Origin of the sequence: Streptomyces sp. NPDC001549 (assembly GCF_042894025.1) — a bacterium.
In the GTDB taxonomy this organism is placed as follows: domain Bacteria; phylum Actinomycetota; class Actinomycetes; order Streptomycetales; family Streptomycetaceae; genus Streptomyces; species Streptomyces kutzneri.
On sequence record NZ_JBIAVJ010000027.1, the window covers coordinates 53003 to 110324 of the forward strand.

The following is a 57322-nucleotide window of genomic DNA, read 5'->3' on the forward strand; positions in this document are numbered from 1 at the left end:
CCTCCCCCCCCCCCCCCCCCCCCCCCCCCCCCCCCCCCCCCCCCCCCCCCCCCCCGCCGGGGGGGGGGCCCCCCCCCCGGTAGCGGGGGATCTGCGTCCGGGGAGACCGGTCAGGCCCGGCTGCTGCGGAGCGGACGGCGACGGCGCAGCACGTGGGCGCCCGCTCCGAGGGCCGCGGCTCCCACGAGGCCCGCACCGATGGCGGTCTCGGCGGTGGACGGGCCGAAGGATCCGCCGATGCCGCCCTGCGAGGGGTTGCCCTCCAGGATCGTGAAGCGGTGCGTGGCGACCAGGTTGCTGTCGTTGCACTTGACCGACAGCGTGTGGTGGCCCGGCGAGGCGTGGTTGAAGATCCGGACGGTCGCGAAGCCGATCGACCCGGCGGACAGGTTGGCCGGCGGAAAGTTGCCGTGCGAGGTGACGGTACCGCCGTGACCGCAGCCCGCCGCGCTCACCTGCATCGTGGAGCCCTGGTGCACGGAGTACGGGTTGACGGAGATGTTGCTGGGGCCGTTCCCACCCCCATTCCCACCCCGGCCCCCGGGGTCCTGGTTCGCGGAGGCGAGCGGGGCACTGAGCCCGATGGCGGCGCAGGCTGCCGCCGTCACGGTAAGAGCGCGCAAGACACGCATGGTGGAACCTCCAGCGGGAAGCGCCCCGGAGCGTCGGCCCCGGATGATCGACGAGAACGCCTCCCACGTCGAACCCTCAGGTCGACCCGCAATCCCCGCATTTCCGGCTTTGGGCCGCCCGGTTGAGCGACACGCCGAAGCGCGGGAAATGCAACTGACGGATCCGCAGGTCACGACCCGTCAGGCATTTATGTGACGATTACCTGGATGGCCGCACCCCTTCCGGCTCCCTCCGGGTGGCGGCCACCCGTTCGCCCCCTCCCCCCTCGCCGTCCCGGCGACTGCGCCTTAGCGTGCGTGAAGTAGGGCGTACAGGGGCGGGACAGGCACGCGGGTCGGGACCCCCGCGTCCGGGAAGGGAGAACGATGGGCGAGGACGAGACCGGGCAGTCACGCAAACGCTCACCGTGGGGCGTACTCGCCCTGGTCATGCTGACCGGCCTCGCCATGGTGCGAAACGGTGTGAACGTGGGCGACGGGCCGCCGCAGCCCACCGCGGCCTCGGCCGTCGCGGTGACGGCCGCCCAGTCGCCGGCGGATCCACCCACGCCCCCGGCGGACATGGAGGTGCTGGAGCACTCGTCGGTCCAGCGCGTCCGGATTCCCACGATCAACGTGGACGCGCCGGTGATGACGGTCGGGCTGGACGCGGAGGGCTGGATCGACGCGCCTCCCCCGCAGGACCGCAATCTCGCCGGCTGGTACCTCAACGGCATCTCGCCGGGCCAGCGGGGCTCCGCGGTGATCGTCGGGCACGTGGACAACGCGCAGGGCCCCGCGGTCTTCTACGGCCTCGGCTCGGTGAAGCCGGGCAACCACATCGAGGTGGAGCGGTACGACGGCCGCACGGCGGTGTTCGAGGTCTACGGGGTGGAGGTGTTCTCCAAGGAGGCCTTCCCCGGGGCCCGTGTGTACGGGGACACCGGGCACCCGGAACTCCGGGTGATCACCTGTGGCGGCGGCTACTCGAAGGCCCGCGGCTACGACGGCAACGTGGTCGTCTTCGCCCGCATGGTGGCGGCCCGCTGAGTCCGCGGGTATCCGCCGCGGCCGGCTCCCGGTTCAGCGGGGCGGCAGCACCGGGAGGGTCATCCGGTAGCCCCGCGCGAGCAGTTGGGGAAGGTACGAGGAGATCGCCTGGACGCTCTGCGACCGGTTGCCGCCGGCGTCGTGCGAGAGGACGATCACGCCGGGGGCCGCGCCGCCCAGGACCCGGGAGATGATCGTCGGGGTCCCCGGTTCCTTCCAGTCCAGGGTGTCCACGGTCCAGGCGAGCGGCTCCATGCCGAGCTCGGCCCCGATCTCGAAGGCGGCCCGGTTCCAGGCCCCGTAGGGGGCCCGGAACCACAGCGGCGCCTCGCCGACGGCCTGTTGTACGACCTCGCTCGTGCGGCCGATCTCGGAGGCGAGGGCGGGCCGGCTGAGCTGGGGGATGAGCGGGTGGGTCCAGGTGTGGTTGCCGATGACGTGGCCTTCGTCGACCATCCGGCGCAGCAGGTTCCGGTTCTCGGCGGCCATCTCCCCGCAGACGAAGAACATGGCGCGTACACCGTACCGGGCGAGGGTGTCGAGGATGGCGGGGGTGTAGCGGGGGTCCGGGCCGTCGTCGAAGGTGAGCACCATGCCGGCCGACGCGGCTTCGGCGGCGGGGAGTTCCAGGATGGGCCGGGTCCGTACGGCCGGCTTCACGGCCGCCGCGCGCACCGGCGCATCGGCGGTCATCGGCTGCAGCCGGTACGACTTCTCGGGCAGCGCCTGCGCCCGCAGCCCCGGCGCACCCGCCGCGGGCCGCGCCCCCGGCCCGGCCGGCGCTCCGGACCCGCCCGGTCCCGGCCGCGGGGTACCGGTACCGCTCTCACCACCCACGCTGAGCAGCCCTGAGGCCGCGGCGACCCCGAGGAAGACGGCGGTACGCAGGACCGTGCGCCGCCCTACTGTCGGCTCGTCATTTTTCATTATTACTACGTATCAACGACATCGCCGAAGTTGTCGAGAGGCGCGGACGCACCCTCTTCCCCTCACCCGGTCGGACCACGCCGCACGATTCGGGCAACTCCCACGACAGGATCGATGATGACGTCGACGAGAGCCCCCTGGGCGAGCTCTTCGCGTACGAGGGCCTCGTCATCTCCGCCCGCCGGGGCACCGCGGCGCGGCCCTTCACCGCCTGCGAACGCCGGTGAGCACCCGCCCGGCGCGCGGCCCCGTCAGCCGCGGCGGACCAGGGGGAAGGGGAGGGTCTCGCGGATCGTCAGGCCCGTGAGGAACATGACGAGGCGGTCCACGCCGATGCCGAGGCCGCCCGTGGGCGGCATCGCGTACTCCAGGGCGTCGAGGAAGTCGTTGTCGAGTTCCATCGCCTCCGGGTCGCCGCCCGCCGCGAGCAGGGACTGGGCGGTGAGGCGGCGGCGCTGTTCCACCGGGTCGGTCAGCTCCGAGTAGGCGGTGCCCAGTTCGGTACCGAAGGCGACCAGGTCCCAGCGTTCGGCGAGCCGGGGGTCCCGGCGGTGCTGGCGGGTGAGCGGGGAGACGTCGGTGGGGAAGTCCTTGTAGAAGGTGGGCAGCTTGGTGCGCTCCTCCACGAGGCGCTCGTACATCTCCAGCACCACGTCGCCGCGGGTGTCCTCGGGGGCGTGCGGGACCGACGCCCGGTCGCACAGCCGGCGCAGCACCTCTTCCCCGGTGTCGGCGTCGACCTCCTCGCCGAGGGCCTCGCCGAGGGCTCCGTACATGGTCTTGACCGGCCAGGTTCCGGAGATGTCGTGGACGACGAGCTTCCCGTCCGGTCCCGCCTTGTGGGCGACGGGCGAGCCGAAGGCGGCGGTGGCGGCGCCCTGGATGAGTTCGCGTGTGAGGTCGAGCATCACGTCGTAGTCGGCGAAGGCCTGGTAGGCCTCCAGCATCGTGAACTCGGGGTTGTGCTTGTAGGAGACGCCCTCGTTGCGGAAGGTGCGGCCCATCTCGAAGACCTTCTCCATGCCGCCGACGCAGAGCCGCTTGAGGTAGAGCTCGGGCGCGATGCGCAGATACAGGTCGAGGTCGTAGGCGTTGATGTGGGTGCGGAAGGGCCGGGCGTTGGCGCCGCCGTGGATCTGCTGGAGCATCGGCGTCTCGACCTCCAGGTAGCCGCGGTCGAGCAGTCCCTGGCGCAGGGCCTGGACCGCGCTGGAGCGGGCCCGTACGACGTCGCGGGCCTCGGGGCTCGCGACGAGGTCGAGATAGCGGCGCCGGACGCGGGCTTCGGGGTCGGCGAGGCCCTTGCGCTTGTCGGGGAGGGGGCGCAGGCACTTGCCGGTGAGCTGCCAGGACCGCACCACGAGGGACAGCTCGCCCGCCTTGCTGGTGCCGGTCTCGCCGCTGACCAGCGCATGGTCGCCGAAGTCGACCTGGGAGGTGAAGGAGTCCAGTACCTCGGCCCCGGTCTCGTCGCGGGTGAGCATCAGCTGTACGTCCCCGGACCAGTCGCGCAGGACGGCGAAGACCACGCCGCCGAGGTCGCGTACGAGCATCACGCGTCCGGCGAGGGTGGCCTGTTCGCCGGTCCGGGCGCCGGGCGGGAGGGCGGGATGGCCGGGGGAACCCTCGTGGGTGGCCTTCAGCTCCGCGACGGTGTGGGTGCGCGCGCGGATCCCCACCGGGTAGGGGTCGGTGCCGGCCGCCCGGATGCGGTCCAGCTTCGCGTGGCGGACGCGCACCTGTTCGGGCAGCCGCTCGGCCGGGGGCCCGGCGTCCTGCTGCTCGACCGCGTCCAGGCCGAGGTCGTCGATGGAGGGCAGTCCCTCGGTGGTGACGGGGGCGGTGAGGCCCTTGGGGTGGCCGTTGCCCCACAGGGTGCGCAGGCTGGGTACGGAGACGAAGCCCTCGGCGATGCCGGAGGCGAGGCTGACCCGGGCGAGCGAGCCGGCGTCCTGGTAGCAGAGGAAGCGCGGGTACCACTCGGGGTCGTACTTGACGTTCGAGCGGTAGAGCGCCTCCAGCTGCCACCAGCGGGAGAAGAAGAGGAGCAGCCTGCGCCACAGCTTGAGGACGGGGCCGGCGCCGATCCGGCCGCCCTCCTCGAAGGCGGAGCGGAAGACGGCGAAGTTGAGGGAGATCCGGTGCACGCCGAGGCCGGGGGCCGCGGCGCAGAGCTGGGCGACCATGAACTCCATGACCCCGTTGGGGGCGGTGCGGTCGCGGCGCATGAGGTCGAGGGAGATGCCGTCCTTGCCCCAGGGGACGAAGGAGAGCAGGGCGATCAGCTCGCCCTGGTCGTCGAAGGCCTCGACCAGCAGGCAGTCCCCGTCGGCGCGGTCGCCGAGCCGGTCCAGGGCCATGGAGAAGCCGCGCTCGGTCTCGGTGTCCCGCCATCTGTCGGCGCTTTCCACGATCCTCTGCATCTCGTCCTGGGAGAGGGCGGAGTGGCGGCGGATGACGGTGGTGGCCCCGGTGCGCCGGACCCGGTTGACGGCCTGGCGGGTGACGCGCATGTCGCGGCCGTCGAGGTCGAAGTGGGCCACGTGCAGGATGGCCTCGTCGCCGAGCTGCAGTGCGCCGAGCCCGGAGCGGCCGTAGGCGGTGGCGCCGTCCTCGGAGGCACCCATGACGGCGGGCTGCCAGCCGTAGCGCCGGGCCACGGCCAGCCATGCGTCGATGGCGGCGGTCCAGGAGGCCGGGTCGCCGACCGGGTCCCCGCTGGCGAGGCAGACGCCGGCCTCGACGCGGTAGGTGACGCCGGCCTTGCCGTTGGGGGCGAAGACGACGGCCTTGTCGCGCCGGGTGGCGAAATAGCCGAGGGAGTCGTTGCGCCCGTAGGCGCCGAGGAGGGCGCGGATGCGGGACTCCTCGTCGCCGTGCAGGGCGGCGGTCAGACGCTGGGAGCGGAAGAGGGTCATGGCCGCGTTCAGCAGGGCGACGGCGCCGAAGAGGCCGAGCAGGAAGGAGAGCGGGCGGGGTGGGTGGCCGTCGAACTCCCGGGCCGAGAAGAGGCCGCCGAAGACCTCCTTGGCGGCCCAGTCCAGCCACTGGCCCTTGGGCAGGGAGCCGGGGAAGAGGGCGACGAGCGCCCAGCCCGCGAGTACGGCGGCGAGCAGGCCGAGGCCGAGCACGAACAGGGCGTGCCACAGGGCTCCGGGGCGGGAGGCGGCGTAGAACTCGTCGCGGGCGGCGATCAGCACGGCCAGCGCGGCGACAGCGATGATCATGGAGGGGATGCCGATCCAGTACTCGCCGACGGCCATCTCCAGCACGTCGTCGACGATCAGCAGGGCCAAATAGGTGATGACGATCCACCAGGCGACCTTCTTGCGGGTGCCGAGGGCCGCGGCGAGGAGGAAGAGGAAGACGGCGTAGGCGAGGTTCGCGCTGACCGGGACGACGATCAGGTCGAGGAACCGCACGACGTGCCGCAGGAGCCGCCGCAGCGTGGGCGAGAGCGCGAGCAGGGCGCAGAGCAGGCCGAGCGTTCCGAAGAACGCGCCGAACCCGTCGGGCACCCGGTTCAGGAAGCGGTTCCGGGTTCCGTGCTTCTCCTCCACGGTGGCGCTGGTGGCACTCATGGTTCGCACTGTAGGGAGGGCGGCGCCGGTGCGCGCGCCGAGCGGGAGGCGCGCTCCCCGGGCCGTGTCCACGGGCCTGCGCATGGCCATGTGCAGGCCATGCCCGGGCCGTGCCCCGGGCGTTGCGGGGCACGGCCCGTCCTCGGCAGGGTGACGGAACACGTGAACACGGAATTCGAACGCGGTACCGACGGCCCGAGGGTGATCCTGGCCGGGGTGGACGGGTCGGAGTCCTCGCTGCGGGCCGCGGCCTACGCGGCGGGGCTGGCCCGGCGGCAGAACGCCCTGCCGGCCCTGGTGTACGTCCAGCCGGTGAGCGGCGGCCGCCTGCTGGGTTCCCGGGTCCCGTCCCCGGTCCTACCGGCCCATGGTCAGGCCGTCCTTGGCGGCGCCGCGGCTGAGGACGGCCTCGCTGATGGCGTCGCGGGCGCTCTCGTAGTCCTCGCGGCCGGGGTCCTTGGCGAGGGCGTCGGGCAGGTGGACGACCCGGCCCGCGGACAGGTCCATCATCTGCGGCACGAACTCGGCCTTGGTGACCTGCCAGCGCTGCCCGGCGGCGGCCGGCGGGGCGAAGGTGAACCGGCCGATCGAGCCGTAGTTGCCCCGCATGTCGCGTGCGCCCGTGTAGTTGAACATCTCGCCCGCGACCTGGTCGCCCATGCCGTAGACGATCCAGGTCCCGTTGACCTTCTCGTAGGGCTGCGGAATGTGCGCGTGTGTGCCGAGGATCATGTCGATGTCGGGGCGGCCGCCGGTCTGCGAGGCGGTCAGCGCCTTGCCGAGCGAGAGCTGGGTCCCGTCCGGCTCGGTCTCCCATTCCGTGCCCCAGTGCACGCTCACCAGGACCACGTCCGCGCCCGCCTTCCGGGCCGCCCGCGCATCCGCGATGATCTTGTCCTCCTTCATCAGGTTGACCGCCCACGGCTGGCCGTCGGGCAGCGGGTAGCCGTTGGTGTCGTAGGTGTACGCGAGGTGCGCCACCTTGGCGGAGCCCGCCGCGTACGTGGTGACCGTGGCCGCCTCGGCGGCCGTACGGGCCGAGCCGGCGTGCCCCAGGCCGACCTTGTCGAAGCGGTCCAGCGTGCGGCGCAGGCCGGCTCCCCCGTCGTCGAGGGTGTGGTTCGAGGCTGTGGAGCAGCCGTCGTACCCGGCGTCCTTCAGCCCGTCGGCGACCTCCGGCGGCGATGTGAAGGCCGGATAGCCGGAGAAGGGGCCGCCCTCCTCCCCGTAGATGGTCTCCATGTGGCAGAGGGCGAGGTCGGCCGCGGAGACCACGGGCTTGACCCCGGAGAACATCGGCCTGAAGTCGTAGCCGTCGCCGTCCGCGTCGTTCGCCGCGCGCTGGATGACGGAGGTGTGCGGCAGTACGTCGCCGCTCGCGACCAGGGTGAAGCCCTGGGCGGCGGGCGCTCCGGCGGCGGTGGAGGGGGCGGCCGGTCCGCCGGAGTCCCCGAGGCGGGCCGGTGCGGAGCTCCCGGTGGCCGAACATCCGGCGGCGGCGGACAGCAGCACGGCCGACAGGAGGGCGAGCACCTGCGGCCGGATTCGCGTGGTCATGTGCCCTGCTCTCATTAATACGATTATCTGACGTGTGATCACATGCAATTCACATAACTACACGCCGTAAGTCAAGAAACGGATCCGTCTCGCGGGCACACGCCCACCCGAACGGCGGACACGGACGGCGGCGGACCCGGGGCCGGCGGAGCCGAAAGACGGACCCGGGGGCGGACCCGGGGGCGGCGGCCGCCTGCCGTTCGGCGCGCCGTTCGACCGTTCACCGACCCGCACGGCCGCCCGGCGGACGACCCGGGTGCTTGGGCGCAACGCCGGGGCCGGACGGTTCCAGGTCGGCTCCGTGCAGGTCAGGGTGGACGGGTCGCCGCCTCCACGGCCCCCCGCGCACCCTGGAAGGAGCCCCTCGTGCCGCTCTCCCCCACCCTCCCGCGTACGGACCCCGAGGCACTCGCCGAACTCCAGCGCGACCACGGGCGGGCCCTGTTCGGATTCCTGGTCGGCCTCACGGCGGGGGACGCCCAGCGCGCGGAGGACCTCGTACAGGAGACCCTCGTACGGGTCTGGCAGCACCCGGAGGCCCTGTCCAGCGGGCACGACTCCATGCGGCCCTGGCTGTTCACGGTGGCCCGGCGCCTCGCGATCGACGCGCGGCGGGCCCGGCTGTCCCGGCCGCTGGAGGTGGATCCGGAGGGGCTGGAACACGCACCCGAGCCCCAGGACGCGGTGGCCGGCTCGGTCACGGCGATCGACGTCCGGCGGGCCGTGGGGTCCCTGGGGCCGGAGCACCGCGAGGTGCTGATGCAGGTCTACTTCCGTGACCGCTCGGTGGCCGAGGCCGCGGCCGAGCTCGGCATCCCGGCCGGGACCGTCAAGTCCCGCACCTACTACGCCCTTCGCGCCCTGAAGAAGGGCCTGCAGGGGTACGGGTACGGCCTCGGCGCCTGAGCCTGCGGCACGGCGAAAGATCGGGTAACGCCGTGAATGAATGCGGACCGGACATAAAACGCGTCGATTTCGGCATCAGAGCGTGCAAGTTGAGTAAACATCCCCCGCTCTGCGAGCCGCTCGGTGAAGGCTCAGGACTGACGACGGGACGCTCGAAACGCGGGAGAAGGTGGAACGGTGCAGCCCGAGGGTAGTAACGGCACCAGTGACGGCGGGCTCGCGGTGCCCATGGCCTGGCTGTATGCCGAGTACATCGCGGACGAACTGCTGCGTACGGGCCGGCTCATCCCGGTCAGCACCCTGGAGTTCAGGGCCGGACGGGACACGCTCGCCCTGACGATCTACCTCTCGGACGCGGCCGGTGAACTCTCCGGCATCCGGGTGGTCTCGCAGCTCGACGAGTGGCTGTCGCTCACGGCGTACGGACACCCGTGGCGCGACTGGGTGCACACCCGGTTCCTCGCGCTCGGCGAGGAGGCCCGGGAGCGCGGCGACGGCGGGGACCCCGACCTGGAACTGGCCCGGGCGGCGTGGCGCTGGCTGGACGGCACCGAACTGTTCGCCACCAACCTCGACCCCGGGCGGCCCGACCACACCGACATCCCGCCGGCACTGGACGAGAACGCGCGCGTATGGACCCCGGCCTGGCAACTCGGTCTGCCGCTGGGACATTTGGCGATGCACCTGTTCTGACGAAGCCACGAGCACGGGCGCAGGAAGCTGAACTCATATGATCAGCACACTCCTTACCTGGCTCGAAAGGCACGCATCAGTTCCATGGACAGCAAAGCGATCGAGAACGCGCAACGGGTGGCAGCGCGGGTGACGGCCGAAGCCGATGGGGACGCCTGGAAGGAACACCACTGGACGGTGGCCCGGTTCCTGGCCGGTTCCCGGTCGGCCGCCGAGGAGGACCGCTGGAGGCGGCAGCTGAACGACTGGAGGGAGCGGCTCGTCGCCTCCCTCGCGGCGGACGCCTACGCCGAGGTCGCCGAATCCCAGGACCTCCTCCTGGGCTGGCTCCTGACGGAGCTCGGGCGCAGCGAGGACGCCATCGGCTCGCTGCTGGCCCTGTACCCCCTGCCCAGGCCGAAGCCGGAACCGCGTTCCGTCTTCCCCATGCCGGCGTCGGAGGTCTACGGCGACGGGCCCGAGTTCTACTTCAGCGACGTCTTCGCCTTCGTCACCGACTACCTGGCGGTCACCATCCGCCGCCCCCTGGACGGTACCTCCGCGACCTGGTGTCCGCTCTGGTGGGAGCACCCGGAGGCGGGGGCCCGGCTGTCCTCGCTCTGGCTGGCCTGGGAGCACCTGCGCCACGATCCGGCCCTCGGCATGACGACGTGGTGGATCCAGCACGCCGATCCGCACCTGCGGGTCCTGATGGACCCCCGGCAGGGCCCGTTCGCCGCGTGCTCGCCCGAGGGGCACACGCGGGAACCGCTCGGCCCGCTCCCGGTGGAACCGTACGAGCCGACGTAGGCCGTCCCGCGCGGGCGCGGACCTGCATGTCGGACTCGCTGCGTTCCTGGCGACGCCTCAGTGGGGAGGCGCGGCCGTCGCCGCGCGCTCCCGATTGCGCGCCGGCACGTCTAGAACTCCTCCGGGTGGAGTGGCGGGGCGATGCGTCCACCTGAGTGTCCGAGTGATGAACTACTCGATTCCTCTTCAACCACCCCATGCGTGGGGACGGGCGTGGGGGCCAGGAAGGCGGCCACGCTCTTGCGTCCATGCGGGTGAGAGCACTATGTCCATCATGCGCCGCCGAGGGCGTGGGTGCCGGCGCTTCACCACGGTTACCGCTTCAACCACACGATGGCACCGAATCCCTGACTCAGGTCGCTAGCCGCGGTCGGCCGGATCCATCACCAGGCCGGTGAAATCCGCCTCGTTGCGCTCCGCGCGGGTGACGTACCACCGGGCGATGAGCCACATGACCGGATACACGAGCAGACCGAGTGCCACCCAGACCAGCGGCCCCGATGCGTCGCGCGACAGGGAGAACACCAGCGGCAGGGTCCCGATCAGTGCCACGAGCACCGCCAACGCCCCCAGGGCCGCGCGCAGTTGACTGCGCATGAGGGCCCGGACATACGTGGCCCCGAGGGTGGTCTGCTCGGAGATCTCCGAGCGGGCGGGGGTGTGCGCCGGCGGCCGGCGGCGGGCGCCCCGGGGGACCCCGGTGACGATCTCGCGCCGGGGCGGCGACTGCTGCTGCTCCTCGGCCATGGTGCCGGAGTCTACGCAGCGACCCGCTATTTGAGGAGGCGCGAGAGCCGCCGGTCCGCGAGCGGCTTCCCACCGGTCTGGCAGGTGGGGCAGTACTCCAGGGACGAGTCGGCGAAGGACACCGAGCGTACGGTGTCCCCGCACACCGGGCACGGCTCACCGGCCCGGCCGTGCACCCGCAGGCCGCTCTTCTTCTCGGCCTTGAGCTTGCCCGCGGCCACCCCGTGGGCCCGGCCGACGGCCTCTCCCAGGGTGCTCCGCACGGCCTCGTAGAGCTGGGTGAGCTGCTCCTCGGTGAAAGAGGCGGCGAGCTTGAACGGCGAGACCCGGGCCGCGTGCAGGATCTCGTCGCTGTAGGCGTTGCCGATCCCCGCGATCACGCTCTGGTCCCGCAGCACGCCCTTGATCTGGCGCCGCTCCCCCGCGAGCAGCGCGGCGAAGGCGTCCCGGTCGAAGCCCTCGGCGAGCGGATCGGGGCCGAGGCGGGCGATGCCGGGCACCTCCTGCGGGTCGTGGACCACGTACACGGCGAGGCGCTTCTGTGTCCCGGCCTCGGTGAGGTCGAAGCCGCCCCCGCCGGCGAGGGAGACGCGCAGTGCGAGCGGCCCCTTGCCGGGGCGCGGCGGCTGCGCGGGCAGGGTGTCCTGCCAGCGCAGCCAGCCGGCCCGGGCCAGGTGCGTGACGAGGTGGAGCTCGCCGACCGGCAGGGCCAGGAACTTGCCGTACCGGGCGGGGGTGCCGGCCGGCTGCCCTTCGAGGGCGGTCGGCGGCGGGTCGTAGGTCTTGAGCACGCTCACGGCGAGCGGGAGGACGCGCTCGACCACCCGCCCGGTGAGGTGCTCGTCGAGGTACTCCCGCAGGGCCTCGACCTCGGGCAGCTCCGGCATGGTCCCAGCCTGCCGTCGCCTCAGGCGAAGCGCGAGCTGGACACCGGGCCGGGCGAGGCGACGCGGTCGCGGGGTGCCGTGAGCCAGCCGTCGCGGACGGCGGTCACGAAGGCCCCGAAGGCCTCGTCCGGGTCGGGCGGGGTCGCGCCGTCGCCCTCGTCGGGGCCGGCGGCGGCCTGCGCGATGTCCCGGGCGATCTCCTCCTCGGGCCGCTGGTCGTCCTTCCAGGGCGGGGAGACGAACTGGCACAGCAGTGCGCTGAAGTCCGCGCTCACCGCGGGCGGATCGGTCCAGCAGGTGGCGTGCTCGGACAGGATCTGGCCGTCGGCGCGCGCGTGCAGGGTGCGCAGGAGGTCCGGGTCGGTCGCGTTCAGGTCGTAGGCGACGACGAGGGTGTCCCTGCGGGCGGGCTCGTACGGTACGGCGGGCAGCCCCAGCACCTGTGCGGCGGCGAGCCCGAGGATCCGGTCGGACCGGCCGGGCAGCAGAGAGACCGTGGCGGGGCGGCGCCCGGCGGCCTCCAGGGCGAGCGCCAGGCGGGCCAGGCCGTGGCGGCACTGCTCGTGGGTGTCCCCGAGGTAGGCGTACCGGCCGGTCATGCCGGCGTCCCAGCCGTACGGGGAGAGGGTGCCCAGGAGGCCGCCGGTGAGGCCGTAGTGCCAGCCGCGCAGGTCGGCCCGGCCGAGCGGATCGGCATGTCCGGCCGCGCTCTGGGCCCGGCGGGCCCGGCCGGTGCGGTGCAGCCGGTGCGTCTGGCGGTCGTGGGCGCCGGACCACTGCGGGTCCTCGGGGGCGGGGAGGGCACGGCCGATGCGCTCGGCGGTGTCCAGGTCCCCGGCCAGCAGGGTGTGGTGCACGAGGAGGTACGTCTCGGGCCAGGCGGGCAGCCCCTGGCCGCGGCCGGAGAGCAGGGCGACGGCCTCGGCGTGCCGGTGCTCGTCCTCCAGGGCGGACACCAGCTCGGCGAGGAGCGGCCGCGAGTCGGGGAGCAGCCGGAGTGCCTCGCGCAGCGGTGCGACGGCGAGGAAGGCTATGCCGCGTTCGACGCAGGCGTAGCCGAAGTCGTAGAGGGCCTGGGGCTCGCCGGGCCGCTTGGCGGCGGCCTCGGCTGCGCCGGCCAGGTCCTTGAACCCGGCGGCGTCGGCCAGGACCCGTGCGGCCTTGGCGAGTTGGGTGATCGATGCCGTCTCGGCGTGCGGCCGCAGGGACCGTACCGCTCCGGGCAGATCGTCCTTCTTCAGGAATCGGCGTACTTCATCCATGGCGTTGGTCATCGCCCCCGATCCTCACGGAGCCGCGGCGCGCCCGCAACGGCTTTCCCGGCGGCCCCGCGCGGTGGCGGTGGCCTTGCCGTGCGCGGCCCGGGTCAGATCCGGGCGATCAGTGCGTACCGCTCGTCGGTGACGGGTCCGCCCCACAACTCGGCGTCCCCGCTGAGCGGTTCGATCCGCAGACCGGACACCAGGGGCCGGACCGCGGCGGCCAGATCCCCGGCGGTGATCCCGCCGTACCAGGGGAGCGCTCCGGCTCCGGCGGCATAGGGCACGCCGCTCTCGCCGGCTTCCCGCCACCGCCCCTCGACCAGGACCAGCCGCCCTCCCGGGCCGAGCCGCGCGACCCACGCGCGGAGCGCGGCCACGGGATCGGGCAGGGTCCACAGCAGGTGCCGGCAGAGCAGGACGTCGTACCGCTCCTGCCCGGTCGGCGGATCCGCGGCGTCGCCGACCAGGAACCGTACCGGCAGGCCCGCGGCCGCGAGTTTGGCCTCGGCCCGCTCCACCATCCGGGGCGCGAGGTCCACGCCGGTCACCCGGTGCCCGGCCTCGGCCAGCAGCAGGGACAGCGACCCGGTGCCGCAGCCGGCGTCGAGGACGTCGGCCGGCCCGTCGGGCAGCCAGGAGCTCAGCAGCCGGGCCCACGCGGCGCGGGTGTGCTCCTGCCGCAGGCCGTGATCCGGTTCGTCGTCGAACGCGGCCGCGGCGGCGTCCCAGTACTCGGTGATGGCCTGGGTGGGTTCGGACATGCCGGTGATCCTGCCAGCCGACGCCGACAACGGCGGGAGAACGAAGCGCCGGCCCCGGGTGGACCGGGCGGGTGTCAGCCCATCACGAACTCGCACCATACGCATTTGCCGCCGCCCCGCGGCTCCACGCCCCAGACGTCCGCCAGGCGGTCCACCAGCATCAGGCCGCGCCCCGAGACGCCCGACTCCCCCGCCTCGCGGCGGCGCGGGAGTGCGCTGGAGCGGTCCTCCACCTCCACCCGGAGCCGGCGCTGGGGGCCCGCCAGGACCCGTAGGGTCACGATCGCCGGGCCGTCCGTGTGCATCAGGGCGTTGACGATCAGCTCGTCCGCGACCAGTTCGATCTCGTCGGCCCGTTCCCGCGCGCCCCACGACCGCACCGCCGCCCCGATCATGTGCCGGGCCGCCACCAGGGCCTCCGGGTCGCCCGGTGCCACGTGCTGCTGGAGGCGGCCGCCGCCCTCCTGCTGCGCCACCACGTGGCGGCGCAGCAGGAGCAGCGCCATGTCGTCGTCCCCGCCCCGTTCGTCGACGATCTCGCACAGCAGGTCCGCCAGGAGCTGCAGGTCCGCCGGTCCGCGGCGGATGTGGGAGGTCAGGAGCTGGATTCCGTCGTCGAGGTCGGCGCCGGGCTGTTCCACCAGGCCGTCGGTGCACAGCAGGACCGTTTCCCCGGGGTCCAGCTCCACCGTGGTCACCGGGTACTCCAGGCGGCCGAACTCCGCCGAGAGGCCGAGCGGCATCCCGCCGGCCACCGGGAGCCGGTGGCAGTCCCCGTCGCGGGTGCGCAGCAGCGGGTCGATGTGGCCCGCCCGGACCACCTGGAGGACGCCCGTCGAGAGGTCGGCCTCCACGTAGGTGCAGGTCGCGAACCGGTCGGTGTCCAGCTCGTGGAGGAAGACGGAGGCCCGGGCCATGACCGTGCCGGGCGAGTGCCCCTCGGCGGCGTACGCGCGCAGCACGATCCGGAGCTGGCCCATGACGGCCGCCGCGTGCGTGTCGTGGCCCTGGACGTCGCCGATGACGGCGCCGACCCGGCCACCGGGCAGCGGGATGACGTCGTACCAGTCGCCGCCGATGTCCTGGCCCATCCGGGCGGACCGGTAGCGTACGGCGATCTCCCCGCCGGCCACCGACGGGATCCGCCGCGGCAGCATGGCCTGCTGGAGGCCCTCGGCCAGGTCGTGCTCCTGCTCCAGCAGCATGGCCCGCTGGAGGCTCTGCGCGATGCTGCTGCCCAGGGCGACGAGCAGGTTGCGCTCTTCCTGGGTGAAGCCGTCCTTGTCCTGGTAGAGCAGTCCGATCGCGCCGATCGGACGGGCCTGGGCGATGAGCGGCAGGTAGGCGGCGGCCGAGATCCGCATGTACGAGATCTTCGCCCAGAGCCCTGGGTAGTCCCGGGCGAATTCCTGCGCCGAGTCGAGGAAGCGCGGCTCCAGCGAGCGGACGACCTCGCTCATCGGGTACTGCTCGTCGATGCGGGTGTAGCGGGTGCCGGGGACGAAGCTGTCCTCCGGGCCCTCGGCGACCAGGTGGATCCGGCCGGCTTCGACGAGGCCCATCACCATGCCCATCGAGCCGAGCCGTTCCAGTCCGTGGGCGTCGCCGATGACGTCGATGACGTCCTGCACGGTCCGGGCGTGCGCGAGGGCGGCGGTGGTGGACTCGACCACCGATGTCTGGCGGCGCCGTTCCTCGTCCAGGCCGAGCCGCTCCGCCGAGTGGCTGAGCTCGTCGGTGGCGTCCCGGACGATGCCGATGATCCGGTAGGGGCGGCCGTCCGGGCCGCGCATGACGCGGCCCTGGGTGTGCGTCCAGCGCAGCCGTCCGTCGTGGCAGCGGATGCGGAAGTAGGCGCCGTAGCTGTCCTCGCCGCTCTTGAGGGCGGAGGAGACGAGGGCGTCGAGCCGGGCGCCCTCGGTGGCGGGGACGCGCGGGTCGAGCGACTCCGGCCGGCCGTCGTACTCGTCGGGAGTCGTGTCGAAGACGTCGAGGGCGGCTTCGTCCATGTGCATGAGACCGGTGATCAGGTCCCAGTCGAAACTGCCCATGCGGTTCAGCGAGAGCGACCGGTCCGGGTGTGCGGGCCAGTCGTCCGGCAGCGATACGGTGGTCGGCACCGATCCACCATGACACACGGGCCGGTCAGGCGCTCTCCAGCGGATGGCCCCCGTCCGACGGCTGCGGCTGCAGGTCCGGGACCGCGTACGGGTCGGACGGGTCGTAAGGGGTGTAGGGGTCGGACGGGATGTCCGGGTTGTACGGATCGACGGGGGCGGCGGGGGCGGCGGGGTCGGCGGGCAGCAGGCCCGATCCGTCGGGGTCCAGGGGAAGCAGCCCCAGCTCACCGGGGTCCAGCGGCGGCAGGCCGGCCAGGGGGTCCGAGGGAGTGCCGGACGGCGGCCGCTGCTGCGGCTGCTCCGGTTGCTGCGGCCGGGTGGACGGGTTCGACGGCGTGCCCGGGTTCCGCGGCAGGTTGCCGCCGGTGGAGTTCTGCGAGGCCTGCGGGTCCTGCGGGCAGTCCGTCGCCCCCGGCGTGGGAGCGGCGGGCGCGGCCGGGGCGTTCGGTGAGGCCGGTGAGGCGGGTGAGGCCTGGTTCGGCGGACAGGGGTCGCCGGACGCGGACCCCGGCGGGGTGAGGGGCCCGTCCGGGATGCCGGAGGACGGGTCGTACGGCGGCAGCGCCCTCGGGGGCCGGTCCTGCGCGCCGTCGTCTCCCCGCTTGCGTTCGATCCAGGTGTTGTCGGCGATGTTGACGATCACCAGGTTGTTGATCACATGTGTGGTCGGTTCGATGACGACGACCTGGTTGGCCTGGTAGCCGCTCCACGGGTCGCCCTTGTGCACCGGGGATCCCTTGGCGGTGCGCGGGGAGGCCAGCGGGTTACCGCAGCCGCAGCGGACCCTGGGCATGCCGTGCTCGTCCACGAGGACGGCGGTGCCGGCCTGGAGGACGGACTGGAAGCCGTCGGCGGCGCCGTCGCGGAAGGCGTGGTTGGTGACGCGGGTGTCGGCGCGCAGGACGACGGGCGTCAGGCCGCGCAGGAAGTCGGGGATCTTCCCCTCTTCGATGTTCGACGCCTCGGCGAAGGCCTGGGCCTTGGCCTTGTCGGCGGTCAGGAAGCGGACCTGCTGTTCCACGTCGCAGCTGCCGAGCCGCTGGGTGCCCCCGTACAGGCCGGGGGTGGCCGCGTTGACGGTGCGGATGCCCTGGCCGGTCGGGTTGGGCAGCGGGGGCTGCACGGGGGCGGACTCGGCGGTGGCCGAGGAGGCGGTGAAGGGATCGGGGCCGACGGAGGCCACGGGCTGGAGGTAGACCTCCTGGCTCTCGGCTCCGGGGGCACCCTCCGGCTGCTCCGGGCTGCTGCCGCACGCCGCGGCGAGAAGGCCGAGGAGGGCGAAGAGGGCGGCTCCGGCGGGTGCATGACGACGCGACGCCTGACGCGGTGTCGGAAGTGACGATCCGTTCACTTGAATCTCCCTTTTCGCCCCGGTTGCTCCCTCTTGTCTGCCGCATCCGCGGAGGAGTCGCAACCGGAGCGCGCCTTGAACATGTTCAAGGAACGCCGTAGGCTCACCACCGCGAGTTGAACGCGTTCAAGGCGTTGGACCGCGGCGTTGGGGGGAGTCCAGGGTGACGGTACTGGTGAACGTGATCGTCACCCTGGGCATGCTCTACGTCGTCCCGGCCGGCCTGCGCCTCATCGACCCGGCCCGGCTCCAGCGCACGGCCCGCCTCTGGCCGGTCGCGGCCGCACCCGGAGCCCTGTGCCTGTGGCTGCCGCGCGGCATGCCCGCCACCGCGCTCGCCGCACTGTACGCGGTGGCCTGCCTGGCGCTCGCCGCCCGGGCCCCGGTCCGGCTGCTGCGCGCCCGCTCCCTGACCCCGCCCGCGATAGCCGTCGCCACCGCGCTGGTCTCGCCGTCGATCGCCGCCACCGCCCTGGTCGCCGAACGCGCCGGGTACCGGCTCTTCGGCTTCGACCTCGACATCCTGGCGCTGACCGTGCCCCACTTCCACTTCGCCGGGTTCACCGCCGCCCTGGTCGCCGGGCTGGTGTGCCGCGCCGTGGGCGGCCGCGCCGGGACCGGCGGCCTCGCGCGCTGGGCGGCGTACAGCGTCCCGGCGGGCACCCTGCTCGTACTCCTCGGCTACTTCGTCGACGACTGGGCCGAGCTGCTGGGCGCGGTGGTCCTGACCGGCGGGATGTGGGCCGTGGCCCTGCTCACCTGGCGGGAGGTCCGGCCCGCCGGTGCGGACCGGGCCACGCGGACCCTGCTCGCCACCTCGGCGGCCGTGCTCGTGGCCACCATGCTGCTCGCCCTGTGGTGGGCGGCCGGCGAGGCCACCGGGATCACCCACCCCACCCTGACCTGGATGGCCGCCACCCACGGCCTCGGCAACGCCCTCGGCTTCGCCCTGTGCTCGGTGCTCGCCTGGCGCCGGCTGGCCGCCGGTGCCCGGCCCGCCGACCACCGGCCCGCCGACGCGCGCACCCCCGACGCCCGGCCCGCCGGCCACCGCCCCGCCGACCGCCCGGACCCCCGACCACGCACCACCGCCGACCGAGTGGAGACCTCGCCATGACCCGCCTCATCAGCGCCGGCCTGGACACCGTCAGCTACCCCGACCGGGGCGCGACGGCCCACCGGCCGCTGCCCGCCGGATACAACCACCTGCACCACCGCACCCGCCTCGGACACGGCCGGGCCGTCTTCGAGGCCGCCGGAACCGCGGTTACCACCTTCCACGCCCACCGGACCGCAGGGATGCGCGTGCGGGCCGACGTCGGCGCGGTCCGGCCCGGCAGCCGGGCGGTGGTCGGGATCGGCCTCGGGCCGCTGCGGATCGATGCTCCGTGCCAGGTGATCTGGACCGCGTACGAGCCCGCCCGCATCGGTTTCGCCTACGGAACGCTGGCCGGGCACCCCGAGTGCGGGGAGGAGTCCTTCATCGTGGACATGGACCCGGACGGCACGGTGTGGTTCACGGTCACCGCGTTCAGCCGCCCGAACACCTGGTACACCCGCCTGGCCGGCCCGGTGGTCCCCTTCCTCCAGCTGTCCTTCGCCCGCCTGCTCGGGCACCACCTGCGCAAGCTGGCCGCCACCGCCTGACCGGTCCGATACTGGAGGCGATGGACTGGTTCACGGCGCCCGGATACTGGCTCGCCCGGCTGGTCTTCCAGCGGGCCCTGGCCGGGGTCTACCTCGTCGCCTTCCTCGGGGCCGCCCTGCAGTTCCGGGCCCTGATCGGGGCGCACGGCATGACGCCCGTACCGCGCTACGTACGGTACGTGCCCTTCCGGCGCGCCCCGAGCCTCTTCCAACTGCGCTACTCCGACCGGCTCTTCGCGGGCTGCGCCTGGGGCGGCGCGGCGCTGGCCGCGGCGCTGGCCGCCGGGGCCGGGGACGAGGTGCCGCTGGGCGCGGCCATGGCGATGTGGGCCGTGCTGTGGCTGCTCTACCTCTCGATCGTGAACGTGGGGCAGACCTGGTACTCCTTCGGCTGGGAGTCGCTGCTGCTGGAGGCGGGCTTCCTCGCCGTGTTCCTCGGCAACGCGCGGGCCGGGCCGCCCGTGCTGATGCTGTGGCTGCTGCGCTGGGTGCTCTTCCGCGTGGAATTCGGGGCCGGACTGATCAAGATGCGCGGGGACCGTTGCTGGCGCAAGCTGACCTGCCTGTACTTCCACCACGAGACACAGCCGATGGCCGGGCCGCTGAGCTGGTTCTTCCACCATCTGCCGAAGCCGCTGCACCGGGTGGAGTGCGCGGCCAACCACGTGACGCAACTGATCGTCCCGGTGCTGCTGTTCACCCCGCAGCCCGTGGCCTCGTACGCCGCAGGGATCATCATCGCCACGCAGCTGTGGCTGGTGCTCTCGGGCAATTTCGCCTGGCTGAACTGGCTGACGATCACGCTGGCCGTCTCGGCCGTGGACTTCACCGGGCTCGCGGGCGCTCCCCCGGCGGCCGCCTCGCGCACGGGTCCCGTGTGGTTCGTGGTCCTGGTGTGCGCGGTGACCGTGCTCGTCCTGTTCCTCAGCCGCCACCCGGTGCTCAACATGGTCTCGCGCCGCCAGGTGATGAACCGCTCCTTCGACGCGCTGCACCTGGTCAACACCTACGGGGCCTTCGGCTCGGTCGGCCGGGTCCGGATGGAGGTGGCGGTGGAGGGCACCGCGGACCGGGTGCCGCGCGCGGACGGGGACTGGCGCGAGTACGGCTTCAAGGGCAAAGCGGGTGAACCCGGCCGGATTCCGCGCCAGTTCGCCCCGTACCACCTGCGGCTGGACTGGCTGATGTGGTTCGCCGCGATCTCCCCCGACTACGCGCGGGACTGGTTCGGGCCGTTCGTGGAGCGGCTGCTGGCGGGCGACCGGGACACGCTGCGGCTGCTGCGCGGCAACCCCTTCCCGGACGCCCCGCCCGTCCATGTCCGCGCCCTGCTGTACCGCTACCGGTTCACCACCTGGCGGGAGCGGCGCGAGACGGGGGCCTGGTGGCACCGCACGCTCGTGCGCGAGTACCTCCCGCCGACCCGCCTCGCGGACGCGCGCCGCTCAGAGCCCGAGTAGCGCGGCCTCCCGCTCCGCGGAGATGCCCTTGGCCGGCACGTCGGGGCGCTGCGGGGCGGCTCCGCCGAGCGTGCGCAGCCAGGCCCAGGTGTCGGCCACGGTCTCCTCGACCGGCCGGCACGTCAGGCCGGCCGCCAGCGCCCTGGAGACGTCCCCGCGGTGCATGTGGTCGTAGGCCTCGCCCTCGGGGACCCAGACCGGGAGCTCGGTCCAGGGCTCCACGCCCGCCTCCAGGAGCCGGTCCGGATCGGTCCAGCGCAGCTCGGCGCCGCCCCCGGTGGTGGCGGCGCAGGCGTCGAGGAGTCCGCCCATCGTGGCGTGCCCGGACGGGGAGACCAGGTTGTACGCGCCCCCGCGCCCCGCCTCGGCGGCGTCCAGGGTCCAGCGCGCGAGGTCGCGTACGTCGATGTACTGGATCGGGAGCTCCCGCGGTCCCGGGGCGAGCACCGGGCCGCCGCGGGCGGTGCGATTCAGCCACCACGGCAGCCGGCCGACGTTCTCGTACGGGCCGAGGATCAGCCCGGCGCGCACCAGCAGGGCGCGGTCCGCGAAGGCGTCCAGGGCGGCGAGTTCGCCGCCCCGCTTGTCCTCGGCGTAGGCGGTCGGCCCGGCGTCCGGCGAACCCCCGACCAGGGGGCCGTCCTCGGTGAGACCGGCCGGGGCGGGGTACGCGTACACCGAGCGGCTGGAGATGTACGCGTACCGTCCGGCGCGGTCGCGCAGCAGGCGGGTGCTGTCGCGTACCGCCGTGGGGGCGCCGCCCCAGGTGTCGACGACCAGGTCCCACTCACCGGCACCGAGGGCGGCCAGCCCGTCGGGGGCGGTGCGGTCCCCGTGGAGGGCGGAGGTGCCCGGCGGGGGTGTGTGGTGTCCGCGATGGAAGACGGTCACCTCCCAGCCCCGGGTCAGGGCGTCCTCGGTGAGCGCGCGTCCGACGAATTCGGTACCACCCAGCATCAGCAGCTTCATGCCCGCCAGCCTGCCGGGGCGGGCGGGGCGGCGGAAGCGGTGATCGCCGTCGGCGAAGACGCTCACGGCGTAGCCGGGAGGGGAACCCCACCGGGACCGGGCGGGGAGCCGGGGCGGGCGGGGCAGCGCCCCCGGTGCGCGTGGCACGAGGGGGCGCTTGGCACCGCTGTGCGGACTAGTCGATACCGGGCAGGATGTGCGCTTCCGCCAGGTCGTCCTCGTACCCGGCCAGCCGGATCGGGGCGGATCGGGCCCAGACCTCAAGGCTTCCGAGTTCGTCGGTCCGGGGCTTCGCCCGCGTTCCCGTCCGCTCAATCACCGTCGGTTCGGGCTTTGTCTTCTCAGTCACCGCGCACTCCTTCGTGTCGCGTAACCCGGTAAGCGGACCGCGCGCCGGGCAAGGGATGAAAGGTTTCCGGACGCGGTGGCGCCTTAGTGGAGCGCGGCCCGGATGGGGGCCGTCTTGATGCCCCAGAGTACACATATGAGCGGACCTCCGCTCGATAGGAAGGCAAAATCCGCTGCGCCCTCTTACTTTCGCTCCTAGTTCAGCAAGTCGTGGGTCTGCGGGTACGTAACGGGTGATCTGCTCGATCCCGAACGCGCGGGGTGTGACGGAGGGGGTCGGCGGTGGCGGGGTCCGAAGTGCCCGAGGCTCAAGTCCCTTACGTCACAAGCGTGCTGGAGCTGATGGAGCTGTTGCGCGCCGACCCCGGCGACCGGGGCCTGCGGACCGCGGCCCTGCTGCGCCGCTCGCACCCCTTCGACAAGGAACTGCAGCTCGCGGGCCTGGTGCACCGCCTCGGGCGTTTGCTCCGTCTGAGTGACGGGACGGTTACCGTCGGGGTGGCGGCGGAATCGATCCGCCCGCTGCTGGGCGAGCGGGTGGCCCGGCTGGTGCGGCTGCAGTCGCCGCACCGGCCCGCCGGCGCGGACGGCGGACACCGCGACGACGCGGAGGCCGAGGCGGTGGCGACCCTGTGCCAGGCGCGGGACTCCGCGGCCGTGGCCGGCCTGGACGCGGGCGTGCTGGAGGACTGGCAGCCGCTGCTGGAACTGGTCGCGGCCGGATCCTGCCGGGTCGGGCCCTCCCGGAACGCACTCGACCCCCTCGGTGCGCCGAGGGGGTCGAGCAGGCCGGACAGGGCCTGGTAGGACGGGGAGGGGCTCCGGGGTTACCAGTTCGCCGGGGCGTAGTCCTTGAGGAAGACGCCGAACAGGTCCTCGCCGGCCTCGCCGCGGACGATCGGGTCGTAGACCCGGGCCGCACCGTCGACCAGGTCGAGCGGCGCGTGGAAGCCCTCCTCCGCGAGGCGCAGCTTGTCGAAGTGCGGGCGCTCGTCGGTGATCCAGCCGGTGTCGACCGAGGTCATCAGGATGCGGTCGCTCTGGAACATCTCCTGGCCGCTGGTCCGCGTCACCATGTTCATCGCGGCCTTGGCGGCGTTGGTGTTGGGGTGCCCCGCGCCCTTGTAACCGCGGCTGAAGACGCCCTCCATCGCCGAGACGTTGACGACGTAAGCCCGCCCGTTGGCGGCCTTCCGGGCGGCGTCCGCCATGGCCGGCCGAAGTGCGCTGATCAGGATGAACGGCGACGTGTAGTTGCACAGCTGGGTCTCGAGCAGCTCCACCGGGGAGATCTGGTCGATGGTCTGCACCCAGGTGTTGCTCTCGACGACGTCGGGCAGGAGGCCGCCCGCGTCGATGGCGGTGCCGGCAAGGTGCCGCTCCAGGCTCGCGTTGCCCGCTACCAGGGCGAGGTCGGCGACCTTCTGCGCCTCGAGCCCGCTCACTCCGACGGGCAGCGCCGCCAGGCCGTCGACCGCGCCGGAGTTGAAGGCACCGATGACGTGGTGGGCGGGGAGCTCACCGGCGGGCAGCGGGGCGGTCTCCCCCTCGACCAGCGCCGCGTAGGCGCTGGGCAGGCGGCGCACGGTCTGCGTCGCGTTGTTGATCAGGATGTCGAGCGGGCCGGCCGCGGCCACCTGGTCGGCGAGGGCCACGGACTGGGCCGGGTCGCGCAGGTCGATGCCGACGACCTCCAGGCGGTGCATCCAGTCCGCGGAGTCCTCCATCGCCTTGAAGCGGCGGATGGCGTCCTTGGGGAAGCGCGTGGTGATCGTGGTGTGGGCGCCGTCGCGCAGCAGCCGCAGCGCGATGTACATGCCGATCTTGGCCCGGCCGCCGGTGAGCAGCGCGCGCTTGCCGGTCAGGTCGGCGCGGGCCTCCCGCCTGCTCCGGTTCTCGGCGGCGCACGGCGGGCAGAGCTGGTGGTAGAAGTAGTCGACCTCGACGTACCGCGTCTTGCAGATGTAGCAGGAGCGCGGGCGCTGGAGTATCCCGGCGACGCGGCCGGCCTCCGTGACCGAGGAGGGCAGGATGCCCTCGGTCTCGTCGTCGATGCGCTCGGCGGAGCCGGTGGCGGTGGACTCGGTGACGGCCTTGTCGTTGGCGGTCTTGGCGGCGCGGCGCTCCTGGCGGCGGCGCTGCTTGACCGTCCGGTAGAGGCCGGCGGTGGCGCGGCGTACGGTGATCGCGTCGGGGTGGTCGACGTCGAGCTTGTCCAGCTCGTCGAGCACGCTGAGGCAGAGGGCCAGCCGGTCGGGGTCGATACCGGGCCCGTAGGCGTGCCCGTCGTCGTGGCCGTAGTGCTGGCTGTCTTCGGTCACCGTCATTGCCGCTGCCGTTCCTTGATCACTCGTCCGCATCCGCCTGCTGCGGAAGTCCTCAAAAGGGCCACTGTACGGATCCCGTACGCCCGGAGCCAAACCCGCTCCCGCCGCCCTCACGCAACGGGAGCGGAGCGTCACCGTGCGCGGCGAAAGGGGTGGGGCCGGGGCGCCGTCGGGGTCGCTTTCCGCTGCTGGAGGAGCCACGCTGCGTACTCCCGTACTACGTCGGGAGTATGACTGATCACCACCTGTGGACGGAGGAATAGCGCAGAGGGGTCGGGCATTGTGGACCTTATGAGTGCACTGGCGCTGTCGGTCCTGCTCTGCCTCGTGTCCGCCCTGGCGTACGCGGGTGGCGCGATCGTCCAGGAACGGGTCGCGGCGACCACGCCGGACCGCCCGTACGCCCCGCTGCGCCGGGGTGTCTGGTGGGTGGCGGTGGGGCTGAACGGCCTCGGTGCGCTGCTGCACGTGGTGGCCCTCGCGTACGGGCCGCTGAGCCTGGTCCAGCCGCTGGGTGCCCTGACCATCGTCTTCGCCCTGCCGATGGCCGCCGTCTTCGTACGGCGCCGGGCCGGCGCGGCCGCCTGGCGCGGGGCGGTGCTGGCCACGGTCGGCCTGGCCGGGCTGCTGGCGCTGACCGGCGGGGACGGGCGGCGGACGGACCAGTCGCTGGCGCAGGACGAGCGGCGCATGCTGCTGATGCTCACCGCGGCGCTGGTGCTGGCCCTGTTCCTGGCGGCGTACCGGATGCACCGGGCGGTGCTGCACAGTGTGCTGCTGGCCGCGGCCGCCGGTACGGCCTTCGGCATGGCCTCGGTGTTCACCAAGTCGGTGGCCGAGGACTTCGGGCCGGACGCACTGCCCGGCCAGTGGCCCGACCTCGCGGCGATCGCGGTACTGGCGGCCGGCGGGCTGCTGCTGTCGCAGGCGGCCTACCGGGGCGCCGGGCTGACCGCGCCGCTGGCCACGGTGACGGTGGTCAACCCGGTGGTGGCGGCGACGGTCGGCATCACCCTGTTCGGCGAGAGCTTCCGGTACGGGGCCGCGGGCGCGACGGCGGCGGTGGCCAGCGCCGCGCTCGCGGCGGCCGGCCTGATCCTGCTCACCGTCGTGCCCTCGCGTGTGCGCGGGTCAGATGCGGACCCCGTGGCCGCGGAGGTACTTGAGCGGGTCGATGTCGGAGCCGTAGCCGGGTCCCGTGCGCATCTCGAAGTGCAGGTGCGGGCCCGTGGTGTTGCCGGTCGAGCCGGAGCGGCCGATGCGCTGGCCTCCGGAGACCTGCTGACCGGCCTTGACGCCGAGGGCGGAGAGGTGGGCGTACTGGGAGTACCGGCCGTCGGTGTGCCGGATGACGACCTGGTAGCCGTAGGCCCCGGCCCAGCCGGCGGAGACGACCTGTCCGGGTCCCACCGACTTGACGGTGGTGCCGGTCGCCACCGGGAAGTCGACGCCCGTGTGGTGGCCGCTGGACCAGGAGGATCCCGAGACGCGGTACGCGGTGCCGAGGGCCGCGTCGACGGGGGCGGAGAATCCGCCCGCATCCGGCTTCTGCTGCGCTGAGGCGGGCTCGGGCGCCGGCTTTTCGACGGGCTTCTCGACCGGCTTGGGCGCGGGCTTCTCGGCCGGCTTCCCGGCGGGTTTCTCGGCGGGTTTCTCGGCGGCCGGCTCCACGGGGGCCACCGGGTCGGCGGTCCGCGGCGGCTTCTCGGGGTCCTGCCTGGGCGGCGGCGGCAAGGACGGCGCCGTGGTGACCCGCAGGGTGAGCCGCTGGCCCGGGAAGATCAGGTTCGGGTTGCCGCCGATGGTGGTCCGGTTGGTCTCGTACAGCGCCTGCCAGCCGCCCTCGACGTGCTGGTCGGTGGCGATCGCGGAGAGCGAGTCGCCGGGCGCGACGACGTACGGGTTCGGCAGGACGGAGGTCCCCGTCGGGCGCGGTCCGCCGCCCTGCTCCGGGGTCGTCCGGGCCACGGGGGCCTGTCCCTGCGTCTGCGTCTGCGTCTGCGTCTGCGTCTGCGTCTGCGGGGTGACGGCGGGCGCCGGGCCGCTGCGCGTGAGTCCCGCCTGCTTCCCGCAGTTGGGCCAGGCGCCGGGCCCCTGTCCCTTGAGCACTTTCTCCGCGACCGCCATCTGCTGGTCCTTGGTGGCCAGGTCGGCGCGCGGGGCGTAGGCGGTGCCGCCGAAGGCCCGCCAGGTGCTCTGGCTGAACTGGAGGCCGCCGTAGTACCCGTTGCCGGTGTTGATGCGCCAGTTGTTCGTCGACTCGCAGGAGGCGACCTTGTTCCAGGTGTCCACGGAGGCCGCGTGGGCGACTCCGGCCCCGATGAGCGGGAGCGCGATCCCGGCCCCGCCGGCGGTGACGGCCAGTGAGGCCCGGTTGATGCTGCTCGGCTGATACCGGCGGTGCCGGCCCCGTACACCCATGGGAGCCCCCCTCGAAGACATCAGGAACCGCACAACTTAACGTCGCGATCACAGCATGACAAGAGGCGCAACGGGGCGCATGCCAAAGGAACTTGACTGTAGCTCGGTGAGTAAAAGATCCACCGGGGTCCGCGTGGGGGTAGCTTCGGTGCTCCCCGCCCGCCGAAGGCACACCGAAGCAAGCAGGAGCGCAACGATGAGCACCAGCACAGCCCAGATCGGCGTCACCGGACTCGCTGTCATGGGCAGCAACCTCGCCCGCAACTTCGCCCGCAACGGATTCACCGTGGCCGTCCACAACCGCACGGCCGCCAAGACCACGGCGCTGGTCGAGGAGTTCGGGCACGAGGGCGCCTTCGTGGCGGCCGGGTCGGCGAAGGAGTTCGTCGACGCGCTGGAGCGCCCCCGGCGCATCGTCATCATGGTGAAGGCCGGGGAGCCGACCGATGCCGTGATCCGCGAGTTCGCCCCGCTCCTGGAGGAGGGCGACGTCATCATCGACGGCGGCAACGCGCACTTCGAGGACACCCGGCGCCGCGAACGGGAACTGCGGGAGCACGGACTGCACTTCGTGGGTGTGGGCATCTCCGGCGGCGAGGAGGGCGCGCTGCTCGGGCCGAGCATCATGCCGGGCGGCTCGACCACGTCGTACGCCTCCCTCGGACCGCTGCTGGAGAAGATCTCCGCGAAGGCCGCCGACGGCACGCCGTGCACCTCGCACGTGGGGCCCGACGGCGCCGGACACTTCGTCAAGATGGTGCACAACGGCATCGAGTACGCCGACATGCAGCTCATCGCCGAGGCCTACCACCTGCTGCGCGAGGTGGCGGGCTACTCCCCCGCGAAGATCGCGGAGACCTTCCGGGCGTGGAACCGGGGGCGCCTGGACTCGTACCTGATCGAGATCACGGCGGAGGTGCTCGCGCACACGGACGCCGCGACCGGGCAACCGTTCGTCGACGTCGTGGCCGACGCCGCCGAGCAGAAGGGCACCGGCCGCTGGACCGTGCAGATCGCCCTCGACCTCGGGGTACCGGTGTCGGGGATCGCCGAGGCGGTGTTCGCCCGCGCGGTCTCCGGCCACGCGGACCTGCGGACGGCCGCCCGCGGGCTCGCGGGCCCGACGGCCGCCGCGCTCGCACCGGAGGCGGCGGAGGCCTTCGCCGCCGAGGTGGAGCAGGCGCTGTACGCATCGAAGATCGTCTCGTACACCCAGGGCTTCCACCAGATCCGGGCCGGCAGTGAGGAGTACGGCTGGAACGTGGACCTGGGCGCCGTGGCCTCGCTGTGGCGCGGCGGCTGCATCATCCGGGCCGCGTTCCTGGACCGGATCCGGGCGGCGTACGACGCGCGGCCGGAGCTGCCGAGCCTGCTGGCGGACGCGCACTTCGCCGAGGAGATCGCGGCCGCCCAGGACGGCTGGCGGTCGGTCCTGGTGGCGGCGGTGCGCCAGGGCATCCCGGTTCCCGCCTTCGCGGCCTCACTGGCCTACTACGACGCGCTGCGCGCGGAGCGGCTGCCCGCGGCCCTCACGCAGGGGCAGCGGGACTTCTTCGGGGCGCACACCTACCGGCGGACCGACCGGGAGGGCTCGTTCCACACGCTCTGGAGCGGTGACCGCTCCGAAACCCGTACGTCGTAGGCCGCCCGCGGGCTCTCGCCGGCTCTCGCTAGCTCAGGGGCCCGGGCTGCGGGATCGGCGCGGGCCCCGGCGGCGCGGGGACCGGATCCGGCTCGGGCACCGGAGCGGGCACGGGTGGCACGGGCCGCGGAATGGGCTCGGGATCGGGGAAGGGGCCCGGCCCGGGCACGGGCGGCTGCGTCGCTTCTGCATCTCGCTTTCGCACCATATGGGCCACCTTCCCTCGATTCCGGGTGATATGCCTGCTCTACGGGGCCGAACGCATCGCCAGGCCCGCGGCCAGGCCCGGAGCCGGACTGGAAAGCACCGGGACCGGGCTCGTGGCCAGGTCCGCGGCCCCGGCCATGGAGGCCTGGGCCAGCACGATGACGTCCGCGCCGGTGACGGAGCCGGCGGCCGCGGCGACGCGGGCGAGGTAGCCGGCGGTGTCCCCGGCCTCGAAGCGCTCCCAGGCTCCGGCGACCAGGTGCGTGACGATCGACACGGGCCGGTCACCGGCCTCCTCGGCCAGGAGCTCCCCGGTCGGGGCGAGGGTGGACTCCAGGGCGGCCAGTACGGCGATCCGCGCCCCCGCCCGTACCGCGGCGGCCGCCATCGGCCGGTCCACCCGGAGCACCGGGGCGCCGAGCTCCGGAGCCAGCGACTCCGCGGTCGCCCCGATGGTCGAGCAGGTGACCAGCACGGGCGGCCCCGCTTCCGCGAGCAGCAGCCCCCGAAGGGCCGGAGCCACCGATTCCGGCCCTTCGGCGCGGGCCCGGTCCAGCAGCTCCGGGACCACCAGGTGCCGCAGGACGGCCCCTGGATGGTTCCGGTCGCGCAGGGCGTCGAAGACCGGGACGTGCAGGGGCGAGGTGTGCAGCAGGAGCAGATCGGTCACCAGAGGTCGGGGGCCGCGGCGAGCTGCGCCTTGGCCGCCAGTACGACTTCGGCGGCCGGCTCGGGCGCCTCGTCGGGATGTTTGGCGGCCCAGCTCGCCGCGTACGGGCAGAGCGGCACCACGGGCACCCCCTCGGCGGCGGCGATCCCGTAGAAGGTCTTCACCAGCCCGCCTGCGATACCACGGCCCTCATGGCCCTGCTCGACGATGGTGTGCACCGCGACCAGGGCGTGGGGCGCGTCGGCGAGCACGAAGTACGCGATGCGGCCGACCACCGCCTCGTCCTCGACGGCGAGCAGCCGTCCGGCCTCACGGTCGTCCTGGAACTCGATCGGCATGATCCCCGCCCCCCTCAGACGGCCACGGCGTGCGGGCTGCGCCGCTGGTCCGCACCCGGCACCGGGGCGGAGGGATCCGCACCCAGTTCGACGATCCGGTTGTCGCCGTCCACGTGCACGACGCGGGGCTCGAACACCCGGGCCTCGGCGTCCTCGACCTGCGCGTAGCTGATGAGGATGACCAGGTCCCCGGGGTGCACGAGGTGCGCGGCGGCGCCGTTGATCCCGATGACCCCGGACCCGCGCTCCCCCTCGATGACGTAGGTCTCGAGCCGCGCCCCGTTGGTGATGTCCACGATGTGGACGAGCTCCCCGGGCAGCAGATCGGCCGCGTCCAGCAGGTCGGCGTCAACGGTCACGGAGCCGACGTAGTGCAGGTCGGCCTGGGTGACGGTAGCCCGGTGGATCTTGGACTTGAACATGGTACGAAGCATGTTGGACTCCTATAAGACAGCTCCCTGCCAGCTTTCTGCAGGTCAGGGGCAGTCTCACCCTACACTGACACGCGTCGGATCGAAGGTTAAAAGGAACATCGATTCCCACTGACGAGAAGGCTCCTTGCCAGCACGTCCATGCGAGCCAGGCTCTTGCGGCGCCGCCGAACAGGCGTCGAACCAGACAGCCACTTCGGAGTGTTCGGGGAACGAGCTGACCAGATGCTGACATACCTGACGACACATCAGGCGAAGTGGGGGAGGCAGGACACCTCGCTTCCCCCTGGGAGTGCCTCAGACTTCCCCAACGTGATCAAGTAGCACGCTCCACATCCGGGCCAGTTGCCGTGCCGATGTGTCCGGCTCTTCGGCCTGGCCCCAGGGATGTTCCGCGCGCACCTCAGAAGAGGCCCGTGCAGAGCCAACTTCGGGTTGATCACGACACGCATGTCGCGCGCAATCGCTAGGCGGACGAAGCGGTCAAACTGTTCGTCGGCCAGAATCGCCAACACGGTGAACTCGGACAATTTGATGCCCCGCGGTTCCCAGTTCCCCAGGCTCAACGATCGCCAACTTGCCCTCCTCACGCGCATCGGGGAGGGACGCGACCCCGTCACGTCGGAATCCCCGGAGCTCGCCCACACTCCACGTGCCCTGAAGGAACGGGACCTCATCACCATGCCGAAGGAAGGTGGGCGGTGGCAGGCGGAGATCTCCGATGCCGGGCGCTTCTACCTCCAGCACGGCCATCACCCGGACCGGCCCGAACCCGTGCCTCGAAGATCCCGGACGACAGCGGCTGGCGCGCCCCAAGAATCTGAGCCTCCCGAGACCAAGACCCCAGCCGAACCGAGTCCTCGTGTTAAGCATGCGCCCAAGGTTCCGCAGCCCTCCCCAACGGACATCGGCGCGGCCTTGATCGCGGAGGTGCAGCAGGCTGGGCGCTTCCCGTGCATCCCGGATCCGAGTTCAAGGTCTCCAGTCGCCGAGTGGATGGGCCACAAAAGCCTTGACATCATCTTCAAGATCTACCGCCACCTCATGCCACGCTCCATCGGCAAGGTTGCGAAAATCCTCGACGTCGGACTCGCCGCACGTTTTCCCGCCAGGCCAGCCACGGCCTGGCCGCGGCGACCGCCCGCTCGGTCCGCAGCCACCCATGCCGGGTTCGCAGGGCGTGGGGGTGACCTCGCCGAGCGCGCCGAGGGCGGGTCGAGCAGCCCAGCGCCCGGGCATCCCGCACACCCAGACGGCCGTCAATATTCGCCGGCGACTCACCTCACCCTCTCGATTTGCTCATCGGTGTCAGGCCGAGAGGTGAAAGAGCAGCTCAGCGCCAGTCGTGGTGGGTCCCAGGGTGACCATCCACGATCGGCGTAGTGTTTTCGACATGGACGTCAGCGTCGACGCTCTTCTCTCCATGGCCGCCGGGCGGCTCAGAGGGCGGGCATCCGGGCTGGTGGATCAGTTGGTGCAGATCTACCACGATGAGATCCCCGAGTTCTGGAAGGACGAGGACCTGGCCAATCCACTGCTGGCAAGCATCACCGAAGAGCTCTCCGCCGTGCTGTACGCCCTCGAGGCAGGGATCAGTCTGAATGCCGTTGAAATACCGGCCTCTGCTGCGAGTCATTCGCGTGGCTTCGCGCAGCGCGGCCGGCCTCTCAGTGCCCTGCTCCGGTCCTACCGGCTGGCACAGAACTGCATGCTCAAGTGGATGCTGGAAGAACTTCGGCGGCTGACCAGCGATGTCGAGTTGCTCAACGCTGCAACCGTCAGACTCATCACACTCTCGTTCGAATACGTCGATCGTGCGGCAGAACAACACGTAGCCGCCTATCAGCAGGAGCGGGACCGCTGGCTGCAGCGACGACTGTTCGTGGTCAACGAAGCCAGCATGCGCATCGGAACCACGCTCGACATCACTCGAACCGGTCAGGAGCTCGCAGAGGTCGGCATCGAACACATCGCGGACCTGGTCACCGTCGACCTGCTCGACCCCGTACTCCAGGGGCAGAATGTAGAGAGAGCGACAGCGCCGGTCGTCCTGCGCAGGGTGGCCCAGCAGTCCATTCTGGAGGGCTGCCCAGAAGCAATGGTGGGTATTCAGCAGACACTTGCCTACCCCGAGGAATCTGCGGTTGCTCGTGCGCTGGTCAGCGGGCAGGCCTCCCGGCACCGCATCGAGTCCGATCACGCCCCGGGCCGGGTGGCGGCGGACCCGGCGCGAGTGGAGACCCTCAACACGTATCGCATCCACTCGGAGCTGGTGGTACCGCTACGAGCACGTGGCACCACACTGGGCGTGGCACAGTTCTTCCGGCACCACACGGTGACCCCCTTCACCGACGATGATCTGCTCCTTGCCCAAGAGATCGCCGCCAGAGCAGCCGTGTACATCGACAACGCCCGTCGCTACACCCATGAACGTTCCATCGCGCTCACCCTGCAGCGCAGCCTGCTCCCGCAGCGCCTCACAGAGACTTCCGCGGTAGAGGTCGCGGCCCGATACCTGCCTGCGGGATCCCACGCGGGAGTCGGCGGCGACTGGTACGACGTGATCCCGCTGTCCGGTGGTCGCGTCGCCCTCGTGGTGGGCGACGTCGTCGGTCACGGCCTCGCCGCCTCTGCCACCATGGGGCGGCTTCGGACAGCCGTCCGCGCCCTTGCCGATGTCGATGTGAGACCCGACGAACTCCTCACACGTTTGGACGACGTGGTCATCCGCCTGCGGCATGAAGAGTCCCCGGTCACCGAGGAGACCATCGCCACCTGCCTGTACGCGGTCTACGACCCGGTCTCCTGCCAATGCTCGCTCGCCAGCGCCGGGCACGTGCTGCCCGCCTTCGTCGCTCCGGACGGGGTGGTCGACTTCCCCGACATGCCCATCGGTCCCCCGTTGGGTCTCGGTGGACTTCCCTTCGAGACAGCCGAGTTCGAACTGCAAGAGGGCAGTCTGCTGGCCTTGTACACCGACGGTCTCATCGAGGCCCCTGCACGGGACATCGACATCGAGCTCGGCCTCATGCGCGACGTGCTCTCACGGCTCTCCACCTCGTCCATCGAGGAGACGTGCGACACCCTGTTGGCCACCTTGCTGTCCGGCCGTCCCACTGACGACGTCGCCTTGCTCCTGGCCCGGACCCGTGTGTTCAACGCCGACCAGGTCGCCGCTTGGGACATCCCGGCTGATCCTGCAGCGGTCAGCGATGCCCGCCGGTACGCGTCCGACCAACTGACGGCATGGGGGCTGGACCATGCCATCTTCACGACAGAACTCGTGGTGAGCGAGCTGGTCACCAATGCCATCCGTTACGGCGGTAGCCCGATTCAGCTGCGCCTCATCCGGCAGGCCACCCTCATCTGCGAAGTCTCCGACGCCAGTAACACCGCCCCGCACCTTCGTCGCGCGCGCATGTCCGACGAGGGTGGCCGCGGACTGCTTCTGGTAGCCCAGCTCACCGAGAGGTGGGGCACCCGGTTTACGGGCTCCGGAAAGATCATCTGGGCAGAACAGCCGCTTCGGGAAGCCGAATCCCCGCCGGAATCGGCCATGGGCTTCGTACTTGACTTGGAAGCACTGGCCCACCTGGACCGCGAACCCTGATCAGGGAATCGCGAAGGTCGTCGGAGCATTCACCTGAATTCCGAGCCGACTCTGTCGCACCATATGCGCGGCGGTGGACACAGTCTCCAGTGACGGGCCTGCGGCATCCAGCACTCCGCCGACGGCCAGGGACCCCGTCCGGTCCACACCAGCCCATCGCGATCGTGTGTTTGCGTGGGCACGGGCACACCCACATCGGATGCGGTTGGGCCCGCGCAGCGCGCTTTCCGGCCCACGTAGACCGCCCATCGGCGCCATGGTTGCCTGCTTCCATCCCACTCGAAGACACCATGGAGAAAGTAATGGCAGTGCCTCACCCTGAATGGCCCAGAGGGCGATCTCTGAGACAACCACGCCGTGCAGGAATTCAGTTCATCGCCGTAAACACGCTCCTGCTCATCTTCAATCTGCTGCTCGGTCTACTCGCTTCGCGCGCGCTTACCGCACGAGTATTCGGTGAGGTCACTCTGGGTCTGGCGCTTCTCGGCGCTCAAGTCCCGGCCATTGTTTGGACCGCTGCGCGTTACAGCAGAGCGGTAGCGCGCGAGCAGGAGAACCTGGCGTGATGTCTGTGCGCGGCCTCGCTGCAGCAGTGCCCGTGGCGAGCCACACTCGCGGTGTCCTGCTCGTCGCCTTTCTCGCATTCCTCGTGGTCATGCTGTTGCTCTGCCTCATGGTCGGTCCGGAGAAGGACCAAATAGACGCCTACTACGGTGGTGGCCGCAGGATTGGGCTCCTCGGCAATGCGCTTGCTCTGGCCGGTGTATGCATCCCGGCGGGAACGGTCCTGGGTACGACGGGCACCGTCGCGCTGTTCGGCTATGACGGCATCTTCATCTCGCTCAGCACTCTGCTCAGCCTCGGGGTGCTCCTGCTGCTGGTGAACCCGCTCCGCCGGCGCGGCCGGTTCACAATCGGAGACGTCCTTGCACACCGAGCTGCAGGGCCTGCGGTGCGTATTGCATCTGGCGTGGTCGCCATCGCTGTGTGTCTCCCGCTGCTCATGTTCGAACTCGCCAGCGTCGGTGTGTCCGTGGCCCTGCTGCTGGGTCTGACCGGCAGCTCGGCTCAGCAGGTCATCACTGTCATGATTGGTCTCCTGATCATCTCTGCCACGGTCTTCGGGGGCATGCGCTGCACAAGCGCGCTGCAGATCATCAAGAACATCGTGCTGTTCTCGGCCTGTGCGGTGGTCGCGATGCTCGTCATGAGTAAATTCAGTTGGAGTGTCGATTTGTTGCTGGATTCTGCCAGCCGCAACAGCGCCCGACCGGCCGGATACTTTAGTCAGGGCCTGAGCAAGCAACCGGACGTATCCAATGCCGCCGCCGATCTGGACTTCGTGGGTCTGGTACTCACGATCATCCTTGGCGTGGCTTCTATGCCTCATGTGATCATGCGCGTCAATACCCTTCCTGCTCTCTCCTCGGCAACGACCGCCGTACGTCACGTGATCAACATCGTCGCAGCGTTCGTCCTGACCGCCATTGTGATAGGCCTCGGCTCTGCCGCGCTTGTCGGCAGCCGCTCGATCGTCTCCGTCGATCCGGGTGGCACGAGCGCCCTGATGCTCCTCGCCGGCAGTCTTGCGGGAGGAACGTCCACGACAGGTGGTACCTGGCTCTTCGTCCTCGTGGCCTGCGCAGTGTTCGCCACCATCCTGGCCACCACAGCAAGCGTCACGCTTGCCGCGGCGGCTGCGGTGGCACACGACATTTATGCGCAGGTGCTGCACGGGGGTGCGGAGGAAGAGGTCGAGGTATCCGCCGCACGCTGGGCAGCTGCGGGCCTGGGTGCGCTGGGTGTCGTCCTCGCTGTTTCCGTGCAGGGCTGGAACATTCAGTTCCTCACAACCCTCGCCCTGTCCATCTCGGCCTCCAGCGTGCTGCCAGCCCTGGTGTACTCACTGTTTTGGAACAGCTACACCCGCACGGGGCTCTTGTGGACTCTGTACGGGGGTCTGGCTTGCTCAGCGGCGCTCCAGGCACTGTCCCCCGCCTTCACAGGCAGACCCGATGCCCTTTTCCCCGACTGGGACATGAACTGGTATCCGCTGCAGAGCGTCGCCCTGGTCTCAGTGCCGGTCGGCTTCCTGCTCGGCTGGGTGACCAGCCGCTACGGAAATCCGGAGAAGGCCACAAGGCTCCGCCTGAACATGCCGAAGCGGCTGAACAGCCAGATGGGTGGTTCGCTGGGGCCCGCGTCCCAGGTGCCCGAAACCACGGGGGACCTCTTTCACAGACCAGGCCCGATGTGACGGAGTCGTACCTTCCGGAACCACAGGCGATGATGACCGGAGCGCGGAGGAGACGGCACGGTGTACGTCGCGGGGCGGCTGGTGGGCCGCGAGGGCGAGACGGCGGCAATGGCGCAACTGGCGGCAGCCGCGAGGGCGGGCGCGGGGCAGACGGCATTCGTCGTCGGTGAGGCCGGCCTGGGCAAGACGGCCCTGCTGGAACTGACCGCGGGGACCGCCGGATCGCTGGGCATGCGGGTACTTCACGGGGCGGCGCCGGAGGTGGAACAGCAACGCCCGTTCGCGGTGATCTCGGCCTGCCTGAGGGTGGATTCGAAGCCGCCCCATCCCTCGACAGCGCGGGCCGCCGAGATCCAACAGGGCGAGGGTCGCTACGGAACGCCGGCCTTGTTGGCCGGCCTGTGTGGCGGTGCGCCCGGTCCCCGGCTGTGCCGGATGGCCGAGGGTGCGGCAGGAAACCCCTTGTACGTCATGGAGCTGGCCACTGCCCTGCTGCGTGAGGACGCGATCGAGCTCCGTGACGGCCTCGCCGAGGTTCCCGTGGACCGCCCTTTACCGTCGTTGACCAAACTGATCGCACACCGGCTGCGGTATCTGCGCGATGAGGTACTGCAGGCGCTTCGCGTCGCCTCGGTGCTGGGATCCGGCTGTACGGTCACCGATCTCGCGGCGGTCCTCGACCGACCGACAGACAACCTGCTCAGTATCGTCGCGAAGTCCGAAGGTGCCGGAGTTCTGCAGGACACCGGTGATCGACTGGTCTTCCGTCACGACCTCATCCGGCATGCCCTGTACGACGCCGTGTCAGGTTCGACCCGCGCCATGCTGCACTTGAGGACGGCGCAAGCCCTTGCCAGGGACGGCGCGCCACCCGAACGGGTCGCCGAGCATCTGCTGGTCGCGGCACCGGCGGCCGGAGATTTCCTCGTCGACTGGCTCTTGGAATCGGCTGTCCGCATCACTTCCCGCGCACCCTCCATGGCTCGCCTTCTCTTCGACCGGGCACTGGCCCTCACCGACTCCGTCGATCCGCGCCGTGATCAACTCCAGCTGCACCGCGCCGTCGCCCAACTCGCCTCCGGCCGCTTGGCCGAAGCGGAGGAGACCGCCCGCTGCGCACTGGCCACGACCTGTGGACCGGGGTGGGAAGGCCCACTGCGCTGGATTGTCGTCCACGCATCATTCGCTCGCGGTGAGCCCCACCTCGCGCTCGTCGAGACCTATGCCGCGTGCAGCAGCCCAGGCGTATCTGCGCTTGAGGCCGTGCAGTTCCGAGCGTTCAGCGCACTGTGCCTGTTCGCACTGGGCAGACTGCCTGAGGCCGGCGCGGTCGCAACCGCCATCCGGCGTGCGGCCGAAACAATGGACGATGACGCGGCCTTGGCCCATGCCCTGCACGTACTGGCGGCGAAACGACTCCTCGAAGCGCCTGACACCGAAGCCCTGGAACTTGCCCGGCACGCCGCCCGACTCACGCCGGAGACGACGCATCCAGCACAGCGGATCGCGCTCCAACTCACCTTGGCCAACGGCTACATGGGTCCGGACCGCAGCCACGAAGCGCAGCGAGCCCTCGCAGCCGTCCACGAGTCTGTGGAACACACAGGGGGCTTCTTTCTCCCCTGCTACCACCTCTCCTGCGCCCTCCTCGCGTTCCACGCCGACCGCTGGGACGACGCCCTCCGCGAAGTCAAGGCCGGGCTCCACGCCGGCGAGCACGTCGCGATGTGCCGGGCACTGCGGGCGGTGGCAGCGCTGATCTCGGTACACCGCGGACGACAGATCTGCGCCGAGACTCCTCCGAACGCCGAGGCCGCGCCGACCAACAGCACTACGCTCGACGGGTTCTACGCGTACAAGCCGCTGTCTGCCGACGCTCTCGCAGACGAGGCCCAGGGCCGTCCCGAAAGCGCCTACGCCAGACTTGCCGTCGCACTCGACTGCGGAGTGGGTCACCTGATGGGCCACCTGATCCTCTGCTCCCTGACACCCGATCTCGTCCGGTTGGCCCTGGCCCATGACGACACCACGAACGCACGGCGCTACGCCGATGCCGCCCGGAGACGGCCGACCACAGCGGTACCCCCTACCACCTTGGTGATGCCCACCGGTGCAACGGGCTACTGGCCGGGACCCGGATCTGCTTCTGGAAGCGGCTCGCCGTTACCAGAAGGCGCCGAGACCGCTGAGCGAGGCACACGCCTACACCGACGCGGCGGAACTACTGGCACAGCGGGGACGGCCGGACCAAGCCCGCGCGCTGCTCGACCGGGCGTTGGAGATCTACACCCGACTGGACGCTCAGTGGAACGCGGGCTGCGCCTTGTCCCGCCTGCGCGCCCACGCGGTCCACCGAGGCGCGCGGAAACCACGGAGCGCCGCCCGCCACGGGTGGGAGGCCCTCACGGATTCCGAACTCGTTGTAGCCGGCCATGTCGCCGCCGGTCGCTCCAACCCCGAGATCGCCACCCGTAAGTACATCTCGCGGCGCACCGTCGGGTCGCATGTGTCCCACGCTCTCCGAAAGCTGGGGATGACCTCACGTGTCGAGCTCGCCACCGAAGTCATCCGCCGGGAGACCCCGGACGGGCCACCCCCTCAGGGCTGACCACAGGTCATCACGTTCCGGCGCCCGGTGGTCGTGGACTATCCGTCAGATGACGGATGTTTCGCCCGGCAGCCCACATCTACGTTGGCAGTCCCACGGCGGACCGGGCGAACGCGGTGAACGGGGTGCACCGGTGCCCGGCCAAGGCTTCGGCCTGGAGACGGCGTCGCGGATACCGCTTGGGGCCACCTGACCCGGCCCCGAGCAGCGCTTACGGAATGAGGAAACGGGAACCATGACCGTTGGAATGATCCCCCACAGCCCAGGGCCGCGTACGACTGCCGCGGTGCTGGCGGTCCCGGTTGCGGCGCTGGGATTCGTGTTATCGCCGCTCACCACGTCGGCCGCCCACGCGGGCGTCGGAAGCACCGGCGCAGAGATCCCTGTTCGCATATCCGCGTCGGGGGGAACCAGCGACCTCGCACTCCGCCGGAACTACGCGTACGCCGACGGGACGGTCTACGACCTTGCGAAGGTCAGCGACTCAACAGATCAGCAATTCAAAATCGAGCCCAACGACGACGGAACCTTCCGCTTGGTCAACGGCACTTCCAACCAGTGCGTCGATGTGTCCACCGGTACCTACGCCGGTGACCTCAGCGAGTCGAACTGCAGTGGTGCCGATGAGCAGAAGTGGTACGTCCAGCCGGTCAGCGACGCATGGGGCGACGGGGGGAACTATCTGATCCGCCACGTCGGCGACAACAGATGCATCGTGCCCACCACCGACGTGAGCGCATTCGCCACAGCTGGAGTCCGCGACTGCAGCCGCGGCAACACGGCACAGAACTGGAAACTCTCCTATGGAGGGTCCGAGAGCGCCCAACTGCGCACACTGGCCACCAAGTACGCCCTGAAGCAGTTCGACGCCAAGTCCGATGTCATCTCGACGGCCGACTACAAGGTGGACGACAGCACGACGGCGACCCTCGGCGACTTCCGGAACGTGACGCCCGACGGCGGGCGGGTGGTGAACGGCACCAGCGAAAACATCGACAAGCAGATGAATTGGAGTCAGACCACCGGCTACACCTACACCGCGGGGGGATCCGTCACCACCACAGCAGGTGTCTCTTTCGGCAAGGACGGGGCCGTGCAGGGAAAGATCGACGTCGCGATTCAGGGGAACTGGTCCAACAGCTGGCGGACGGACAACACGCAGGGGGGATCCGTCACCATCCACATCAAGCCCAACCAGTACGGCTGGTTCCTGCGGGCCCAGCTCACGAAGAAGGTGACCGGCACGTGGACGATCACCAATGACCTGGGGAATTCATGGACAGGTGTCGGCAGCGCCACCGTACCTGCCAAGGAGGGGACCGACTCCAAGGGCAGCGACATGATCGGGTGCAGTTCTGACACCACCCTGCAGGTCTGCAAGGACCACGATCCCGGGCGCGCGTAGCACAGTTGCCGCCCCGCGAAAGGCCCGCCGCTCCCCTCGGCGGGCCTTTCGCGTCCCCGGCCCCGGCTCTGCGCAGGCACGTGCGTTCGCTGGTGGTCGTGACGATGGACGGCCGAGTCATCACCGTGCGAGACCACGCGGACGGCTGCTCCGGACATCACCTCGGCCAAGGGCCGCAACCGTTCAGGAGCCGGTCCGGAAGCGGCAGGGGGGAGTGTGCGACCAAGGGGTCCGTGCCGGCCTATCCCCTGGGTGGCATGAGGGGAGGCAGGTCAGCCAGGGGCGGGTGTTGCCCGTACTGATAGGCGTCCACTGCGAGGGAGAGTTCAACCACGTCGCGAGGGCGGGTGGTTGACCGGCCGGTCAGGTGCTCGATCCTGCGGAGCCGGTTGAGGACCGTGTTGCGGTGGCAGAACAGCCGGGCCCCGACACGCTGTGGGGAGCCTCCGCAGTCCAGCCACGCGGCGAGGGTGGCAAGCAGCACTTCGCGTTCGCCTCTTGGCCTGTTCAGCACGGGCTGGAGTACGGACCGGGCGATCCGGGATGCGAGATCGGGCCGCCCCAGGACGAAAGCGGTGGGCAATCGCGCGTCCAGGCGACTGACCTCTCCAGGGCGCCGGCAGGTGGCAAGTGCGAGCTCGGCCAAAGCTCGGGCGGTGCCGATCTGTCCGAGCCCTTGCACGACCGGTCCCAGTCCTACCTGGCCGTCCGGGACGGCGATGGAGGCGTCCGGCAGCTCGTCCAGATCTCTGTTGCCCATGCAGAGCAGCATGGCCTCTTCACCTGCACGGCGGTGGCCGAGAACTGAGACCCCCTCCCCTTTCCGTCCCAGCCTCAGCGTCAGCACGGGCTCGGGCTCGGGGTAGGCAGTGGGTCTTCGGATGCAGGCCACGGCGAACCGGTCTGCGGCTCGCAGCCCCAGGGCCATGCCCGCGGCGGCGAGCTCCGGTTGATCGGGACGTCCGTACAGAAGCGAGTCGAGCAGCCGCCAGTTGCGGTGGATCCGGTCCACGGCGAGCTCGCCTTGGACCTGTCGGTAGGCATCAGCAACCACCTGTGTGATTCGGTCGACCAGCTGCCACACCTTCTCGGCAACATCGACGAGCAGGAACACATCGCCTGGCTGTTGTTCGATGACGAGGTCCACGAATCCGCTCCACAGCGCTCCGCCGCCGATCCGGTACGCCTGCAACAGTGCCTCGAGCGGCGAGCCTTGATCGGCTCCCCGCGCGCCCAGATGCCAGGCGTTGTGCTCGAAGTCGTCCGTGCGGTCCAGGTCCTGCAGTGCGGCGAGGCCCAGACACAGGCAACTGTGCACTGTCTCGCGAAGATCAGCCGGGGCTTGAGAGGCCCGGTAGAACGGCACGTCGGCCAGGATGTCGGTCACCACACGGTCGGTCAGCGTGCCGAGGGCTGTGCTGCTGAGCAATGCCGCGGACCGCTGCATCAGTGCTGAGGCCCGAGCACTCCCCCGGCCCGCGCCACCCGGCCGGACAACCGGATCCTCCAACATAAAGATCTCCACGGGACTGCATGTTCAAGAAGTCGGCTGTCACAGGTCCTGCATGAGGTCGCGAGGGACCGTGTTGCGAGAACTGCCCTGGCTTGTGGTGCGTACAAGGTCTCGTGAAGCAGACAGCCCCGACGCATCGGCTGCGAGGCCGAGGCCAGGCTGCCGCAAGCAGGGAAGCGAAGCTGCCGGCAGACGGAATCGACGGCGCGCGGCCCACCCGGCGGTCTTGGTCTCGCTCGCTGAATGCGCACCCAGCACGGGAAGCGACAACCAGCCCTTCCTCCCCTCACGGTCATCGCCGACGTCGCCCATGATGGCACGCGAGGCGCTAAATGCACCACTGGTGCCACCAGCGGTGTACAGTTTTCATCGGGTAGTCCCCTGTCCGCGTGTGGGAGACGTCCGCGGCAGCGGAAGGGCTTGCGTGGCACCGTCCCGGGAGCCGGCCCTCCGGGAGGGCCCTGCCGTGCGGCCGTACGGCTCGGGAGTAGGGCTGCGGTCGGCAGACGAAATGCGTCTCCGCGCGTGGGGTGTCACGGCGGCGATGGTGCGGACACGAGCGGGACCGCCATGGGCCGCTGCCGCCAAGGCCGCCGACCTCTTCGCAATGCCGGGCGCGCGAGCGCGACGCCGAGGGACCCCGGTTACCCAACTGAGGATCGAAGGAGACAGGTGATGACAGATATGCCGGGATGGCTGCTGAACGCGGCAGCGGTGGCGGGAGTGGGTGCCGGCGCAGCATGGCTGTGGCGCAACCAAGGGCAGCTGGCGACACGGCGGCCGCTCAGCGAATGGACCTTCACCCACATGGACACGGTGATGCCCAACGAGAGCGTGCCGCGCGGCGGTCCGGTGCTCCCGCTGCCCGGCCGGCCGGGACCGCTCGACGTGTCCTACACGTTCGAGGGCCACGAGCGGACCCTGGATGACCTGCACCGGAACACGAACACCACCTCCTTCCTCGTCCTGCGCGGCGGCGAACTGGTCCACGAGGCGTACCCGGGCCGGTTCGCCGGGCCCGGGGTGCGATTCCAGCTGTTCTCGCTGACCAAGTCGGTGACGTCGGTGCTGGTGGGCATCGCCATCGCGGAGGGCGCGATCAAGAGCGTCACCGATCCGGTGACGGGCTATCTGCCCGACCTGGCGGGCACCGCCTACGACGGGCCGACGGTCGAGCACCTGCTCGACATGTGCAGCGGTGCGGGCGACCTGGAGGTGCATACCGTCCCCGGCAACAACATCAGCCGCTTCGAGAGGGCGATCGGAGGCACAGGCACGGTGGACGAAGTGGTCCGCTCGGTGGAGCGCACCGCGGAACCCGGCACGCGGTTCAACTACTCGACGATCGACACCCAGGTCCTGGGCTGGGTGCTGGAGTCGGCGACCGGTCTGAGCCTGGCGCGGTTCGCCGCCGAACGGCTGTGGAACCGGATCGGCCCGGAGCACGACGCGTACTACTTCCTCACCCGCGGCCGGCCACGCACCGCGATCGGCGGAGGCTCGTTGAACGCCACCACCCGGGACATGGCCAGGCTGGGCCTGCTGATGGCCCGCGGCGGCGAGCTCGGCGGCCGCCGGATCCTGCCCGAGCAGTGGGTGGAGCGGGGCCGGGGCCGGAGCCTGGCGCACCTGGCGGTCGGCGAGCTGGGCCCCAGCGGCTATCCGCACTACGGCTACGGCAACCAGTGGTGGACGCTGGGAGGGGCACGTCGGGCATTCACCGGGCTGGGGATCTTCGGCCAGTACCTGTACGTCGACCCGGAGGCGGATCTGGTGATCGTCAAGACCAGCGCCTGGCCGACCGCCGACGACCCGGCACGCGACCGGGAAACCATCACCGCCTTCCTCGCGATCACCCGCCAGATCGCCCGCTCGGGAGCCCTGTGACCGGCCCACTATGATGATCGCCATGACGGATAGCGGGAACCAGCCGGCGGCGACGGGCACAGCGCGGCGGGGCCGCCCCAATGCCCCCTTCCTCAGCGTCGCCCTGATCCTCGACACCGCCATGGCCATCATCGAGCGCGACGGCCCCGACGCTCTCACCTTCCGCCGCCTGGGCACCGAGCTGGGCGCCGACCACAGCTCGGTGCTCCGCCGCTTCGGCAGCAAGGACGATCTGCTGCTCGCCCTGGCGGCCCGCCTGATGGAAGAGGCCCTGGAGGGCTTCGCCCCTGAACCGGACTGGCGGCGGACCCTGGCCTCGCTCGCACGCCGGACCCGCGCCGCGTGCCGGGCGCATCCGGGTGTCGCCGTCCTGGTGGCGGCGCGCACCTCGCGCCGGGCCGCGGAGTTCCAGGGCGCCGACATCGTGATCGGCGCCCTGCTGGAGGCGGGGCTGCGGGGGCGCGAGGCAGCCTCGTACTACCGCGCGTTGGTGGATACCGCGCTGGCGCTCTCGATCTACGAGGCCTCGGTCAGCTTGCTGGACGAACAGGCTCGCGAGGGCGACCACCAGGCCTGGCAGCGTGAGTACCTGGCCGCGTCGCCGAAGAAGTACCCGCGCCTGGCCTCCGTGGCGCACCACCTCGCCGATATCGAGGCCGAGGACCAGTTCGAGACGACCATCGGCCTATTCATCGATGCGGTCGAGGCGCGGGCCCGGCGCGCCCGCGACCGCGACGACGCCTGACAGGACGGCGCCGACCGGTGCCCCGTCGCTGATCCGGGCCATACGAAGCACCGGGGCGGCCGCGGCGCAGGTAGCCGCCGCGAGCGCGGCGCCGAGTCCGGCGGGCCCTGCGGCGTCCAGCAGGGCCCCGACCGCGAGAGGCCCCAGCCCTGCTCCCACCATGACCGCACCGCTCAGCGCCACCGCCCACCTCCCGCTCGCGTCGATCTCGGCCGCCGCGGCCAGCGCCAGCGCCAGTACCGCCAGGTAGCAGCACTGCCACACCACCATCGCCACCGCGTACGCAGCCGCGGACCCCGTCCACACGACCGCGCACTTGGCGACCGCGCCCAGCGCCAGGCACCCGGCCAGCGCGGGCATCCGCCCGAAACGGCGTGCGGCCAGCGAACCGGTCACGATTCCCCCCAACGCGCAGATACCCGCGGCCGCGAGAGTGACGGACACCGCCGAGGACGACATACGGGCATGTTCCTGGCCGAACACCGCCGCGTACGACCACGTGCCCTGATCGGTGGCCAGGAGCAGCGTCACCGCCGCGAGCAGCGGTACTCCCGGGACGCCCGCCCGCCCAGCGTCCCCAGAATCCGCGGCGCCCGCGGCGCACTGCCCGGACTTCTCCGGAAGCCGGCCGACCAGGACGTACGCGGGCACGCAGCACACCGCCACCACCGCGAACCCCGCGCCGGTTCCCAGCCCGGCGTCCACAGCCGGAACAACCACCAACAGCACCGCACAGGCAACAGTGCTCCCGAGCACGGCCACTCTCGATGCCCGGTCGGCGTCACCCGTCGCCGCCAGACCCGCGGCAGATGCGGCGAACACCGCCCCCAGCCCGGCTCCCGCCAGCACGTTCGCCGCCGTCAGCAGCACGAAACCGGGCGCCAGCGCAGCACCGGCGAATCCCGCCGCGGCCACCACAAGACCGCCACGGGCCATCCGCGCCCGCCCCGGCAGAGCAGCCCGCCGAGCCATCAACAGTGTCACCGCCGCCGTGGTCAGCAGCTGAGCCGCGGCCACCACTCCCGACGCCGCACCGGACAGGCCGAACCGCAGCGCATAGCCGGACAGCAGCACCGGCATCAGGTTGCCGCCGATACTCCCGAGCGCCATACCCGCGATCAGCGCCGCCGACGTCCCCGCAGCCGAAACGGCCCCACCGCCACCCCGCCTCACTGCCCGCCGCCAACGATGAAGAAGGCAGCAGGCGCGTGCACACCACGGTCCGCCCGACAGACCCATCGGAACACTTCACACATCGGCCACCTCACAGATCCCTGGGTGGCGCCACACATTAATGCACCACTGGTGTCAACATTGGTGCAACGATACCTCCGGCAGGCGACGGGCAACAGTCGAGCGTCTCACCCGGTCCCCCTCCCTCGTCGGGCCCTCCACCTCGACCACGCCCCCTATGCCCGGCCCCAGCCGGTCACAGCCCTCACCACCGTCCCGGTCCCGGCCGCCTGTTTTCACGTCGCGGGGTGCCACGCCCAGACGCACTACCGACTGGCGGTGCCCCGACGGTGCCGGCGGCCTCGCTCCAGAGCCAGAGCGAAAGATCGCCAACGCGGCGATACCGGGCACACCAGCAGACGAAGAATCTGCTGGTGTCCTACTCCCCGAAGAAGCTGGGCTTCTTCCAGCCCGCACGCAGGAAGGCGCCTGACCTGGGCTTTTGCCCCGCAGGCGCCCTCTTTGACCACTGGAGCGCACCGTTCACGGCAGCGCTTGAAATGTACTGCTCCTCCCAGTTCCTCCCATCCATATCCCACCTCTGACCAGCTGTTCCGGGCCATACACGGGCCAGATCCTGGATCAGTCCGCAGTGCCGGCGTCCGCGCTCCGACGGCTCCACTCTTGCATCGACTCCTCGATGAGGCGGTTGGAATGTTCCTGCAGGCCGTCCAGGAACTTGGCGTAGCACTGGAACAGGACCTGGATGCTCTGGCCGGCCCGGCGGGCGCATTCGGCCGGGTCCACGCCGGAGTGCAGCCAGAACGAGATACCGGCGTGGCGAAGGTCGTAGGGCCGCCGGGGGTGCCTTGCCCGGAAGCGCGCACCCCCTGTGTCTGCGTCGGCTATACCGGAGCGGAACCGGACCTCCGGCGTAAGGCCGACCTCCTTGATCCACGGACTGATCACGCTTTCGGGAAGGTCCGACGCGCCAGCGACAATGACGCCGAGCCAGCCCTGCGCGACGCGCTTCTCGATGGCGTCGAGGGGCAGAACCTCCGCTCCTCCGCTCGTCGAGAAGACGATGTAGAGCTGACCTGCGGCGTACGAGAAGTTCCGCAGCGCTCGCAAATGAGCAGGGGTAACGGGCTGGCGGTCGAAGACAGCGGTGTCGTCGAGAACCCCGGGCCGGACAGAGTCCGGCTGCCCTTGGCCCGCTTCAGTAGCCACAGCTTCGGAACCGCCCGGCTCGCACGCAAGGCTGCCCGAGGGGTCCAGGAGTCTGTCGGCGACGAGGGCCGGAACTCTCAGCGTCAGCGTGCGCCGACCCCAGTCGGCGGTCACGGTCCACGTCACCACCACGCCAAGGGTCCACCGATCGAGGCCTTCCGGGACGCCGGGCGCACCTCCGCGCGAAGGCTCCTCCGTGGCCTCCGGCAAGCGCGCCGTGACCCACACCGTCGGTGTCGAATCCGTCGCCGCAGCGCCGGCGCGGGCTTCGTCCTCCCAGGACTGGATCAGGCGGGCGGCTCCTTCCAGAGCTTCCGCGTGCCCCTTCTTGTCGGGCCGGATGCCGTGCACGAGGTCATAGCGGCTGACCGACCGTGATTCAGGTCCTTCCCAGCCCCGCTCCGCCGAGTACTGCCAGCTGCGCCATAGTGCGTTCAGGCCTGTGGAGATCCGGCTGCTGTCGCCGAGCACCGCGAAGGCAGGATCGTCGGTCGGCAGCGAGGGCTTCTCCAGCGTCGCCGCCGGAGCGGCTACGACGAGACCCGCCGGCTCCACGAAGAGGGCCGCCTGCGCCCGCGAAACCTCGAGGTAGCTCTCCTTCGCCGACACTTTCGGCCGAGCCCAGTCCGTCAGCCAAGGAAAGTGGGCGGTGGCTGCCTGCGCTCGGTGAAGGCTCCCCGCGGCATGACGCCAGCGAAACAAGACCCGCTCCTGCAGCTCGTCGCTGATGGAGCAACCCCGCTCCGCCGAGCGCCCCCATGAAGATGCCCAACCCGGACGTCGGCCGGACCCTCGGCCCCCAGTCCGCGCAACCCGAACCGAACCTGTCCGCCACGTCCGCGTTGAATGGGACCTCGGTCGTCGTCACATTGTTCGTGCGGAGCTGGCCGCATTCCCTGCGGACATGCAGTCTGGCGTTCTTGCCCTTCGCCGAGTAAACGGTGATCTTTGTGCCCTCGAACGGCCCGAGCGGTACGTCGGCTGTCAGCATGCGGTCGCGCACGAACTCCCCCTTCTCCTGCCTCGCGAGCTTAGAGCCGAGCAGTGGCACACGCCGCCAAACGGTGTTGCGTGCGGTCACGAGGCCGGAGATACATCCGGGTGAGATCAGGAAGCGCTCGATGCCGCGCTCGTCCAGGTCCGCTCGGCCGGCGAGAAAAGTTGCCTGGTCGGCAATGGCAGCGCGCGCGGCGGCACCGAAGCCGTCGGCCCACATGCTCATCGCCCCCGTGCTCGACGCGCTCGGCATCCAGGAGGACACCGCCCGGTCCTTTGCCGACGATCTCCGCACCCAAATTACGGAACTGCAGGTGCGACTGCGCGAGGCGCGCGCCCGTCGAGCGGATGACCCCGAGCTCGGAGCACAGCTCTGCGAACTGCCACGACGCGTAGGGCGGTCCAGTGATCGGAATGGCAGCCCCCGCCGTGCACCCTCGATTCAGGCGCTCGCCCCGCCGCCCAGCAGCCGGGCGAGCGTGCTCACCGCCCCGTCGATCTCGCGGGCGCACTCGTACAGCACAGGGTGGGGCCTCCCCCACGGGTCTGCGACGTCGTCCTCGACTGGCGGGACCGGGGCGGCGGCACCCCGACGGCCGGCCGCGGCCGCGACGACGACGTCGAAACCGTCCACGTCCCGCGGGCCTTCCCGGCCCGCTCCCCCGCCCCGCACTCCTCCCGCGGCGAGACGCACGAATTCCTTCAGGGTGAAGCAGCGCCGCATCGCCGACGGCGCAAGCCGCACGGCCGCCTCCCTGTGCTCGATGGCAAGCCCGAGGACCAGCGCCGCTCCCACGACGAGCTGCGCCGTGAGCGGGCGGGCGGCGAAGCCGGAGCCGTCACCTCCCCGCTTCTCCAGCACCGCCCTGGTGGAGCTCTCCATACCGGGCCGGGGCCACGCCTCCGTGCCGGCGCTCTCCGGCCGCACGGCCGAGCCGGGCGGTAGCTTCGCGGCCAGCAGCCGCTCGGCAAGCACCGAGCGGTGCACGTTGCCCGTGCAGACGAACAGGACACAGGTCATTTCTCGCCCGCGAGATGCGTCGCCGCAGCGGCCTCCCTCCGGCGTTCCGCCCCACGGGGAGCGGGCAGCTCGCCGTACGACCCGTAGTCGCCGTAGCGGTCGCCCCTGGGCACCGGAGCCATGTTGAAGACGGTGCCGAGGACGCGGACACCCACGCGGTCCAGCGATTCCGCAGCAGTGTGGACCTGTTCCCGGCTGGTCTTGGCGGCGCGGACGACGAGCAGTGCGCCATGGGCGAGCGGAGCGAGTCCGACGGTGTCGGCGACAGGCAGCAGCGGCGCGCTGTCGACGATCACGACCTCGTAGGTGTCCGCCAGGTCGCGCAGCACCACTTCCATCCGCGCCGAGGCGAGCAGCACCGTGGGATTCGGTGGTACGGCGCCGCTGGCAAGCACCGAGAGTCCGCCGCCGACCTGCTGCATCACGTCCTCGATCCGGGCCTGTCCAATGAGCACCGTGGTCAGACCGGCGTCCTGGACGAGACCGAAGGTCGAGGCCACACTCGGACGGCGCAGGTCGCCGTCCACGAGACAGGTGGAGACACCCGCCTCGGCGAGCGAGAGGGCAAGATTCACCGCGGTGCTGGTCTTGCCCTCACCGGGCACCGAACTCGTCACCACGATGATCCGGGGCGGGTCGTCGACCTGCGAGAACTGCAGGTTGGTGCGCAGCTTGCGGAAGGCCTCGACGCGGTTGGATTGCCTATCGGCGCTGACGAGCGGTTGCCTGGGGGCGTTCCTGTCGTACGGGATGGTGCCGAGACCCGGCAGCGCGGTGAACTCGCCCAGCGCCTCGCTCGTCTTGAGCGTGGTGTCGAGGTTCTCGCGCAGGGCGACGAGTCCGGCACCGAGCAGCAGGCCGCCGAGCACTCCTGCGGCCAGGTTCAGCAGCGGGCGGGGCGAGACGGGACCTACGGGGGCGACGGCCTCCTGGGTGACGCCCAGGGAGACGGGCGAGGCACCGTCGCCCGTACGGCTGCTTCGGGACCGCTCCGAGTCGGGCGCGTACTTGGGCGCCTCCAGGCGCTCGACGACCGCGCTGAACCGCTGCGCCACGGCGTTGGCGATGCGCGCCGCACGCTTGGGCTCGGTGTCCCGGACGGTGATGTCGATGAGCACGGTGTTGAGCGGGGCGACGGCGGTGATCCGGGACGCCAGTTCCTCCGGGGTGGTGCGCAGCCGCAGCTCCTTCACCACGGGCCGGGTCACCTGACGGGTGGTCACGATCGCGGCGTACGACTGCACGCGCGCCTGCGAGAAGCTCTGCCCCTGGTTCAGTTGGGCGGTGTCCTCACCGGTGCGGGTCGCGACGAAGAGCTGGGTCCTCGCCTCGTAGACGGGTGTGCTCAAGCTCGTCGCGGCGAGCGCCGCCCCGATCGCGAGAACCAGACAGACCACGACGGTCGGCCAGCGTCTGGCAAGAGCCTTCAGGAATCCGTGGAGATCCAAGCTGCACCCCTCATGGGACCGAGGGAACCACTCAAAATGGAATGCCGTGTTCCCTATGTATGCAGCCGACGATAGGGACTCGCGCGCTCCAACCGGGGGAGACACCCCATGTCGGCCAGTCGAACGACCCTGGCGTCACGCCGTCCGGCCACCCCGTCGGGGTGGCAGCGTGGGCCATCGGGGAGCGGACACTGCGCCATCCGGTGACTTCTGGGCAAAACACCGCCAGCCAACGCCCCAATGTCCCCTTTCTTCATATATCCACGTATCTGGATCTTGATGACGGCCGACGCTGCAGCCTGGCCCAGATGGAAGTCGAGGAGAGTGAGAAGATGACCACATCACCCAGATGGCGGGTTTGTCTGGCATCGGCGGCATCGGCTGCCGTGTTCGTCGTCGCACCTTTGGTGGGGGCGCAGACCGCCCATGCGCAGTACCCGCCACCGTACCCGCCGCCACCCCCATGCCTCACCCTGGGCGCCAGTGCGGCAGCGGCCGGAGGTACCGTGAACTTCAGGGCTACGGGGTTCGCCCCCCGGCAGTTTGTCACGGCGTTGCTGTCATCGGACCCGATCGAGCTCGGCCGGTACCGGGCCGACGCCAGCGGGACGGCGCGTGCGACCGTGACCATCCCGAGGAGGGTCCGCGCCGGCTGGCACACCTTCCAGGTCACCGCGCGCAATCCCGACCTCACCTGCTCCGCTCGCATCAAGGTGTGGGCCGCGGTCGGTCGGCCAGATCACGGACACGGACACGACGGAGACGACGGACGGAACGAACACAACGGACCGGAGCGCCCCGACCACGGCCCGGACCTCGCGGACACCGGCAGTGAGAACATCGCAGCCGGGCTGATTGCGGCCGGCGGCGGAACGATGCTGGCCGTGCGCCGTCGCCGCAGTGCATGACGGAGCGCGACATCAGCACGGCGGTACCACGGTGTCCCGGCCCCGGCAGAAACGCCTTCCGCATGCGCAGGCCCGGCCGCTCCCGCGAGGGGGCGCCGGGCCGCCGTCGCGTGCTCAGGAACATACTGCTGGTCGCCGCGTACACGGCCGACCGGCTGGCCGGCGACGTGCTGTCCCCGCTGGTGCGAGCCCTGCCACCGCCCACGCCGGACAGCCGCGTTGACGTGATGCCCGAGGCCCTCTCCTTGCAGAAGCACGCGCCGGAACTCGTCCGGGCCGCCCGCGTCGCGGTCGAGGTGGAGAACCTTCTGATGCAGTCGGCCCCAGACCCCCGCACGGGACCAGATGACAAACCGACGATGCACGGTCGACTTCGACGCCCCGAAGCACGGCGGCAAGGCCCGCCAGGCACAGCCACTGACCAGTACCTGGACAGTCGCGGCGAAGACCGCCTCGTCATCGATGTTCGCGAACCCACCGTCTTGCGGCCGCACACGAGCTGGCGACAACAACGGCCTGGCAATCTCCCACAGGCCATCGGGAACGATCCATCCCCACGGCCCACTCCCCATGCCCAGGACAACTGTCAACTAGCCATGTGGGACACAGTCCAAGGTCACCGCCGACAACGTCATGGACCTCACCGAACGGGCCAGCTATGCGATGTACGGCTGGGCGGTTTCTACCGTGTCCGAGCGCCCGCGCCGCACCGGGGCGGCCGTGCTCTTGGGTGTGCTGCTGCTCGCGTCGTACGCGACGGGAGAGCGCGCCCTGGACGATCCGGCAGGCCGGGCCTCGGGTGGGCGGCGGTTCGCCGCCCACCGGGTCGAGCACCTGCGGGTCGAGGTGCTCGTTTCCCTCCCACACGACTCACAGGCGTCACCCACGGACTCGAGATGGCCCGCGACACGCTCTACGAAGGCACCGGCATCTCCGGCCGGCCCTCGGTACGGGCAGGGCGTCCGGGCAAGAAGCCCACGGTCCGCGCGGCGCTCCCCGCGCCCTTGTTCGGTGACTCGGCCGAACCCTGTGGCAGCTCACCTGGCGGGACCGGACCGCCATCGAGCGCGACGCCAAGACGCTCGCGGAGCTGCGCCGCGTCCCGTACCCGGACGACGGCTGGGGCGTGCGCCTCCAGCGGGACCGGCACCGGCCCACTGCGACCCCGGCTCCTCGCCTGTGCGTACCTGGTACCCGAGCCTGCGCCGCATGGCCCCTCACTGGTCTTTTCCGGTGAGGATCGGCGAGGCGAACGGCAGGCAGCACGCTGTGCCGCGATCCTTCGGTGATATTCGATGCGCGCCAGGTCGCGGGCGGCCGTCAGCAGTGACGGCAACGGTGGTCACGTGACGAGCCGACACGCGAGGGCTGGAGTATCACGACGATGCACATCGTGCGGGTGAGCTATCGGGTCCCCCCAATGCCGGGAGGAATGGAACGCCATGTCGAATACCTGACGCGCCATCAGGTCAGTGGCGGAAACCGGGTGACGATGTCGTTCCGGCACGGGGCGACGGTACCGGTCGGAGCCACGCGACTGCCGCTGCGAAGGATCCCCCGGTCCTGGATGCTCGGGCCGGTGTCCGACCGGCTCGCTTTCGCGGCGGAAGCCGCTGCGGCGATCAAGGACCTCTGCGCCGCCCGACGCAACGTGGACCTGGTGCATCTCCACGGCGACCACATCGAGGCCGCCGGGCTGGGTCCCGTGTGCCGACGCCTGGGAATTCCGCTGTTCCTGACGGTGCATGCGGCACTCACCGACCGGCATCAGTGGCTCGCCCGGCACGCTTTCCGGCACGTGAAGGCCTTCATCGCCCTGGGGTCGGCGACCGCTGCCGACCTCGCGGCGCGTGGTGTGGACCGGGAACGCATCCTCACCATGTCCAGCGGCCTGGAGTTGTCCGCCATGCCGTCCCCCATCGATGCTGTGGCCCGTGAGCCCGGCCTGATCGTCAGCGTCGGCGCGCTGAACCCGATGAAGAACCACCATCTGCTCATCGAGGCGTTCCACGAACTGGCGCACAGTCGGCCGGGCATGCGTCTGGTGGTCGCGGGAGAAGGCCCGGAGCTGGACCGCCTCAACCGGCTCGCAGCGGCGGGTCCGGGAGTCGAACTGGTGGGTCCGCTGGACCGGCAGAAGGTCTACGACCTGGTCCGGCGAGCCGAAGTGTTCGTCCTCGCGTCACGCAGACTCTGCGGGAAAGGCGAAGGCGTGCCCACGGCGGCGCTGGAGGCGCTCGCGCTGGGCACGCCCGTCGTGGTGTCCTCGGACGCCTCGCTCGATCCGGTGGTCACCGACCGGGAGGCCTATCGGGTCTTCCCATCAGGCTCGAAGGCGGACCTGGTGCATGTTCTGAGAACCGTGCTCGACGACGGACCGGGCCGCAACCGGATGAGTGAGCTCGGGGTACGTGCGGCCGCAGAGCTGGACTGGTCCCGGGTCGCACAGCGCGTCGAGAAGTGGTACCGAGCGGCGCCGGAACGGCTGCACTCCTTCGCATGATGGGCGCTGAAAGGGAGCTAGCGAATGCCGACGACAATTCATGGCATGGCCAAAATGGTCTGGGAACATCCCGCCAACCGTGGGCGGCGGGCTCAGGCCTTCGCCGCCATGGCGGGATGGCAAGCCTGGAAGAGGATGATCGGGCGGCCACTGGACTTGTCCGTATACGGCGATATGTCATTCCGCGCCTATCCCGACAGCACGCAGCCGGGTCGTTTCGTCTATTTCGGCGGACTTCCGGATTACGAAGAAATGACTTTCATGAAGCGGTATCTCCGGCCTGGAGACGGGTTTATCGACGGCGGCGCCAACGAAGGAATGTTCACCTTGCTCGCCGCCCAGCTCGTGGGGCCGAGCGGAGCCGTGCACGCCTTCGAGGCCGTGCCCGCGTTTGCGAAACGGCTGCAGGACAACGTCGGCGTGAATTCCCTGCGTTGTGTGACGGTCCATGAAATGGCGATCGGAGCCGAGCAGGGCACCGTGTCGTTCGTTGTGAGGGGCTCTGGTTCACGCATCCGGACCGAGGCCGACAGCGACAGCGACAGCGCCGTGCAGGTGAGGCTCGGCCGGCTCGACGACACCCTGCCCGAACGCTCCTTCGCGATGGGCAAGCTCGACGTCGAAGGTACGGAACACCTGGCCCTCCGTGGTGCAGACCGACTCATCGCCCGGGGCGAGCCGGCGGTGTGGATGCTCGAACTCGTCGACAAGTTCCTCCACCGCTTCGGCTCCACGGCCCGTGAGGTCCGTCGATGGCTCGGTGACCACGATTACGACATGGTGCTCTACGACCCGGACCGCAACCGGCTCGTCCCAGCGCCGGATCAGCCCTCCGCGGGGCCCGATGTACTGGCTGTGTGCCGCCGCCGACGGCCGGATGTGGAAGCGCGGCTCGCCGCTGCGGTCTGACACGGAAAGGGAAGAACTCGAATCCAGTATCGCCGCTTCGCTCCACCGTGCGGACGCATCACGAAGTTCCCGAGAATGTCTAAACCGGAAAAGTGGCCCAGGTCGGTAAGAATGGGGTGTCTAATTCACTGGTGACGGCCCGCAACTGCCCGGCGCAGTGGGAGCTGTGGTGACGGAAGGGAATCCGTGATGAGTGCGGCTCATTGCATCGAACGCGCTGTTGTGACCGGGGCGGCGGGCTTCATCGGCTCCCATGTCGTAGAGGCCCTGCTGCAACGCGGGGCCACCGTTCTCGGCATCGACCGGCGCTCGCCCCGCGACAACGCCTTGGCGGCGGAGAACCTCAAGGGCGTCATGGGACACCCAGGTTTCCGCCTGGTCCAGGGCGACCTCGTGACAGACGAGCTCAAGCCCTGGGTCCACGCCGCGGACGCCGTGTTCCACCTCGCGGCCATTCCGGGCGTCCGGCCATCGTGGGGGGACGGCTTCGGCGAGTACCTCGCCTGCAACGTACTGGCGACGCAGCGGTTGATGGACGCATGCCAGTCCTCGGGTGTCCGCCGCCTCGTCCTCGCCTCGTCCTCCAGCGTCTACGGGGACGCCGTCGGCAGGGGCCCCCTGCGCGAGGAGGACGCCACCGCTCCTCTGTCACCGTACGGGGTGACCAAGCTCGCGGCCGAACGTCTTGCTCTCGCCTACGCGCTCGCCCCGGCAAGCCCCACGAGCGTGGTCGCGCTGCGCTATTTCACGGTGTACGGCCCCCGCCAGCGGCCGGACATGGCTATCGGCCGGATGTTGCGCGGAATCCTCACGGGAGAGCCGCTGCAGCTTTACGGGGACGGCCACCAGCGCCGGGACTTCACCTTCGTCACGGACGCCGCGGGAGCCACGGTCGCTGCAGCGACCGCAGATGCGACCGCGGAGGCGGTCAACGTGGGCGGAGGCGACAGCGTTTCGGTGCTCGATGTGCTGAGGAGGATCGCCGACATCACCGGGGCGGAGGTTCCGGTGCGCGACGACATCCCCCAGCCGGGCGATGTGCAGGTGACCGAAGCGGATCTCACGAAGGCGCGTGACCTGCTCGGTTACGTCCCCTCGGTCACGTTGACCGAAGGGATCGAGCGCCAGTGGAAATGGCTGTCCACCCGTTCCCGTGGCCCTCTCCGCGACGCGGCTGCCGTGACGGCGTGACACGGAGAGCGGTGGGCGGCATGCGCGTCTTCCTTGATGTCGGCGGACACTACGGCGAGTCCCTCGACGTTGCCCTCGACCCCCGCTGGGGCTTCGAGAAGATCTACTCGTTCGAGCCGGCGGAACCCTGCCGGCGCATTCTCCGGGGGTTCCGCGACTCCCGGGTGCACATCGTGCCGGCCGGCCTGTCCAGCAGGACGGGGCAGGCTACCTTGTTCGGGGCGGGTCTGCTCGGAGCGAGTGTGTATGCCGACAAGGGCGAGTTGGGCGACGGGCGCGTCCGGGCGGAGACCATCTCCCTGCTGCGCGCCACGGACTGGCTGCGGGCGAACACGTCGGACGACGACGAGATCTACCTCAAGCTCAACTGCGAAGGCAGTGAGTGCGACGTACTCGAGGACCTCCTGGACAGCGGCGTGATCAGCCGGCTGCGGAGCATCTACGTCGACTTCGACGTCCGCAAGATCCCCAGTCAGGCCCATCGGCACGCGATCGTGGAGGACAGACTGCGACACCACAGCCAGAGGTTCGTCACGCCCGATTCCCTGAAGAGTCACGGAGGCGGCGCCGCGGTGCGGGAGTGGCTCGTCCTGGTGAGCCCGCATTCGCCCGCCGCGGCAAGCACGGTGCGCTACCGTCTCGGACTCCACCGCCCGCCCTACATCTGGGCCACGCACGCCGCGCGGGCCGCGCTGCCGCGACCCGTCTACGCGCTCGCAGCGCGCCGCTTCGGCGCCCAGGCCCGGCAACGGACCGGGGCCGACCGCGGCTGATCCGGCCGGGTGCGCCGCCATGCATGTGGCCGGCGGCGCACCCTCACAGCAGCGCGTGGAGCATCGCGGCCACGCGCTCGGGGGAGAATTCACTCTGCGCCCGGTGCCGCAACCGCAGCCCCAGCTCGCACCGGTCGGCACGGGGAACAGCCGCCAGAGACCGAAGGTGCCCGGCCAGCGCGTCGAGATCACCGACCGGCGCCACATAGGGGTAGTCGGCACCCACCACGTCCACCGAACCGCCTGCATCGGTCGTCACCACCGGTGTGCCCGAGGCCATCGCCTCCAGCAGCACCCGCGGGAAGCCCTCCTCGTAGCTCGGCATGACGACGACGTCCGCCGCCGCGTACAGCCGGGGCAGGTCGCGATTGGGAACGGAGCCCATCAGCTGCATGCGTCCGCTCCTCGCCGGGTCGGCCGCCTCGCGTTCCAGGCGGGGCCGATCCGGGCCGTCCCCGGCGACCACGAGCCGGACCCGGAGGCCGCAGTCGCGGACCTGCGGGGCCGAAGCGACCGCGTCCAGCAGGGGTGCGAGGAGGGTGACTCCCTTGCGATACGACAGCCGGTGCACGAAGAGCACGATGAACTCCTGCTCATCCCAGCCCAGTTCGGTCCGCGCCCCGTCGCGTGCGGCCTCGTCCAGGGGGGCGAAGCGCTCGGCGTCGATGTCGTTGTAGAGCAGCCGCATCCGTTGGCTCGGCACGCCCCACACCCCGGCCATCAGCGGCACCATGGTCTCCGGGCCGGTCACCAGGCAGTGCACGAGCCGCGCCGTCAGCAGGTTGACGAACTCATGGGCCCTGAGCCGCAGGGTCCTGGGTTGCTCCGGACTCCGTACGTCGGGCAGACCGCTGCGCCAGAGCAGGATGCGGTGGCGGTACACCGGGTAGGTCAGGATCAGGACGATCACGAAGAGGGTGGAGTAGCGCAGGAAGTAGGTCCGGTAGCCGGCTCGGGACAGGCGGTGGACCGTGAGCGCGGTGCCCAGCATCCGGCCGATCCGGTTTCGGCCGGGTACGCGCATCAGGAGACGGACCCCGGCGAGTTGTGCCGGAGGATTGCCGCGCTCCACAGCGGCCGCAACGTCGACACGCTGTCCCAGAGCCGCCAGCAACGCCGGGATGTGCGCGAAGTGTTCGGACTCGTCTTCAGACAGGTGGGGCACCACATAGACGAGCCGCGGGCGCGAACCCGGCTGGGCGGAGTCCGGTTCGCTGTGTGTCCTGCCCTGCATCACGTCGGCCATCTATCCCACCTGCTGCGAGAGTTGTGCAGCGCGCCGCTGCGGAACGCCCGGCAACCGCACCGCGCCCGTGATCTTTCTGGAGTCGAACAGGAAGACCGGGCGTTGACGGCGGCGCCCGCAGAAGTCCAGGAAGGCCCTGCTGCAGTTGACGTCGTCGCTGGCGAAGATGCCGCTCTGGGTCATCCTGGGCCAGGCCT

At 70.8% G+C, this 57322-nt stretch carries 47 protein-coding genes and 3 pseudogenes (1 of these 50 only partly in view); 23 read left to right on the forward strand and 27 right to left on the reverse strand.

All coding sequences use genetic code 11. The features are described 5' to 3' along the window. Positions 1-110: 110 nt before the first annotated feature. Entirely contained in the window at positions 111-632 is a 522-nt protein-coding gene (locus tag ACFY04_RS33990) for a hypothetical protein (RefSeq protein WP_314246947.1), read from the reverse strand. A 366-nt stretch (positions 633-998) separates the two neighbouring features. On the opposite strand from ACFY04_RS33990, the gene ACFY04_RS33995 reads away from it, so the two are divergent. Continuing rightward, positions 999-1661, forward strand: a complete 663-nt coding sequence (locus ACFY04_RS33995) for a class F sortase (RefSeq protein ID WP_389122871.1) — start codon at positions 999-1001, stop codon at positions 1659-1661. Positions 1662-1694: 33 nt separating this feature from the next. Here ACFY04_RS33995 and ACFY04_RS34000 read toward each other — a convergent pair whose 3' ends face one another. Beyond that, positions 1695-2588: a polysaccharide deacetylase family protein gene (locus ACFY04_RS34000; protein ID WP_389122873.1), complete on the reverse strand. Its 894-nt coding sequence runs from the start codon at positions 2586-2588 to the stop codon at positions 1695-1697. Positions 2589-2839: 251 nt separating this feature from the next. Then, on the reverse strand, positions 2840-6169 hold the full coding sequence (gene lysX, locus ACFY04_RS34005) for a bifunctional lysylphosphatidylglycerol synthetase/lysine--tRNA ligase LysX (RefSeq protein WP_389122875.1): 3330 nt from the start codon (positions 6167-6169) through the stop codon (positions 2840-2842). Positions 6170-6319: 150 nt separating this feature from the next. On the opposite strand from lysX, the pseudogene ACFY04_RS34010 reads away from it, so the two are divergent. Then, positions 6320-6514: pseudogene (locus ACFY04_RS34010) on the forward strand (universal stress protein); the annotation flags it as partial. A gap of 12 nt (positions 6515-6526) precedes the next feature. Here the strand turns inward: ACFY04_RS34010 and ACFY04_RS34015 are convergent. Next, positions 6527-7726: a CapA family protein gene (locus ACFY04_RS34015; RefSeq protein WP_389122877.1), complete on the reverse strand. Its 1200-nt coding sequence runs from the start codon at positions 7724-7726 to the stop codon at positions 6527-6529. 366 nt (positions 7727-8092) lie between these two features. Here ACFY04_RS34015 and ACFY04_RS34020 point away from each other — a divergent pair, with 366 nt between their 5' ends. From ACFY04_RS34020 to ACFY04_RS34030, 3 genes are all read left to right on the forward strand, one after another. Continuing rightward, positions 8093-8632, forward strand: a complete 540-nt coding sequence (locus ACFY04_RS34020) for a sigma-70 family RNA polymerase sigma factor (RefSeq protein WP_301364587.1) — start codon at positions 8093-8095, stop codon at positions 8630-8632. Between the two features lie 228 nt (positions 8633-8860). Beyond that, positions 8861-9325: a hypothetical protein gene (locus tag ACFY04_RS34025; RefSeq protein WP_389123048.1), complete on the forward strand. Its 465-nt coding sequence runs from the start codon at positions 8861-8863 to the stop codon at positions 9323-9325. An 84-nt stretch (positions 9326-9409) separates the two neighbouring features. Beyond that, positions 9410-10114: a DUF4913 domain-containing protein gene (locus ACFY04_RS34030; RefSeq protein WP_389122880.1), complete on the forward strand. Its 705-nt coding sequence runs from the start codon at positions 9410-9412 to the stop codon at positions 10112-10114. Between the two features lie 360 nt (positions 10115-10474). Here the strand turns inward: ACFY04_RS34030 and ACFY04_RS34035 are convergent, their stop codons facing one another. The 6 genes from ACFY04_RS34035 to ACFY04_RS34060 form a co-directional block, all read right to left on the reverse strand. Continuing rightward, positions 10475-10861: a hypothetical protein gene (locus ACFY04_RS34035; RefSeq protein WP_389122882.1), complete on the reverse strand. Its 387-nt coding sequence runs from the start codon at positions 10859-10861 to the stop codon at positions 10475-10477. 26 nt (positions 10862-10887) lie between these two features. After that, on the reverse strand, positions 10888-11748 hold the full coding sequence (locus ACFY04_RS34040) for an Fpg/Nei family DNA glycosylase (protein WP_389122884.1): 861 nt from the start codon (positions 11746-11748) through the stop codon (positions 10888-10890). A gap of 20 nt (positions 11749-11768) precedes the next feature. Next, positions 11769-13022 (reverse strand): hypothetical protein, encoded by a 1254-nt coding sequence (locus tag ACFY04_RS34045; RefSeq protein ID WP_389122887.1) that lies wholly within the window; start codon positions 13020-13022, stop codon positions 11769-11771. A gap of 92 nt (positions 13023-13114) precedes the next feature. Then, positions 13115-13771, reverse strand: coding sequence for a class I SAM-dependent methyltransferase (locus ACFY04_RS34050; protein WP_389122890.1), 657 nt, complete (start codon positions 13769-13771; stop codon positions 13115-13117). A gap of 74 nt (positions 13772-13845) precedes the next feature. Further along, positions 13846-15909 (reverse strand): SpoIIE family protein phosphatase, encoded by a 2064-nt coding sequence (locus ACFY04_RS34055; protein ID WP_389122893.1) that lies wholly within the window; start codon positions 15907-15909, stop codon positions 13846-13848. 7 nt (positions 15910-15916) lie between these two features. After that, positions 15917-17242 carry a DUF6777 domain-containing protein gene (locus ACFY04_RS34060; RefSeq protein WP_389122896.1) on the reverse strand — a complete coding sequence of 442 codons (1326 nt, stop codon included), beginning with the start codon at positions 17240-17242 and terminating at the stop codon, positions 15917-15919. Between the two features lie 163 nt (positions 17243-17405). On the opposite strand from ACFY04_RS34060, the gene ACFY04_RS34065 reads away from it, so the two are divergent. Genes ACFY04_RS34065 through ACFY04_RS34075 form a run of 3 tightly spaced genes read left to right on the forward strand, consistent with a single transcriptional unit; the run spans position 17406 to position 20349 of the window. Next, on the forward strand, positions 17406-18359 hold the full coding sequence (locus tag ACFY04_RS34065; RefSeq protein ID WP_389122899.1) for a YndJ family protein: 954 nt from the start codon (positions 17406-17408) through the stop codon (positions 18357-18359). Next, entirely contained in the window at positions 18356-18889 is a 534-nt protein-coding gene (locus ACFY04_RS34070) for a DUF1990 family protein (RefSeq protein WP_389122901.1), read from the forward strand. Before ACFY04_RS34065 ends, ACFY04_RS34070 begins: the two co-directional genes overlap by 4 nt. Positions 18890-18909: 20 nt before the next feature. Beyond that, the gene (locus tag ACFY04_RS34075; RefSeq protein ID WP_389122904.1) at positions 18910-20349 is read left to right on the forward strand and encodes a lipase maturation factor family protein; all 1440 of its coding nucleotides are present in this window, start codon (positions 18910-18912) and stop codon (positions 20347-20349) included. Here ACFY04_RS34075 and ACFY04_RS34080 read toward each other — a convergent pair. After that, positions 20335-21318: an NAD-dependent epimerase/dehydratase family protein gene (locus ACFY04_RS34080; protein ID WP_389123050.1), complete on the reverse strand. Its 984-nt coding sequence runs from the start codon at positions 21316-21318 to the stop codon at positions 20335-20337. The genes ACFY04_RS34075 and ACFY04_RS34080 overlap by 15 nt on opposite strands. A gap of 175 nt (positions 21319-21493) precedes the next feature. Next, positions 21494-21667, reverse strand: a complete 174-nt coding sequence (locus tag ACFY04_RS34085; protein ID WP_189742150.1) for a hypothetical protein — start codon at positions 21665-21667, stop codon at positions 21494-21496. A gap of 329 nt (positions 21668-21996) precedes the next feature. Between ACFY04_RS34085 and ACFY04_RS34090 the strand changes: the two genes are divergently transcribed. Then, on the forward strand, positions 21997-22473 hold the full coding sequence (locus tag ACFY04_RS34090) for a hypothetical protein (protein ID WP_389122907.1): 477 nt from the start codon (positions 21997-21999) through the stop codon (positions 22471-22473). Between the two features lie 20 nt (positions 22474-22493). Here ACFY04_RS34090 and ACFY04_RS34095 read toward each other — a convergent pair whose 3' ends face one another. Further along, positions 22494-23993, reverse strand: coding sequence for an SDR family NAD(P)-dependent oxidoreductase (locus ACFY04_RS34095; protein ID WP_389122910.1), 1500 nt, complete (start codon positions 23991-23993; stop codon positions 22494-22496). A 291-nt stretch (positions 23994-24284) separates the two neighbouring features. Here ACFY04_RS34095 and ACFY04_RS34100 point away from each other — a divergent pair. After that, a pseudogene (locus ACFY04_RS34100) lies at positions 24285-25235 on the forward strand (DMT family transporter); the annotation flags it as partial. On the opposite strand, the gene ACFY04_RS34105 reads toward ACFY04_RS34100, so the two are convergent. Then, entirely contained in the window at positions 25125-26414 is a 1290-nt protein-coding gene (locus ACFY04_RS34105) for a transglycosylase family protein (protein WP_389122913.1), read from the reverse strand. The pseudogene ACFY04_RS34100 and the gene ACFY04_RS34105 overlap by 111 nt on opposite strands. Positions 26415-26610: 196 nt before the next feature. Between ACFY04_RS34105 and gndA the strand changes: the two genes are divergently transcribed. Then, a complete protein-coding gene (gene gndA / locus ACFY04_RS34110) occupies positions 26611-28056 on the forward strand; it encodes an NADP-dependent phosphogluconate dehydrogenase (protein WP_389122916.1) in 1446 nt (481 codons plus the stop codon). A gap of 247 nt (positions 28057-28303) precedes the next feature. Here the strand turns inward: gndA and ACFY04_RS34115 are convergent, their stop codons facing one another. From ACFY04_RS34115 to panD, 3 genes are read right to left on the reverse strand one after another with little or no spacing between them, the layout of a single operon-like run. Beyond that, a complete protein-coding gene (locus tag ACFY04_RS34115) occupies positions 28304-28933 on the reverse strand; it encodes an aspartate/glutamate racemase family protein (protein WP_389122919.1) in 630 nt (209 codons plus the stop codon). Beyond that, positions 28930-29271 carry a GNAT family N-acetyltransferase gene (locus tag ACFY04_RS34120; protein WP_389122922.1) on the reverse strand — a complete coding sequence of 114 codons (342 nt, stop codon included), beginning with the start codon at positions 29269-29271 and terminating at the stop codon, positions 28930-28932. Before ACFY04_RS34120 ends, ACFY04_RS34115 begins: the two co-directional genes overlap by 4 nt. A gap of 14 nt (positions 29272-29285) precedes the next feature. Further along, positions 29286-29705, reverse strand: coding sequence for an aspartate 1-decarboxylase (gene panD, locus ACFY04_RS34125; RefSeq protein WP_389122925.1), 420 nt, complete (start codon positions 29703-29705; stop codon positions 29286-29288). A gap of 1390 nt (positions 29706-31095) precedes the next feature. Here panD and ACFY04_RS34130 point away from each other — a divergent pair. Both ACFY04_RS34130 and ACFY04_RS34135 read left to right on the forward strand, forming a co-directional pair. Beyond that, positions 31096-33312, forward strand: coding sequence for a SpoIIE family protein phosphatase (locus tag ACFY04_RS34130; protein ID WP_389122928.1), 2217 nt, complete (start codon positions 31096-31098; stop codon positions 33310-33312). Positions 33313-33877: 565 nt separating this feature from the next. Next, the gene (locus tag ACFY04_RS34135; RefSeq protein WP_389123052.1) at positions 33878-35569 is read left to right on the forward strand and encodes a cation acetate symporter; all 1692 of its coding nucleotides are present in this window, start codon (positions 33878-33880) and stop codon (positions 35567-35569) included. A 552-nt stretch (positions 35570-36121) separates the two neighbouring features. Here ACFY04_RS34135 and ACFY04_RS34140 read toward each other — a convergent pair. Together ACFY04_RS34140 and ACFY04_RS34145 are read right to left on the reverse strand one after the other, a co-directional pair. After that, positions 36122-36340 carry a hypothetical protein gene (locus ACFY04_RS34140; RefSeq protein WP_389122931.1) on the reverse strand — a complete coding sequence of 73 codons (219 nt, stop codon included), beginning with the start codon at positions 36338-36340 and terminating at the stop codon, positions 36122-36124. Between the two features lie 408 nt (positions 36341-36748). Beyond that, positions 36749-37288 (reverse strand): hypothetical protein, encoded by a 540-nt coding sequence (locus ACFY04_RS34145; protein WP_389122934.1) that lies wholly within the window; start codon positions 37286-37288, stop codon positions 36749-36751. A 391-nt stretch (positions 37289-37679) separates the two neighbouring features. Between ACFY04_RS34145 and ACFY04_RS34150 the strand changes: the two genes are divergently transcribed. Together ACFY04_RS34150 and ACFY04_RS34155 are read left to right on the forward strand one after the other, a co-directional pair. Beyond that, a complete protein-coding gene (locus ACFY04_RS34150; protein ID WP_389122937.1) occupies positions 37680-38177 on the forward strand; it encodes a response regulator transcription factor in 498 nt (165 codons plus the stop codon). A 235-nt stretch (positions 38178-38412) separates the two neighbouring features. Continuing rightward, the gene (locus ACFY04_RS34155; RefSeq protein WP_389122940.1) at positions 38413-39582 is read left to right on the forward strand and encodes an RICIN domain-containing protein; all 1170 of its coding nucleotides are present in this window, start codon (positions 38413-38415) and stop codon (positions 39580-39582) included. 241 nt (positions 39583-39823) lie between these two features. Here the strand turns inward: ACFY04_RS34155 and ACFY04_RS34160 are convergent, their stop codons facing one another. Continuing rightward, a complete protein-coding gene (locus ACFY04_RS34160; RefSeq protein ID WP_389122943.1) occupies positions 39824-41107 on the reverse strand; it encodes a PucR family transcriptional regulator in 1284 nt (427 codons plus the stop codon). Positions 41108-41770: 663 nt separating this feature from the next. Here ACFY04_RS34160 and ACFY04_RS34165 point away from each other — a divergent pair. Together ACFY04_RS34165 and ACFY04_RS34170 are read left to right on the forward strand one after the other, a co-directional pair. Continuing rightward, positions 41771-42982 carry a serine hydrolase domain-containing protein gene (locus ACFY04_RS34165; protein ID WP_389122946.1) on the forward strand — a complete coding sequence of 404 codons (1212 nt, stop codon included), beginning with the start codon at positions 41771-41773 and terminating at the stop codon, positions 42980-42982. 22 nt (positions 42983-43004) lie between these two features. Then, positions 43005-43727, forward strand: coding sequence for a TetR/AcrR family transcriptional regulator (locus tag ACFY04_RS34170; RefSeq protein ID WP_389122949.1), 723 nt, complete (start codon positions 43005-43007; stop codon positions 43725-43727). Here ACFY04_RS34170 and ACFY04_RS34175 read toward each other — a convergent pair. The 4 genes from ACFY04_RS34175 to ACFY04_RS34190 form a co-directional block, all read right to left on the reverse strand. Then, positions 43668-44837 (reverse strand): MFS transporter, encoded by a 1170-nt coding sequence (locus ACFY04_RS34175; protein ID WP_389122952.1) that lies wholly within the window; start codon positions 44835-44837, stop codon positions 43668-43670. The genes ACFY04_RS34170 and ACFY04_RS34175 overlap by 60 nt on opposite strands. Positions 44838-45542: 705 nt before the next feature. Continuing rightward, positions 45543-46739 (reverse strand): hypothetical protein, encoded by a 1197-nt coding sequence (locus tag ACFY04_RS34180; RefSeq protein ID WP_389122955.1) that lies wholly within the window; start codon positions 46737-46739, stop codon positions 45543-45545. A gap of 829 nt (positions 46740-47568) precedes the next feature. Then, positions 47569-48147 carry a low molecular weight phosphatase family protein gene (locus ACFY04_RS34185; protein WP_389122958.1) on the reverse strand — a complete coding sequence of 193 codons (579 nt, stop codon included), beginning with the start codon at positions 48145-48147 and terminating at the stop codon, positions 47569-47571. After that, positions 48144-49595 (reverse strand): polysaccharide biosynthesis tyrosine autokinase, encoded by a 1452-nt coding sequence (locus tag ACFY04_RS34190; protein WP_389122961.1) that lies wholly within the window; start codon positions 49593-49595, stop codon positions 48144-48146. The genes ACFY04_RS34185 and ACFY04_RS34190 overlap by 4 nt, the downstream gene beginning before the upstream one ends. A 308-nt stretch (positions 49596-49903) precedes the next feature. On the opposite strand from ACFY04_RS34190, the gene ACFY04_RS34195 reads away from it, so the two are divergent. After that, on the forward strand, positions 49904-50503 hold the full coding sequence (locus ACFY04_RS34195) for a hypothetical protein (protein ID WP_389123058.1): 600 nt from the start codon (positions 49904-49906) through the stop codon (positions 50501-50503). 371 nt (positions 50504-50874) lie between these two features. On the opposite strand, the pseudogene ACFY04_RS34200 reads toward ACFY04_RS34195, so the two are convergent. Further along, positions 50875-51075: pseudogene (locus tag ACFY04_RS34200) on the reverse strand (transposase); the annotation flags it as partial. 455 nt (positions 51076-51530) lie between these two features. Here ACFY04_RS34200 and ACFY04_RS34205 point away from each other — a divergent pair. From ACFY04_RS34205 to ACFY04_RS34225, 5 genes are all read left to right on the forward strand, one after another. Next, a complete protein-coding gene (locus ACFY04_RS34205) occupies positions 51531-51740 on the forward strand; it encodes a glutaminyl-peptide cyclotransferase (RefSeq protein ID WP_389123054.1) in 210 nt (69 codons plus the stop codon). 147 nt (positions 51741-51887) lie between these two features. Beyond that, positions 51888-53006 carry a glycosyltransferase family 4 protein gene (locus tag ACFY04_RS34210; protein ID WP_389122964.1) on the forward strand — a complete coding sequence of 373 codons (1119 nt, stop codon included), beginning with the start codon at positions 51888-51890 and terminating at the stop codon, positions 53004-53006. 45 nt (positions 53007-53051) lie between these two features. After that, a complete protein-coding gene (locus ACFY04_RS34215) occupies positions 53052-53915 on the forward strand; it encodes an FkbM family methyltransferase (protein WP_389122967.1) in 864 nt (287 codons plus the stop codon). Positions 53916-54104: 189 nt separating this feature from the next. Next, a complete protein-coding gene (locus ACFY04_RS34220; RefSeq protein WP_389122970.1) occupies positions 54105-55106 on the forward strand; it encodes an NAD-dependent epimerase/dehydratase family protein in 1002 nt (333 codons plus the stop codon). Next, entirely contained in the window at positions 55103-55879 is a 777-nt protein-coding gene (locus ACFY04_RS34225; RefSeq protein ID WP_389122973.1) for an FkbM family methyltransferase, read from the forward strand. Before ACFY04_RS34220 ends, ACFY04_RS34225 begins: the two co-directional genes overlap by 4 nt. Before the next feature lie 43 nt (positions 55880-55922). On the opposite strand, the gene ACFY04_RS34230 is transcribed toward ACFY04_RS34225, so the two are convergent. Further along, the gene (locus ACFY04_RS34230; protein WP_389122975.1) at positions 55923-57125 is read right to left on the reverse strand and encodes a glycosyltransferase family 4 protein; all 1203 of its coding nucleotides are present in this window, start codon (positions 57123-57125) and stop codon (positions 55923-55925) included. Continuing rightward, a protein-coding gene (locus ACFY04_RS34235; RefSeq protein ID WP_389122977.1) for a class I SAM-dependent methyltransferase crosses the window boundary here: on the reverse strand, positions 57126-57322 show its end. Its footprint extends 502 nt past the window's final position; only the last 197 of its 699 coding nucleotides appear in the window; its start codon lies off the right edge, out of view; its stop codon occupies positions 57126-57128.

Excerpts from the sequence above, each read along its gene's own strand:
- ACFY04_RS33990 (WP_314246947.1), bottom strand. The coding sequence starts at position 632 with ATGCGTGTCTTGCGCGCTCTTACCGTGACGGCGGCAGCCTGCGCCGCC.
- ACFY04_RS33995 (WP_389122871.1), top strand. The coding sequence starts at position 999 with ATGGGCGAGGACGAGACCGGGCAGTCACGCAAACGCTCACCGTGGGGC.
- ACFY04_RS34000 (WP_389122873.1), bottom strand. The coding sequence starts at position 2,588 with ATGAAAAATGACGAGCCGACAGTAGGGCGGCGCACGGTCCTGCGTACC.
- lysX (WP_389122875.1), bottom strand. The coding sequence starts at position 6,169 with ATGAGTGCCACCAGCGCCACCGTGGAGGAGAAGCACGGAACCCGGAAC.
- ACFY04_RS34015 (WP_389122877.1), bottom strand. The coding sequence starts at position 7,726 with ATGACCACGCGAATCCGGCCGCAGGTGCTCGCCCTCCTGTCGGCCGTG.
- ACFY04_RS34025 (WP_389123048.1), top strand. The coding sequence starts at position 8,861 with ATGGCCTGGCTGTATGCCGAGTACATCGCGGACGAACTGCTGCGTACG.
- ACFY04_RS34030 (WP_389122880.1), top strand. The coding sequence starts at position 9,410 with ATGGACAGCAAAGCGATCGAGAACGCGCAACGGGTGGCAGCGCGGGTG.
- ACFY04_RS34035 (WP_389122882.1), bottom strand. The coding sequence starts at position 10,861 with ATGGCCGAGGAGCAGCAGCAGTCGCCGCCCCGGCGCGAGATCGTCACC.
- ACFY04_RS34040 (WP_389122884.1), bottom strand. The coding sequence starts at position 11,748 with ATGCCGGAGCTGCCCGAGGTCGAGGCCCTGCGGGAGTACCTCGACGAG.
- ACFY04_RS34045 (WP_389122887.1), bottom strand. The coding sequence starts at position 13,022 with ATGACCAACGCCATGGATGAAGTACGCCGATTCCTGAAGAAGGACGAT.
- ACFY04_RS34050 (WP_389122890.1), bottom strand. The coding sequence starts at position 13,771 with ATGTCCGAACCCACCCAGGCCATCACCGAGTACTGGGACGCCGCCGCG.
- ACFY04_RS34070 (WP_389122901.1), top strand. The coding sequence starts at position 18,356 with ATGACCCGCCTCATCAGCGCCGGCCTGGACACCGTCAGCTACCCCGAC.
- ACFY04_RS34075 (WP_389122904.1), top strand. The coding sequence starts at position 18,910 with ATGGACTGGTTCACGGCGCCCGGATACTGGCTCGCCCGGCTGGTCTTC.
- ACFY04_RS34080 (WP_389123050.1), bottom strand. The coding sequence starts at position 21,318 with ATGAAGCTGCTGATGCTGGGTGGTACCGAATTCGTCGGACGCGCGCTC.
- ACFY04_RS34095 (WP_389122910.1), bottom strand. The coding sequence starts at position 23,993 with ATGACGGTGACCGAAGACAGCCAGCACTACGGCCACGACGACGGGCAC.
- ACFY04_RS34105 (WP_389122913.1), bottom strand. The coding sequence starts at position 26,414 with ATGGGTGTACGGGGCCGGCACCGCCGGTATCAGCCGAGCAGCATCAAC.
- gndA (WP_389122916.1), top strand. The coding sequence starts at position 26,611 with ATGAGCACCAGCACAGCCCAGATCGGCGTCACCGGACTCGCTGTCATG.
- ACFY04_RS34120 (WP_389122922.1), bottom strand. The coding sequence starts at position 29,271 with ATGCCGATCGAGTTCCAGGACGACCGTGAGGCCGGACGGCTGCTCGCC.
- panD (WP_389122925.1), bottom strand. The coding sequence starts at position 29,705 with ATGCTTCGTACCATGTTCAAGTCCAAGATCCACCGGGCTACCGTCACC.
- ACFY04_RS34130 (WP_389122928.1), top strand. The coding sequence starts at position 31,096 with ATGGACGTCAGCGTCGACGCTCTTCTCTCCATGGCCGCCGGGCGGCTC.
- ACFY04_RS34135 (WP_389123052.1), top strand. The coding sequence starts at position 33,878 with ATGTCTGTGCGCGGCCTCGCTGCAGCAGTGCCCGTGGCGAGCCACACT.
- ACFY04_RS34155 (WP_389122940.1), top strand. The coding sequence starts at position 38,413 with ATGACCGTTGGAATGATCCCCCACAGCCCAGGGCCGCGTACGACTGCC.
- ACFY04_RS34165 (WP_389122946.1), top strand. The coding sequence starts at position 41,771 with ATGACAGATATGCCGGGATGGCTGCTGAACGCGGCAGCGGTGGCGGGA.
- ACFY04_RS34170 (WP_389122949.1), top strand. The coding sequence starts at position 43,005 with ATGACGGATAGCGGGAACCAGCCGGCGGCGACGGGCACAGCGCGGCGG.
- ACFY04_RS34175 (WP_389122952.1), bottom strand. The coding sequence starts at position 44,837 with ATGGCGCTCGGGAGTATCGGCGGCAACCTGATGCCGGTGCTGCTGTCC.
- ACFY04_RS34185 (WP_389122958.1), bottom strand. The coding sequence starts at position 48,147 with ATGACCTGTGTCCTGTTCGTCTGCACGGGCAACGTGCACCGCTCGGTG.
- ACFY04_RS34195 (WP_389123058.1), top strand. The coding sequence starts at position 49,904 with ATGGAAGTCGAGGAGAGTGAGAAGATGACCACATCACCCAGATGGCGG.
- ACFY04_RS34210 (WP_389122964.1), top strand. The coding sequence starts at position 51,888 with ATGCACATCGTGCGGGTGAGCTATCGGGTCCCCCCAATGCCGGGAGGA.
- ACFY04_RS34215 (WP_389122967.1), top strand. The coding sequence starts at position 53,052 with ATGGCCAAAATGGTCTGGGAACATCCCGCCAACCGTGGGCGGCGGGCT.
- ACFY04_RS34220 (WP_389122970.1), top strand. The coding sequence starts at position 54,105 with ATGAGTGCGGCTCATTGCATCGAACGCGCTGTTGTGACCGGGGCGGCG.
- ACFY04_RS34230 (WP_389122975.1), bottom strand. The coding sequence starts at position 57,125 with ATGGCCGACGTGATGCAGGGCAGGACACACAGCGAACCGGACTCCGCC.